Origin of the sequence: Shewanella sp. Iso12 (assembly GCF_012030025.1) — a bacterium.
In the GTDB taxonomy this organism is placed as follows: Bacteria; Pseudomonadota; Gammaproteobacteria; order Enterobacterales; family Shewanellaceae; genus Shewanella; species Shewanella algae.
Map to the genome: position 1 here is coordinate 1 of NZ_JAAUHW010000017.1, position 57,671 is coordinate 57,671.

The 57,671-nt window shown below is 50.3% G+C and carries 54 protein-coding genes (1 of these 54 running past the window's edge); 16 read left to right on the forward strand and 38 right to left on the reverse strand.

Annotated elements, in window-relative coordinates:
• Window positions 1–266: 266 nt before the first annotated feature.
• A complete protein-coding gene (gene ccoG, locus HCX89_RS20565; protein WP_025011738.1) occupies window positions 267–1,694 on the reverse strand; it encodes a cytochrome c oxidase accessory protein CcoG in 1,428 nt (475 codons plus the stop codon).
• A gap of 87 nt (window positions 1,695–1,781) precedes the next feature.
• On the opposite strand from ccoG, the gene HCX89_RS20570 reads away from it, so the two are divergent.
• From HCX89_RS20570 to HCX89_RS20580, 3 genes are all read left to right on the forward strand, one after another.
• On the forward strand, window positions 1,782–2,132 hold the full coding sequence (locus HCX89_RS20570) for a hypothetical protein (protein ID WP_025889692.1): 351 nt from the start codon (window positions 1,782–1,784) through the stop codon (window positions 2,130–2,132).
• Between the two features lie 110 nt (window positions 2,133–2,242).
• Window positions 2,243–3,145, forward strand: coding sequence for a 1,4-dihydroxy-2-naphthoyl-CoA synthase (locus HCX89_RS20575; protein WP_028780956.1), 903 nt, complete (start codon window positions 2,243–2,245; stop codon window positions 3,143–3,145).
• Between the two features lie 132 nt (window positions 3,146–3,277).
• Entirely contained in the window at window positions 3,278–3,481 is a 204-nt protein-coding gene (locus tag HCX89_RS20580; protein ID WP_107006279.1) for a DUF2061 domain-containing protein, read from the forward strand.
• Between the two features lie 57 nt (window positions 3,482–3,538).
• Here HCX89_RS20580 and glmS read toward each other — a convergent pair whose 3' ends face one another.
• From glmS to mioC, 18 genes are all read right to left on the reverse strand, one after another.
• A complete protein-coding gene (gene glmS, locus HCX89_RS20585) occupies window positions 3,539–5,368 on the reverse strand; it encodes a glutamine--fructose-6-phosphate transaminase (isomerizing) (protein ID WP_044735592.1) in 1,830 nt (609 codons plus the stop codon).
• A 24-nt stretch (window positions 5,369–5,392) separates the two neighbouring features.
• Complete coding sequence (locus HCX89_RS20590; RefSeq protein WP_025011733.1) at window positions 5,393–6,163, reverse strand: DeoR/GlpR family DNA-binding transcription regulator; 771 nt, start codon at window positions 6,161–6,163, stop codon at window positions 5,393–5,395.
• Window positions 6,164–6,393: 230 nt separating this feature from the next.
• Window positions 6,394–8,478, reverse strand: a complete 2,085-nt coding sequence (locus HCX89_RS20595) for a TonB-dependent siderophore receptor (RefSeq protein ID WP_167717228.1) — start codon at window positions 8,476–8,478, stop codon at window positions 6,394–6,396.
• 181 nt (window positions 8,479–8,659) lie between these two features.
• A complete protein-coding gene (glmU, locus tag HCX89_RS20600) occupies window positions 8,660–10,024 on the reverse strand; it encodes a bifunctional UDP-N-acetylglucosamine diphosphorylase/glucosamine-1-phosphate N-acetyltransferase GlmU (protein ID WP_071237024.1) in 1,365 nt (454 codons plus the stop codon).
• 147 nt (window positions 10,025–10,171) lie between these two features.
• Window positions 10,172–10,600, reverse strand: coding sequence for a F0F1 ATP synthase subunit epsilon (locus HCX89_RS20605; protein ID WP_025011732.1), 429 nt, complete (start codon window positions 10,598–10,600; stop codon window positions 10,172–10,174).
• A gap of 36 nt (window positions 10,601–10,636) precedes the next feature.
• Window positions 10,637–12,025, reverse strand: a complete 1,389-nt coding sequence (gene atpD / locus HCX89_RS20610; RefSeq protein WP_025889685.1) for a F0F1 ATP synthase subunit beta — start codon at window positions 12,023–12,025, stop codon at window positions 10,637–10,639.
• A 35-nt stretch (window positions 12,026–12,060) separates the two neighbouring features.
• The gene (gene atpG / locus HCX89_RS20615) at window positions 12,061–12,921 is read right to left on the reverse strand and encodes a F0F1 ATP synthase subunit gamma (protein WP_025889684.1); all 861 of its coding nucleotides are present in this window, start codon (window positions 12,919–12,921) and stop codon (window positions 12,061–12,063) included.
• 50 nt (window positions 12,922–12,971) lie between these two features.
• The gene (gene atpA, locus HCX89_RS20620) at window positions 12,972–14,513 is read right to left on the reverse strand and encodes a F0F1 ATP synthase subunit alpha (protein WP_025011731.1); all 1,542 of its coding nucleotides are present in this window, start codon (window positions 14,511–14,513) and stop codon (window positions 12,972–12,974) included.
• A 14-nt stretch (window positions 14,514–14,527) separates the two neighbouring features.
• A complete protein-coding gene (gene atpH / locus HCX89_RS20625; protein ID WP_025011730.1) occupies window positions 14,528–15,061 on the reverse strand; it encodes a F0F1 ATP synthase subunit delta in 534 nt (177 codons plus the stop codon).
• Between the two features lie 15 nt (window positions 15,062–15,076).
• Window positions 15,077–15,547 (reverse strand): F0F1 ATP synthase subunit B, encoded by a 471-nt coding sequence (gene atpF / locus HCX89_RS20630; protein ID WP_028780952.1) that lies wholly within the window; start codon window positions 15,545–15,547, stop codon window positions 15,077–15,079.
• Between the two features lie 37 nt (window positions 15,548–15,584).
• On the reverse strand, window positions 15,585–15,836 hold the full coding sequence (gene atpE / locus HCX89_RS20635) for a F0F1 ATP synthase subunit C (protein WP_025011729.1): 252 nt from the start codon (window positions 15,834–15,836) through the stop codon (window positions 15,585–15,587).
• 65 nt (window positions 15,837–15,901) lie between these two features.
• Window positions 15,902–16,696: a F0F1 ATP synthase subunit A gene (gene atpB, locus HCX89_RS20640; RefSeq protein WP_025011728.1), complete on the reverse strand. Its 795-nt coding sequence runs from the start codon at window positions 16,694–16,696 to the stop codon at window positions 15,902–15,904.
• 12 nt (window positions 16,697–16,708) lie between these two features.
• Entirely contained in the window at window positions 16,709–17,092 is a 384-nt protein-coding gene (locus HCX89_RS20645) for an ATP synthase subunit I (protein ID WP_025889678.1), read from the reverse strand.
• A gap of 225 nt (window positions 17,093–17,317) precedes the next feature.
• Window positions 17,318–18,199, reverse strand: coding sequence for a ParB/RepB/Spo0J family partition protein (locus tag HCX89_RS20650; RefSeq protein ID WP_025889677.1), 882 nt, complete (start codon window positions 18,197–18,199; stop codon window positions 17,318–17,320).
• A gap of 10 nt (window positions 18,200–18,209) precedes the next feature.
• Window positions 18,210–18,998, reverse strand: a complete 789-nt coding sequence (locus HCX89_RS20655; RefSeq protein ID WP_025889676.1) for a ParA family protein — start codon at window positions 18,996–18,998, stop codon at window positions 18,210–18,212.
• 86 nt (window positions 18,999–19,084) lie between these two features.
• A complete protein-coding gene (gene rsmG / locus HCX89_RS20660) occupies window positions 19,085–19,708 on the reverse strand; it encodes a 16S rRNA (guanine(527)-N(7))-methyltransferase RsmG (RefSeq protein ID WP_167717230.1) in 624 nt (207 codons plus the stop codon).
• A 100-nt stretch (window positions 19,709–19,808) separates the two neighbouring features.
• The gene (gene mnmG, locus HCX89_RS20665; protein ID WP_167717232.1) at window positions 19,809–21,698 is read right to left on the reverse strand and encodes a tRNA uridine-5-carboxymethylaminomethyl(34) synthesis enzyme MnmG; all 1,890 of its coding nucleotides are present in this window, start codon (window positions 21,696–21,698) and stop codon (window positions 19,809–19,811) included.
• Window positions 21,699–22,148: 450 nt separating this feature from the next.
• Window positions 22,149–22,589: an FMN-binding protein MioC gene (gene mioC / locus HCX89_RS20670; RefSeq protein ID WP_025011723.1), complete on the reverse strand. Its 441-nt coding sequence runs from the start codon at window positions 22,587–22,589 to the stop codon at window positions 22,149–22,151.
• A 148-nt stretch (window positions 22,590–22,737) separates the two neighbouring features.
• Between mioC and HCX89_RS20675 the strand changes: the two genes are divergently transcribed.
• Window positions 22,738–23,589: an endonuclease/exonuclease/phosphatase family protein gene (locus HCX89_RS20675; RefSeq protein WP_025011722.1), complete on the forward strand. Its 852-nt coding sequence runs from the start codon at window positions 22,738–22,740 to the stop codon at window positions 23,587–23,589.
• A gap of 171 nt (window positions 23,590–23,760) precedes the next feature.
• On the opposite strand, the gene HCX89_RS20680 is transcribed toward HCX89_RS20675, so the two are convergent.
• The 9 genes from HCX89_RS20680 to rpmH form a co-directional block, all read right to left on the reverse strand.
• Entirely contained in the window at window positions 23,761–24,324 is a 564-nt protein-coding gene (locus HCX89_RS20680) for an ATP-binding cassette domain-containing protein (protein WP_167717234.1), read from the reverse strand.
• Between the two features lie 5 nt (window positions 24,325–24,329).
• Window positions 24,330–25,100, reverse strand: a complete 771-nt coding sequence (locus HCX89_RS20685; RefSeq protein ID WP_167717236.1) for a hypothetical protein — start codon at window positions 25,098–25,100, stop codon at window positions 24,330–24,332.
• An 81-nt stretch (window positions 25,101–25,181) separates the two neighbouring features.
• The gene (locus tag HCX89_RS20690; RefSeq protein WP_174840200.1) at window positions 25,182–25,682 is read right to left on the reverse strand and encodes a hypothetical protein; all 501 of its coding nucleotides are present in this window, start codon (window positions 25,680–25,682) and stop codon (window positions 25,182–25,184) included.
• A gap of 475 nt (window positions 25,683–26,157) precedes the next feature.
• The gene (locus HCX89_RS23125; RefSeq protein ID WP_109248811.1) at window positions 26,158–26,238 is read right to left on the reverse strand and encodes a LuxR C-terminal-related transcriptional regulator; all 81 of its coding nucleotides are present in this window, start codon (window positions 26,236–26,238) and stop codon (window positions 26,158–26,160) included.
• Between the two features lie 334 nt (window positions 26,239–26,572).
• The gene (mnmE, locus tag HCX89_RS20700; RefSeq protein WP_096142810.1) at window positions 26,573–27,934 is read right to left on the reverse strand and encodes a tRNA uridine-5-carboxymethylaminomethyl(34) synthesis GTPase MnmE; all 1,362 of its coding nucleotides are present in this window, start codon (window positions 27,932–27,934) and stop codon (window positions 26,573–26,575) included.
• An 80-nt stretch (window positions 27,935–28,014) separates the two neighbouring features.
• The gene (yidC, locus tag HCX89_RS20705) at window positions 28,015–29,640 is read right to left on the reverse strand and encodes a membrane protein insertase YidC (RefSeq protein WP_071237020.1); all 1,626 of its coding nucleotides are present in this window, start codon (window positions 29,638–29,640) and stop codon (window positions 28,015–28,017) included.
• A gap of 3 nt (window positions 29,641–29,643) precedes the next feature.
• Window positions 29,644–29,898 carry a membrane protein insertion efficiency factor YidD gene (yidD, locus tag HCX89_RS20710; protein ID WP_081737191.1) on the reverse strand — a complete coding sequence of 85 codons (255 nt, stop codon included), beginning with the start codon at window positions 29,896–29,898 and terminating at the stop codon, window positions 29,644–29,646.
• Entirely contained in the window at window positions 29,865–30,221 is a 357-nt protein-coding gene (gene rnpA, locus HCX89_RS20715) for a ribonuclease P protein component (RefSeq protein ID WP_167717237.1), read from the reverse strand. Before rnpA ends, yidD begins: the two co-directional genes overlap by 34 nt.
• A gap of 18 nt (window positions 30,222–30,239) precedes the next feature.
• The gene (rpmH, locus tag HCX89_RS20720; RefSeq protein ID WP_011758135.1) at window positions 30,240–30,377 is read right to left on the reverse strand and encodes a 50S ribosomal protein L34; all 138 of its coding nucleotides are present in this window, start codon (window positions 30,375–30,377) and stop codon (window positions 30,240–30,242) included.
• A gap of 440 nt (window positions 30,378–30,817) precedes the next feature.
• On the opposite strand from rpmH, the gene dnaA reads away from it, so the two are divergent.
• The 5 genes from dnaA (at window position 30,818) to HCX89_RS20745 (ending at window position 38,035) form a co-directional block, all read left to right on the forward strand.
• A complete protein-coding gene (dnaA, locus tag HCX89_RS20725; protein ID WP_025011718.1) occupies window positions 30,818–32,206 on the forward strand; it encodes a chromosomal replication initiator protein DnaA in 1,389 nt (462 codons plus the stop codon).
• A 15-nt stretch (window positions 32,207–32,221) separates the two neighbouring features.
• On the forward strand, window positions 32,222–33,322 hold the full coding sequence (dnaN, locus tag HCX89_RS20730) for a DNA polymerase III subunit beta (RefSeq protein ID WP_025011717.1): 1,101 nt from the start codon (window positions 32,222–32,224) through the stop codon (window positions 33,320–33,322).
• 19 nt (window positions 33,323–33,341) lie between these two features.
• Window positions 33,342–34,424 (forward strand): DNA replication/repair protein RecF, encoded by a 1,083-nt coding sequence (gene recF, locus HCX89_RS20735; protein WP_062793861.1) that lies wholly within the window; start codon window positions 33,342–33,344, stop codon window positions 34,422–34,424.
• A 16-nt stretch (window positions 34,425–34,440) separates the two neighbouring features.
• A complete protein-coding gene (gene gyrB / locus HCX89_RS20740; protein WP_028780939.1) occupies window positions 34,441–36,858 on the forward strand; it encodes a DNA topoisomerase (ATP-hydrolyzing) subunit B in 2,418 nt (805 codons plus the stop codon).
• Window positions 36,859–36,991: 133 nt separating this feature from the next.
• Window positions 36,992–38,035: an HDOD domain-containing protein gene (locus HCX89_RS20745; RefSeq protein ID WP_099049580.1), complete on the forward strand. Its 1,044-nt coding sequence runs from the start codon at window positions 36,992–36,994 to the stop codon at window positions 38,033–38,035.
• 54 nt (window positions 38,036–38,089) lie between these two features.
• Here HCX89_RS20745 and glyS read toward each other — a convergent pair whose 3' ends face one another.
• Entirely contained in the window at window positions 38,090–40,159 is a 2,070-nt protein-coding gene (glyS, locus tag HCX89_RS20750) for a glycine--tRNA ligase subunit beta (protein ID WP_167717240.1), read from the reverse strand.
• 10 nt (window positions 40,160–40,169) lie between these two features.
• Window positions 40,170–41,075 carry a glycine--tRNA ligase subunit alpha gene (gene glyQ / locus HCX89_RS20755; RefSeq protein WP_028780936.1) on the reverse strand — a complete coding sequence of 302 codons (906 nt, stop codon included), beginning with the start codon at window positions 41,073–41,075 and terminating at the stop codon, window positions 40,170–40,172.
• A 109-nt stretch (window positions 41,076–41,184) separates the two neighbouring features.
• Here glyQ and HCX89_RS20760 point away from each other — a divergent pair, with 109 nt between their 5' ends.
• Window positions 41,185–41,748, forward strand: coding sequence for a DNA-3-methyladenine glycosylase I (locus tag HCX89_RS20760; protein ID WP_044735603.1), 564 nt, complete (start codon window positions 41,185–41,187; stop codon window positions 41,746–41,748).
• 402 nt (window positions 41,749–42,150) lie between these two features.
• On the opposite strand, the gene HCX89_RS20765 is transcribed toward HCX89_RS20760, so the two are convergent.
• The 6 genes from HCX89_RS20765 to fadB all read right to left on the reverse strand — a co-directional run bounded on the left by HCX89_RS20765 (window position 42,151) and on the right by fadB (window position 50,954).
• Window positions 42,151–45,327, reverse strand: coding sequence for an amidohydrolase family protein (locus HCX89_RS20765; protein ID WP_167717242.1), 3,177 nt, complete (start codon window positions 45,325–45,327; stop codon window positions 42,151–42,153).
• A 100-nt stretch (window positions 45,328–45,427) separates the two neighbouring features.
• Window positions 45,428–45,898 (reverse strand): MOSC domain-containing protein, encoded by a 471-nt coding sequence (locus HCX89_RS20770; protein ID WP_167717244.1) that lies wholly within the window; start codon window positions 45,896–45,898, stop codon window positions 45,428–45,430.
• A 23-nt stretch (window positions 45,899–45,921) separates the two neighbouring features.
• Window positions 45,922–46,167, reverse strand: coding sequence for a sulfurtransferase TusA (tusA, locus tag HCX89_RS20775; protein WP_054745266.1), 246 nt, complete (start codon window positions 46,165–46,167; stop codon window positions 45,922–45,924).
• Window positions 46,168–46,289: 122 nt separating this feature from the next.
• On the reverse strand, window positions 46,290–47,417 hold the full coding sequence (locus HCX89_RS20780; RefSeq protein WP_144438823.1) for a diguanylate cyclase: 1,128 nt from the start codon (window positions 47,415–47,417) through the stop codon (window positions 46,290–46,292).
• 201 nt (window positions 47,418–47,618) lie between these two features.
• Window positions 47,619–48,782, reverse strand: a complete 1,164-nt coding sequence (gene fadA / locus HCX89_RS20785) for an acetyl-CoA C-acyltransferase FadA (protein WP_044735608.1) — start codon at window positions 48,780–48,782, stop codon at window positions 47,619–47,621.
• Between the two features lie 21 nt (window positions 48,783–48,803).
• Window positions 48,804–50,954, reverse strand: a complete 2,151-nt coding sequence (gene fadB / locus HCX89_RS20790; RefSeq protein ID WP_167717246.1) for a fatty acid oxidation complex subunit alpha FadB — start codon at window positions 50,952–50,954, stop codon at window positions 48,804–48,806.
• A 236-nt stretch (window positions 50,955–51,190) separates the two neighbouring features.
• Here fadB and pepQ point away from each other — a divergent pair, with 236 nt between their 5' ends.
• The 4 genes from pepQ (at window position 51,191) to hemG (HCX89_RS20810) (ending at window position 55,169) form a co-directional block, all read left to right on the forward strand.
• On the forward strand, window positions 51,191–52,513 hold the full coding sequence (pepQ, locus tag HCX89_RS20795; RefSeq protein WP_167717253.1) for a Xaa-Pro dipeptidase: 1,323 nt from the start codon (window positions 51,191–51,193) through the stop codon (window positions 52,511–52,513).
• Window positions 52,506–53,120, forward strand: a complete 615-nt coding sequence (locus HCX89_RS20800) for a YigZ family protein (protein WP_107111435.1) — start codon at window positions 52,506–52,508, stop codon at window positions 53,118–53,120. The genes pepQ and HCX89_RS20800 overlap by 8 nt, the downstream gene beginning before the upstream one ends.
• Before the next feature lie 64 nt (window positions 53,121–53,184).
• Window positions 53,185–54,642 (forward strand): TrkH family potassium uptake protein, encoded by a 1,458-nt coding sequence (locus HCX89_RS20805; RefSeq protein WP_025011829.1) that lies wholly within the window; start codon window positions 53,185–53,187, stop codon window positions 54,640–54,642.
• The gene (gene hemG, locus HCX89_RS20810; protein WP_028780927.1) at window positions 54,642–55,169 is read left to right on the forward strand and encodes a menaquinone-dependent protoporphyrinogen IX dehydrogenase; all 528 of its coding nucleotides are present in this window, start codon (window positions 54,642–54,644) and stop codon (window positions 55,167–55,169) included. Before HCX89_RS20805 ends, hemG (HCX89_RS20810) begins: the two co-directional genes overlap by 1 nt.
• Before the next feature lie 267 nt (window positions 55,170–55,436).
• Here hemG (HCX89_RS20810) and HCX89_RS20815 read toward each other — a convergent pair whose 3' ends face one another.
• On the reverse strand, window positions 55,437–55,742 hold the full coding sequence (locus tag HCX89_RS20815) for a metalloregulator ArsR/SmtB family transcription factor (protein WP_025011827.1): 306 nt from the start codon (window positions 55,740–55,742) through the stop codon (window positions 55,437–55,439).
• Window positions 55,743–55,970: 228 nt separating this feature from the next.
• On the opposite strand from HCX89_RS20815, the gene hemG (HCX89_RS20820) reads away from it, so the two are divergent.
• Together hemG (HCX89_RS20820) and speG are read left to right on the forward strand one after the other, a co-directional pair.
• Window positions 55,971–56,510: a menaquinone-dependent protoporphyrinogen IX dehydrogenase gene (gene hemG / locus HCX89_RS20820; RefSeq protein ID WP_025889792.1), complete on the forward strand. Its 540-nt coding sequence runs from the start codon at window positions 55,971–55,973 to the stop codon at window positions 56,508–56,510.
• A 148-nt stretch (window positions 56,511–56,658) separates the two neighbouring features.
• Complete coding sequence (gene speG / locus HCX89_RS20825) at window positions 56,659–57,192, forward strand: spermidine N1-acetyltransferase (protein ID WP_109248277.1); 534 nt, start codon at window positions 56,659–56,661, stop codon at window positions 57,190–57,192.
• A 6-nt stretch (window positions 57,193–57,198) separates the two neighbouring features.
• Here the strand turns inward: speG and HCX89_RS20830 are convergent, their stop codons facing one another.
• Window positions 57,199–57,671, reverse strand: partial view of a TrkH family potassium uptake protein gene (locus tag HCX89_RS20830; protein ID WP_167717248.1) — the 3' portion only. Its footprint extends 970 nt past the window's final position; 473 of the gene's 1,443 nt are visible here — the last part of the coding sequence; its start codon lies off the right edge, out of view — the gene reads right to left on this strand; the stop codon is at window positions 57,199–57,201.

The following is a 57,671-nucleotide window of genomic DNA, read 5'->3' on the forward strand; positions in this document are numbered from 1 at the left end:
ATTACCATCTTTTTTCGCCTGTCGTTGAAAGGACTCGAGAGCCTCTTTTCTTCGACCCTGTCACGCCTTTCGCGTTGCCGCTGTGCCGTGTCAGTGGGAGCGCATTATAGGGAGCCAAAACTTTTGTGCAAGGGCTAAATCTTAGAAAAACAGGATTAATTTATCGTTCGCTCACAAAAGCAACCAAATGACCAAAAAAGCGATATTTTTTGATGAAAAAAGGGGCTCACGCCCCTTTCTATCTATCTTGAATCGTTTCTTAAAGCTTAAGGCCCGAAGAAACGGGACTCCTGTTTGGCTTCAACCGCCTCACCATCGACTTCGGTAGTGACAATAAAGTCTATCTTGGTAATAGGACGTTTCAGCTCCACAGGATCGACCGCCACACTGATTGGCAGCGTCAATACTTCACCGGCCGCAATTTGCACTGTTTGTGGGCCATACCACTTATAGTTGTTTAACCCATCAATGTGCATCTGGTACTCGTGGGCCGTTTCTGTTTTGTTCAATATCTTCAAAGTGAAGGTATTCTCTGTCATCCCCTGAGTATTCTCGGTATAGAGCTGATTCCGGTCACGAATGATATCGATGCGTACAGGGGCGATATTGGCACTGGCGTAGATAAACACCAAAATCATCGCGGTAAGCACAACACCATAGCCCACCAGCTTGGGACGCAGCACTTTTTCCTTGATCCCTTCCAGTTTGTTTTCCGTGGTGTAACTGATAAGGCCTTTGGCATATCCCATACGTTCCATGGTGGAGTCGCAAGCATCGATACAGGCGCCGCAGTTGATACATTCGTACTGCAGGCCATTACGGATATCAATCCCTGTCGGACAGACCTGAACACAGAGATCGCAATCGATACAGTCGCCCAGCCCCAGAGCTTTGGGATCTGCCTTGCGGGAACGGGGGCCGCGAGTTTCACCACGCTTGGTGTCATAGCCAACAATATAAGTGTTCTTATCGAACATGGCCGCCTGGAAACGTGCATAGGGGCACATGTGAATACACATGATTTCCCGCATCCAGCCGGCATTACCATAGGTTGCCAGAGTGAAGAGAATGACCCAGAAGTACACGGCGCCACTGGCCTGTAAGGTAAACACCTCGAGGTATACTTCTCTGGAGGGCACAAAGTAAGACACAAATGTCATGGCCGTCAGCAGGGAGATCAGCAACCAGGCAGTATGCTTGGCCGTTTTGCGCCAGAGTTTGTCAAAACTCCAGGGCATCTGATCCAACTTCATCCTTTTGTTGCGTGCCCCTTCGAGCTTTTCTTCAAACCAGATAAAGATGAAGGTCCACACTGTCTGCGGGCAGGTGTACCCGCACCAGACCCTTCCCAGGTAGGTAGTGACAAAAAACAGTGCAAAGGCGGCAATCATAAACAAGGCCGCCAGCAACGTCAGATCCTGAGGCCAGATAGTCAGGCCAAATACATGAAACTTCTGCTCCGCCAGGTTAAACCAGACTGCCTGCCTATCCCCCCATGGAAGCCAAGGTAAAATGAGGAAAAACAGCATGGCTATCCATCCCATACGCCGCCTTAACGTACTCCATAGACCATCAACCGCACGAACGTAAATTCGATTGCGAGGATTAAAGCGGTCTGCTTTACTCGCATCAGGCTGGTGAATCTTGATTCGATTGGCTTTCGAATAATCCTTATTGCTCGACTCTTCACTCATCTTTACAGCCTTTTACTGCTTATTGTATAAAAACTGGCGTATTATACCTTGTAACACAAGGGTTATTAACCTTAGTTGGACTAAATGATGAAAGGCTGGATTATTTTGGCAATATTGGCCGGAGTGCTTTATTACCTGGTCACTCAGACGGATAAACTCGATGAGCCCATTGCCCAAACCGAAGCATTAGTAAAGAAAATTGAACGCAAGCTGGATGCCATGACGGGCACGCAGATCATTCGCCTCGATCAGAAAAAGGCCCGCCTCAAGGCAGATATTGCCGAGCGTTTGTCAGCTTCAGAGCTACAAGAGCTGGACAACATACTGACCACACCAGATACCCTGATGGACTTCAAGGATGAGTATTGTCGCGGCAATGTCATATCTCATCCTGTTTTCAACAAAGATAATCTGCTGTTCATCTGCGATAACCTCTGAGTAAAGCCGCGGGTTTTGTCGACGGTCGCAAAACCCGCACCTGAAATCATTGACCTCCCATGCCAATCCACCTAGCCTTTGAGCCATTATCAATATAGGGGCTGTTTGTTATGACATCTTTTGTTTCCGATACTTTTGAACCTGAATTGTGGGAAGAGGTTGCTGGGTTCGCTTTTGAAGACATCACTTACCACAGAGCCAAATCTCAAGGTACGGTGCGAATTGCCATTAATCGTCCCGACTGCCTGAACGCTTTTCGTCCCAAAACGGTTGATGAACTTTACATAGCTCTGGATCACGCCCGGCAATGGTCTGATGTAGGTTGTGTGCTGTTAACGGGTAATGGTCCATCAGCCAAGGGGCAATATTCCTTCTCCTCCGGTGGCGATCAGCGTATTCGCGGCAAGGACGGCTACAAATATGAAGGTGAGGAAGCCGGTAAGGCCGATTTGGCTCGCATGGGCCGCCTGCATATTCTCGAAGTGCAGCGCTTGATCCGCTTTATGCCCAAGGTCGTCATAGCCGTTGTTCCGGGTTGGGCGGTCGGTGGCGGTCACAGCCTGCACGTGGTGTGCGATCTGACACTGGCATCGAAAGAACATGCCGTTTTCAAACAGACAGATCCTGATGTAGCCAGCTTTGATTCCGGCTATGGCAGTGCTTATCTGGCGAAGATGATAGGCCAGAAGCGGGCAAGAGAAATATTTTTCTGTGGCTTTAACTACAGTGCCGATGAAGCCTTTGCCATGGGCATGGTTAACCGTTCGGTTCCGCATGCAGAACTTGAAACCGAAGCTCTGCGCTGGGCCAAGGAGATCAATTCCAAGTCCCCAACCGCAATGCGCATGCTCAAATATGGCTTTAACCTGCCTGATGATGGTTTGGTTGGCCAGCAACTGTTTGCCGGAGAAGCGACCCGTTTGGCCTATGGCACAGCCGAGGCCCAGGAAGGCCGAGACGCGTTTCTTGAAAAACGCGATCAGGACTTTTCCAGCTTCCCTTGGCATTACTGATAGTCTTAGACGATTAAAGGCCGCATAAGTGGCCTTTTTAATAGATAAAAACGGTCAAATTAATCTGTTAAATCCTCTTCCAATTGTTAATAAGAATTATTATCATTAAATTATCGAGAGAGGAGAACCGCCATGATTAAGACAATGACCTTTGCCATACTGCACTTCAGCGTAGCCTTTACCATCACTTATCTGCTTACTGGCAGTGTACTTATAGGTGGTGCCGTGGCCCTGGTAGAACCCAGCATCAACACAGTTGTTTTCTACTTCCACGAAAAAGTCTGGAAGAGATACGAAGCAAAAAAGCAGCAGCGGCTGACGCAATTAATCGCCTGAGCATACACTCAGGCGATTAATGGCAACACTTTCAGGCTTGAGCTTGATTCCAGCCAATTACTCCACAGTAACCGACTTGGCCAAGTTTCTTGGCTGATCCACATCAGTCCCTTTGATCAGGGCAACATGGTATGACAGCAACTGCAGCGGAATGGTGTAAATAAGCGGTGCCATAAACTCATCACAATGTGGCACAGGAATTACCTTCATGGTGTCATCGGATGCAAATTCAGCATCAACATCAGCAAACACATACATCAAGCCACCACGGGCACGCACTTCTTCCACATTGGACTTGAGCTTTTCAAGCAGTTCATTATTGGGTGCCACCACTATCACAGGCATGTCGGCATCGATCAGCGCCAATGGTCCATGTTTCAGCTCTCCGGATGCATAAGCCTCGGCATGAATATAGGAAATCTCCTTCAGCTTCAGCGCGCCTTCCATCGCTATGGGGTACTGATCGCCACGTCCCAGGAACAGGGCATGGCTCTTATCGGCAAAGTCTTCTGCCAACTCAGCAATGGCATCATCCAACCCCAGAGCCTGCTCCACTTTAGCCGGCATAGACTGCAGACTCTGGGCGATTGCCGCCTGCATTTCCACACTCATGCTGTTATAACGTCCCAGTGCCGCCGTCAGCATCAACAAACCGGCCAACTGCACGGTAAAAGCCTTGGTGGAAGCCACACCTATCTCGGCACCGGCTTTCATCATATATGCCATGTCGGACTCGCGAACCAGCGAGGATCCGGGGGCGTTACATATGGTCAGGGTTGCCTTGTACCCCATCTCTTTGGCCAAACGCATTGCTGCCAGAGTATCGGCCGTTTCACCGGATTGAGAAATAGTGACCAACAGGCTGTTGGGGAACAGATGCGACTTGCGGTAGCGGAATTCAGAGGCGATTTCCACATTACAGGAAACGCCGGCCCAATCTTCCAGCCAATAACGTGCTGCCATACCGGCATGGTAACTGGTACCACAGGCAATGATCTGTACGTGTTTGATATCTTTGAGAAGCTCGGCTGCATTATCACCAAAGGCACTATCCAGCACCTGCTGCTGGGCAATTCGGCCTTCGAGAGTACGGGCCAGCGCCATTGGCTGCTCATAGATCTCTTTAAGCATATAGTGACGATACTCGCCCTTGTCACCGGCATCATGGGTGATTTCAGATTCTTTCTTTTCACGTACAACCGGGTTACCGTCCAGATCATAGATATGGACCTCACGGCGAGTCACTTCGGCAACATCACCCTCTTCCAGGAAGGCAAAAGTACGGGTCACCGGCAGCAGCGCCAACTGATCCGAAGCAACGAAGTTTTCTCCCAGGCCAAAGCCTATTACCAATGGGCTGCCACTGCGGGCGACCACCAGCCGCTCAGGGTCACGGCGGTCGATGACCACAGTGCCATAGGCACCTTCCAGTTGTTTTACTGTGGCTTGTACCGCCGCCAGCAAGCCGGGGGCAGACTTGAGCTCATGGTCAACCAGATGACAAATAACTTCTGTATCTGTATCTGAGTTGAACTGATACCCCAAGCCCTTGAGCATCTCCCGCAATTTAGCGTGATTTTCAATAATGCCGTTGTGCACCACGGCTATGTCGCTGCCGGATTGATGTGGATGCGCGTTGCGCTCACTGGGCTCACCATGGGTCGCCCAACGGGTATGGGCGATACCTGTACCACCGGCCAAAGGAGCAGTTTGCAAAGCATCGGCCAACTCCTGCACCTTGCCAACTCTGCGGGTACGGGTCAGTTCACCTTGGTGAATGACAGCCACACCGGCCGAATCATAGCCACGATATTCCAGGCGTTTCAGCCCCTCTATCAAGATTTCAGCTACATCCCGCTGCGCTACTGCGCCAACAATTCCACACATATCAATATCCGCTTAATTTAAAGTTTATGCTGTAAAAGGGGCTAAGATCAGCTTTACCCCTTGATTTGAAATACTTTCAGCGGCTGCATCAGGCAGCCTGTCATCTGTCACCAGGGTAGTGACCAACTCCCATGGCAACTCAAGATTAGGAATTCTGCGACCCACCTTTTCCGATTCGAGCAACACCACCACATCCCTGGAGACTTCCGCCATCACCCGGCTGAGTCCAATCAACTCATTGAAAGTGGTGGTGCCTCGCTGCAAGTCAATGCCATCGGCGCCGATAAAAAGCTGGTCAAAATTGTAGGAACGCAGTACTTGCTCAGCCACCTGTCCTTGAAAAGATTCGGAGTGTGGATCCCAAGTGCCCCCTGTCATCAAGAGTGTGGGCTCGTTTTCCAATTCATGTATCGCATTGGCCAGTTGCAGGGAGTTGGTCATGACCACCAGCCCGCGCTTATCATTGAGCTCGGGAATAAGCCCCAAAGTGGTGCTGCCACAATCTATAATGATGCGATTATGATCTTTGATAAGCCCGGCAGCGGCCTGAGCTATGGCCAACTTATTGCGAGAAGGCGGTTCAGACAAGGTTTGGGTCATCTCTTGAGGAACGACGACGGCACCACCATAACGACGCAGCAGCAAACCGGTTTTCTCCAGGGCTGCCAAGTCTTTACGTATGGTCACTTCCGAAGTTTCAAACTTCAGCGCCAAGGCATCGACACTGACTTCACCCTGCTGCTGCAGCAGGGTAACTATGGCGTGACGCCTTTGTTGAGTGTTGCGTTTGGTCATTCCAGACTGAATAAGTTTCGATTCGAAAGGCGAATTATATAACTTCGAAACATAAACGCAATTACTGAGTGAAAAAAGCCCGTTAGTAGTTCTGCCGATATACAGGCATGCCTTAAAGCCAGCCCGAGCCTGGGCGCGTCACAAGAAGCCGAAAGAATTAGATTTCATCCATAAAAAATGCCGGTCATGGAGTGGCCGGCATTGCTGAATAGCATGATATCTATTGGCGATTAAAACTTGGCTTCAAGTGCCAGACTGAAATGGCGACCTTCACCGATAGTGACCATCTGGTAATCACCGCCATCCAGATAATCTTTATCGAACAAATTACGTATGTTGGCGCGAACACCCAACTCGGTACCGGCAATATCAAAGGTATAAGCTGCACCTATATCGAAACGTACATAACCGTCTTTGGTGATCTGATTGTTTTTATCAGCAAAGCGCTCACCGACATAAACGGCACCGAAGTTCAGAGCCAGTGCTTCAGTCATCTCATAACGGGTCCAAATATTGGCCGACCATTCAGGAGCATCTATAGGAGTCTTTCCATCCAGTTCATCTCCCGTCTTGTAAGTGGCATCCAGATACATCATGGAACCAGTCATAAACCACTTATCACTTAACTGCCCCTGAGCTCCCATCTCGAAACCCTTGTGATGCTGAGTCCCATCCTGACGGGTAATTTTGGTCTTATCACCTTGAGGGACATCCAAGCTGTGAGTGACAATCCTGTTGTCTATCTTAATGTCAAACACAGCAGCGGTCAGCAACAAGCTATTGTCGAACAGCTCCCACTTGGTGCCCAATTCATACTGCTCACCATATTCGGGATCCAGTTCCATACCGTCATTAAGATCCAGTTCGTTATCAACACTTCCTTGAGGAACAAAGCTCTTGGAGTAGTTCAGGTAAATACTGCCATTATCCATAGGCGAATAGATGATGCCAAACTTGGGAGACGTTGCGCTGTCGGTAACTCCGTCTTCTTTTTGCTCGTCATAGCGTATACCTGCGAGCAGTTTCCACTGTTCGTTCAAGCTGATTAAATCCTGAATGTAGACGCCATAAAAGTCATATTCACTAGGGTCACCCTTGGCCACAGAGTGATAATCAAGATCCGGCTTGGCAGGTAGGCCAGTACCAGGAATTACGGTTATGGAGCCGCCGCGGTCGCGACGTTGTTGATAGAAGTAGTCCAGATAATTGGCACCTATCAGCAACTGATGCTCGATACTACCTGTATTGAAATGACCACTGAAATCCACATATGCAGTCTTGTGCTGCCAATCATCATAACGATCGAAAGGTCTGATGCTATAGCCATCCGTCATCGCATTTTCATTATAAGACGGAGCAGAATCCAAGCGCTGACGCTGGAACTTCTGGTGGTTATATCCCAGCTTCACATTCCAGTCATCGTTGAGATGCCAAACCAAATCGGCTCCCATGTTCTGTACCTTATTATCGGTAAATGCCCAAGGCATATCCCAGATAATGTCTCTTCCACCGATAAGCTCACCTTTTTTATTCAACCAGCCACCCACATCAATCCCGGTCTTATCTTGGGTGTGGTCATATTTCAACGCCAAGGTAATATCGTCGCTGAGATCAAACTCCAGGTTTAAATAGCCCAGCCAACGATCTCTTTCCTGATTTTCACCATCCTGATATTCGCGCCAATATTGGGTGTCCTGCTTAACCAACACGGTGCGATAACGTATGGTTTGAGCTTCGTTAAGGCTACCACCGGCATCCAGCTGAAAGCGGGTAGAGCCATTGTCATCAGTATCAAACCCAAGGTTAAACAGAGTGTCGTAGGTCGGCTTCTTGGTCACCATATTAACCAAGCCACCTGGGCCTGACTGGCCATAGAGCATACTGGATGGGCCCTTGAGTATTTCTACCTGCTGCAGGGTTTCAATAGGTTGTACATAGTGCGACCACTGTTGATGACCATTGATCAAGTAGCCCGACCCAGAGTCCAGTTCAAACCCCCGAATAGAGAAAACCTGCCGGTTCCAACGCTGTGTACCCGCTGTGACCGAAGAGTCATTTACCAATACTTCAGCCAGGTTCGTTGCCAGCTGTTCATCGGTGACAAAGTCGGGGATAACGGTAACGGATTGAGGTGTATCCATCAGATTGATATCACCACGCATCGCACCTGAGGCGATGCCGGTCTTATAATCATTGAAGCTACGGCCGGTAACACTGATGCGTTCAATATCTTCTGGCGCTTGCTCTGCTGCCAGTGGCATTGAAGAGATAGCAGCAACCACTGCCATACCTACACAGGAAAACTTAAACCTCATAATCACCTCATTCTCGATGCCGGACCGGCAATCTGTTCTATTTTTGCCAGCAAATATAAATGAGAAGAATTAGTATTTAAGTTTCTTTACGGATATTTACAATTAAATATGATTGACTTCAAACCCATTCGCGGGTTTGTGAGATAGAAAGCACCCAGGTGGGTGCTTTCATTTAAGGGAATTACTTCTTTTGCTTTTGTGGACGCTTCCAGTCCTTGATATGTTTCTGCTTGACCCTGGTAATAACCAGTTCATCAGCGCCGACATCACGGGTTACAGTGGAACCGGCTCCCAGTGTGGCTCCCTTGCCGATAGTGACAGGAGCAACCAGTTGAGTGTCGCTACCAACAAACACTTCATCTTCAATAACGGTCAGATGTTTGTTGGCGCCATCATAATTGCAGGTAATGGTACCGGCCCCTATGTTTACCCCTTGGCCAATTTGTGCATCTCCGAGGTAAGCCAGATGCCCAGCCTTGGAGCCCACACCGAGTACGGCTTTCTTCATCTCAACAAAATTGCCTATATGGGCATCTTGCTTGAGTTCAGCGCCCGGACGCAGACGAGCAAACGGGCCGGCACTGGCGCCATCACCCAACTTGGCGCCCTCTACTATGCTGTAAGGCTTAATCTCGGCGTTGTCGGCAATCTCACAATCGATAAGGATAGCCCCGGCGCCAACAGTCACGTTATTACCCAGCACCACTTTACCTTCGAAGATCACATTAACATCTATCATCACATCCATGCCGACGGTCACTTCACCGCGAACATCTATGCGTGCCGGATCTCTTAAGTTGGCACCATCCAACATCAAGGCTTCAGCACAGCGCTGCTGATAAGCACGTTCCAACGCCGCCAACTGCACCCTGTTATTGGCGCCTTCGGTCTCTATGGAATTAACTGGATGAGCCGTGTCTATGGCCACACCATCGGCGTGAGCCATGGCGATCACATCGGTAAGATAAAACTCGCCCTGAGCATTGTTGTTTTCCAAGCGTCCGAGCCAGTTTTTCAATTGTTTGCCCGGCAATGCCATGATGCCGCTGTTGATCTCATTAATCTTGAGTTGCTCGGCAGTAGCATCTTTTTGTTCGACTATGCCAACCACCTTGCCATGCTCGCGCACCATACGGCCATAGCCGCTTGGGTCATCCAGATGCACTGTCAGTACGGCTACGCCATCGTTTTGCCTGGCAGCAAGCAGGGCTTCCAGAGTTTCCTTGCGGGTGAGGGGAACGTCACCATAGAGCACCAATACAGTGTCATTGTCATCTATCTGGGGAATCGCCTGGGCTACCGCGTGGCCAGTGCCAAGTTGTTCAGCCTGCAGCACAAAGTTAAGCGGTTGCTCGCCCAGTTCCGTCATCAGCTTGTCGCCGCCATAACCGTAAACCAGATTGATCTTGTCGGCATTAAGTGAATGAGCCGTATCAATCACATGCTGCACCATGGGCTTATGGGCAACCTTATGCAGGACTTTAGGCAAATCGGAACGCATCCGGGTCCCTTTCCCGGCGGCGAGAATTACAACATTCAATGACATGGGAGATTCCTTTTCTATAGGCTGGCGCAAGTGTACCGGAATCACAGTAAAAATGCAGCGCTCATGCAGCTTGCAAAGCTGCTTGAAGCAAGCAGGAGTAACAAACACAAAAAAGGCGCCCTGAGGCGCCTTTTTTCAGCAGTGCTGTTATCTGGCAATGTTCTTCTTGATGGTCTCAACGACCCGCAACTGAGCCACGGCCTTAGCCAGTTCAATTGCTGCCGCAGCATAATCGAAGTCAGCACCGGCATCGGCCATGTGGGCCTCAGCACGACGCTTGGCTTCTACTGCAGCCTGCTCGTCAATCTCATCGGCACGCATTACAACATCAGCCAATACGGACACGGAATTGGGTTGAACTTCCAGTAAACCACCTGAAAGGTAAAACACCTCTTCCTGACCATTTTGTTTGACGATGCGCGCCATGCCAGGTTTGATATTGGTCAGCAGCGGAGTGTGACCAGGCATAATACCCAGTTCACCCTCAGAACCTGTTACCTGTAAATGGGCAACAAGGCCTGAGAAGATTTTGCTCTCTGCACTGACGATATCAAGCTGTACTGTCATGGCTGCCATCCCGTTCTCCTTACCAAACTATGCAATATTGCCTAGTTATTTCTTATTGGCTTTCTCAACGGCTTCGTCGATTGAACCAACCATGTAGAACGCTTGCTCTGGCAGGTGATCGAACTCACCGTCCAGAATTCCCTTGAAGCCACGGATGGTTTCTTTCAGGGGCACGTACTTACCTGGAGAACCGGTAAAGACTTCAGCTACGTGGAATGGCTGAGACAGGAAACGCTCGATCTTACGGGCGCGGGATACTGTCATCTTGTCATCATCTGACAACTCGTCCATACCCAGAATAGCGATGATGTCTTTCAGCTCTTTGTAACGCTGCAGAACTGTCTGTACACCGTTTGCCACGTCATAGTGCTCTTGGCCAACAACCTGTGGATCCAGCTGACGAGAGGTGGAATCCAGTGGGTCAACCGCTGGGTAGATACCCAGAGAAGCGATTTGACGAGACAGTACCACAGTCGCATCCAAGTGGGCGAAGGTGGTTGCCGGGCTTGGGTCAGTCAAGTCATCCGCAGGTACGTATACCGCTTGTACCGAAGTGATAGAACCCACTTTGGTAGAAGTAATACGTTCTTGCAGAACACCCATCTCTTCAGCCAGTGTTGGCTGATAACCCACAGCAGAAGGCATACGACCCAGCAATGCCGATACTTCGGTACCAGCCAGGGTGTAACGGTAGATGTTGTCAACGAACAACAGTACGTCACGACCTTCGTCACGGAACTTCTCGGCCATAGTCAGACCGGTCAGAGCAACACGCAGACGGTTACCTGGTGGCTCGTTCATCTGACCGTACACCATGGCTACCTTGTCCAGTACGCCTGAGTCTTTCATCTCGTAGTAGAAGTCGTTACCTTCACGGGTACGCTCACCTACACCGGCGAATACGGACAGACCTGAGTGGGCTTTAGCGATGTTGTTGATCAGTTCCATCATGTTAACTGTCTTACCAACACCCGCACCACCGAACAGACCTACTTTACCACCCTTGGCGAACGGACATACCAGGTCAATAACCTTGATGCCGGTTTCCAGCAATTCAGTGGTGTTAGATTGCTCTTCATAAGAAGGAGCATCACGGTGGATGATATAACGCTCATCTTCACCGATAGCGCCCGCTTCATCCACAGGCTCACCCAGAACGTTCATGATACGGCCAAGGGTCGCAGCCCCAACCGGAACGGAAATTGGTGAACCAGAGTTTTCTACCTCGATACCACGACGCAGACCATCGGAAGAACCCATGGCGATGGTACGAACTACACCACCACCCAGCTGTTGCTGAACTTCCAGCACCAAGCCTTTACAGGCGCCTTCGCCTGTGATCTTCAGAGCGTCATATACCTGAGGTACGGCATCTTGTGGAAACTCAACGTCCACAACCGCGCCAATCACTTGGACAACAGTACCTGTGCTCATGATTAATCCTCTAAAACTTGTATTCGTTACCCAGCCTAAACCGCGGCTGCACCTGACACAATTTCCGACAGCTCTTGCGTAATCGCCGCCTGACGGGCCTTGTTGTATACCAGTTGCAGATCATCGATCAGCGTGCCGGCGTTGTCTGTTGCTGCCTTCATGGCCACCATACGGGCAGCCTGCTCGGAAGCAATGTTTTCAACGACACCCTGATACACCTGAGACTCCACATAACGAACCAAAAGCTTGTCCAACAAGACCTTTGGATCTGGCTCATAGATGTAGTCCCAGCGATGCGCTACGTCATCTTCGTCTGATTTAGGCAAAGGTAGCAGCTGCTCGATCACAGGAGTCTGCGTCATGGTATTAACAAACTTGTTGAATACCACATACAGACGATCCAGCTTGCCTTCGTTGTAAGCCTGGAGCATTACCCGCACAGTACCAATCAGGTCAGCGAGCTTGGGAGCATCACCTAAACCTGAAGCATGGGCCTGTACCTTGCCACCAAAGCTCTTGAAAAACTGAACACTACGAGCACCGATAGGGCAGAATTCAACTTCTACACCTTGCTCTTTCCAGCTTTTCACGTCTGCGACAACCTTTTTGAACAGGTTGACGTTCAGACCACCACAAAGGCCACGGTCGGTTGCCACTACTATGTAACCAACCCGCTTGGGTTCTCTCACCTCCAGGTAGGGGTGTTTGTACTCCAGAGAACCTTGAGCGACGTGACCGATCACCTTACGCATGCTCTCCGCATATGGACGGCTTGCAGCCATGCGGTCCTGCGCCTTGCGCATTTTGCTGGCTGCCACCATTTCCATGGCGGACGTGATCTTCTGAGTGTTTTTCACACTCGCGATCTTGGTTTTAATCTCTTTAGCGCCGGCCATCTCTACTCTCCAATCTGGACCTGAGGTGCCTTATGACACCTCGCATGTATTTACCAGGTTTGGGTTGCCACGAACTTGTCGAGACCAGCCTTCAGCTCAGCTTCGATTTCGGCATTGTAATCACCGCTATCGTTGATCAGCTTCATCAGCTCAGCATGCTCGCCGTTCATGAAAGAGAGCAGAGCGGCTTCGAAGTCACCGATCTTCTTCAGCTCAATACCTTTCAGGTAGCCTTTTTCAGCTGCAAAAATAGATACAGCTTGGTCAGCTACGCTCATAGGAGCGTATTGCTTTTGCTTCATCAGTTCGGTTACACGCTCACCGTGCTCCAGCTGGGCACGAGTTGCATCGTCAAGGTCAGACGCAAACTGTGAGAACGCAGCAAGCTCTCTATACTGTGCCAGAGCAGTACGGATACCGCCGGACAGTTTCTTGATGATCTTGGTCTGAGCCGCACCACCTACACGAGAAACAGAGATACCTGGGTTAACCGCTGGACGCAGGCCAGAGTTGAACAGGTCGGTTTCAAGGAAGATCTGACCGTCGGTAATAGAAATTACGTTGGTCGGTACGAACGCAGATACGTCACCTGCCTGGGTTTCAATAATTGGCAGAGCGGTCAAAGAACCCGTCTTGCCTTTTACTTCACCATTGGTGAACTTCTCAACGTACTCTTCGTTCACGCGGGAAGCACGTTCCAGCAGACGAGAGTGCAGATAGAATACGTCACCTGGGTAAGCTTCACGGCCTGGTGGACGCTTCAGCAGCAGGGAGATCTGACGGTAAGCAACAGCCTGCTTGGACAGGTCATCGTAAACGATCAGAGCATCTTCACCGCGGTCACGGAAATATTCACCCATGGTACAACCAGAGTATGGTGCCAGGTACTGCAGGGCAGCTGCTTCAGAAGCAGTAGCAACCACAACAATAGTGTTGGCCAGAGCACCGTGCTCTTCCAGCTTGCGTACTACGTTAGCAATAGTAGAAGCCTTCTGGCCTACTGCAACGTACACACACTTGATGCCGGAATCTTTCTGGTTGATGATGGCGTCAATAGCCATCGCAGTTTTACCGGTTTGACGGTCACCGATGATCAGCTCACGCTGACCACGACCGATAGGGATCATGGCATCAACCGCTTTATAACCGGTTTGCACCGGTTGAGATACGGATTGACGCTCAATAACACCAGGAGCAATCATTTCAACAGGTGCAAAACCATCGTTGTCGATTGGTCCTTTACCGTCGATTGGCTCACCCAGGGTGTTAACAACACGTCCCAGCAGACCACGACCCACTGGAACTTCCAGAATACGGCCAGTGGTTTTAACTTTTACGCCCTCAGCCAGATCGGCATAAGGACCCATAACTACGGCACCTACAGAATCACGTTCAAGGTTCAACGCGATTGCATAACGGTTGCCAGGCAGTTCGATCATCTCACCCTGCATTACATCGGCCAGGCCGTGAATGCGGATGATGCCGTCACTGACCGAAACGATAGTACCTTCGTTGCGGGCTTCACTGACGACTTCGAACTGCTCGATCCGCTGCTTAATCAGATCGCTGATTTCAGTGGAATTCAGTTGCATGCTCAAACTCCCAATTACGACTGCAGCTTATCAGACAGGCGGTTCAATTTACCGCGGATGGATCCATCTATCACCAGATCCCCTGCCTTGATAATTACACCGGCGATAAGCTCGGCGTTGACGCTGCAATTCAGCTTAACTTTGCGTGCGAGACGTTTCTCTAAAGAAACACTGATCTGCTGTTGCTGCTCAGAGCTAAGCTCAGTAGCAGACACCACGCTGGCTTCGATTTCCTTAGCCCATTCGTGGCGAAACTCAGCATAGAGCTGAGATACAGCAGGCAGTACCTCCAAGCGACCGTTTTCAGCCATTACCTTGATCAGATTTTGACCGTGCTCATCAATTTGCTCGCCACAGATATTGATAAAGAGTGCAGCTAGCTTATTGCTGGACATAGATCCAGCCAGCAGTGGCTTCATGGATTCGTTTTCACTCACCATTGCCGCGAAATCGAGCATTTCTGCCCAGTTTTCTACTGCTTGATGTTCAACAGCAAAGTCAAAAGCTGCCTTAGCGTAAGGGCGAGCAATGGTGGTTAACTCAGCCATAACTCAACTCCCTTATCAAATTTCAGCAACTAGTTTATTAACTATGTCGCTTTGGGCGGCTTCATCAATCGAACGCTCGAGGATCTTCTCTGCACCAGTGATGGCAAGAGTAGCAACCTGCTTACGCAGTTCCTCTTTCACGCGATTACGTTCAGCTTCAATTTCTGCTTTACCCTGAGCAATGATTTTCGCACGCTCAGCGTCTGCTTCAGCTTTGGCTTCGTCAATAATCTGAGCCTTGCGCTTGTTGGCAGACTCAATGATTTCGTTGGCTGTAGCCTTGGCGTCTTTCAGTTGGTCAGTCGCTTTCGCTTGAGCCAACTCCAGGTCTTTTGCTGCACGGTCAGCGTCAGCAAGACCATCAGCAATCCTTTTCTGGCGCGCTTCGATGGCATTCATCAAAGGGGGCCATACAAACTTCATGCAGAACCACACGAAGATAATAAAGGCGACCGTCTGACCGATTAGGGTAGCGTTGATATTCACAACAGCCTCCTATTTAGAGTTAAGACAGAAGCGTTTATTACAGCATTGCACCCAGTGGGTTAGTAAACAGCATGTAAAGTGCAATACCTACACCGATCATGGTTACGGCGTCGAGCAGACCCGCTACGATGAACATCTTAACTTGCAGCATAGGAGCCATTTCTGGTTGACGCGCAGCGCCTTCCAGGAACTTACCACCCAAAAGGCCGAAACCGATAGCGGTACCCAGTGCACCCAAACCAATGAGCAGAGCAACAGCAATTGCAGTAAAGCCCAGAATCGTTTCCATCTGTATCTCCAGTATCTAAATCTATGTTAGTTGATGATTTAGTTAAAAAATTTCTTCAGCAGTCCTTAATGATCTTCATGAGCCATGCTTAGGTAAACGATAGTCAGCATCATGAAAATAAACGCTTGCAGCGTGATAACCAGAATATGGAAGATCAGCCAGCCCAGTTGCAGAGTCACACCCAGAGCGGCAATCGCCAAGTTGGCACCATACATCAGCGCAATAAGGATGAAGATCAACTCACCTGCATACAAGTTACCAAAAAGACGTAGCCCCAATGAAATGGGCTTAGCTATCAAGGTAACTATTTCGAGCAGGAAGTTGACGGGTATCATTGCCCAATGGTTGAAGGGCTGTAGCGTCAGTTCTTTCGCAAAACCTGACACACCTTTGACCTTGATGCTGTAGTAAATAATCAGCACAAACACGCCCAACGCGAGGCTGAAAGTGATGTTAAGGTCAGTAGTCGGCACTATTTTCAGATAAGGCACACCAGCCAAAGAGGCCGCATGTGGTACCCAGTCAACGGGCACCATATCCATGAGGTTCATCATGAATACCCACATGAAAATAGTCAGAGCAAGAGGTGCTATCAAGGCATTGCGACCATGGAATGTATCTTTAACGCTGTTGTCGACAAACTCGACGATCATTTCGATAAAGCATTGAAGCTTACCGGGAACGCCAGAAGTTGCCTTTTTGCCAACGCTGCGGAACAACCACAGAAACAGCACGCCAAGACCAACCGAAAAGAGCAATGAATCAACGTGCCATGTCCAGAAACCTTCACCAACGGTAAGGTTGGTAAGGTGATGCTGGATATAGCCCTGCGGTGTTAATGCTTCACCAGATGCAGCCATGATTCATCCCACTTAACTTTGCTTGAAGTACAAAGGAGCTGCCCAATGCACTACCAACGCCAGTACATAGCAAACAAAAAGGGGCATAAATGCGACCTTTAAATTGATAAATACCAGCGAAAACAATGCTATTGTTAACAGCAACTTTACCGCTTCCCCCCAGTAAAAGCCTTTGAGAACTTCACCGGCAGCGCTTGCTCCCATATGGGAAAAAGCCAGGGTCGCGAATACAAAATTAGGGAGCACAGCTATGGCAGTTCCTGCCAGAGCAGAATAGCCAAACTGGGCTCCCCACACGGCGAAAAAGATAATTGAAGCACCCCCAGCTATCGCCGCCTGCATCATCACCAACTTATAGGCTGACCAACGGCCACGACGCGCTAAAACCTTACTCAATCATTCTTCTCCGCATTACTACTTTTTGTTTCGATGACCGGACTACAAATATCCGTATGGAGTCGAGGTACAAAAAGCTTGCGAAAGTATACCTTTTCAAGTCTTCTTTGCAACTTTGAGATAAGTAAAAACCTCACCTTTTAACGTGATACAGACCCAAATTCGTATAAATGCAATATTAACAAACGTCACAAATTTACACTAAAAAGCGTTAACCACGTTTTTTTAATGGATTTTGGCAAGAATACCGTCTAATTCAGCCAGATTTTGATAGTTAATTACAATTTTTCCCTTTCCCTTACTACCGTGGGAAATGGAAACTTTTGCGCCTAACCTCTCAATTAACTGACTCTCCAGACGGGCAACATCGGTATCTTTTACAGGCTTTTCGGCCTCTTTGGCAGGATTTAAGACCTTATTTACCAATCGTTCGGTTTCACGAACGGTCAATTCCTTTGCCACCACCAATCGGGCAACAGAAGTTTGCTCTTCACCTTGCAAGGCCAGCAAGGCTCGGGCATGACCCATTTCGATATCACCATACTCCAACAACCGCTTTACCGGTTCATTCAAACCATTGAGCCGCAGCAGGTTCGAAACTGTAGCCCGGGATTTTCCCACAGCATCAGCTATTTGTTGGTGAGTGAGATCAAATTCTTCGATCAAGCGGTTAAGCGCAATGGCCTCTTCCATGGCATTGAGATCTTCCCGCTGAATATTTTCAATCAGTGCAATAGCCACGGCAGCCTCATCGGCAACCTGTTTGACTATGCAGGGCACCTTGTCCAGCTTGGCTATTTGCGCCGCGCGCCAGCGACGTTCACCGGCGATGATTTCGTATTTGTCATCGCTGATCTTACGCACCACTATGGGCTGAATAACTCCCTGAGCCTTGATGGATTCGGCCAGCTCTTCCAGAGCCTCGGGCGACATGTCTTTACGGGGTTGATACTTGCCGGGCTGCAGCAGATCCACATCCAGGGTAAGCAGAGTTTCGCCGGCATCAACCTTGGATTGCTCGGCATCATCACGCTTCTTGCTCGCCGCATGGCTGGTACTCAAAAGTGCGTCCAGGCCTTTGCCCAGCCCCCGTTTTTTCGGTGTCATGCTCATTCCTTTATGCCTGTTTCGCTTGCTGGTTCTGTTCGGAGCGGCGAATAATTTCGCCGGCTAAAGCAAGATAAGCCTTGGCGCCGGCGCTGCTCTTGTCATAGTACATAGCCGGTGCGCCAAAACTCGGCGCCTCGGCCAAGCGAATATTTCTTGGGATAACAGTGCGGTAAACCTTGTCACCGAAATGCTGTTTCAGCTGATCGGAAACATCGTTGGCCAGGCGGTTTCGGGGATCGTACATGGTTCTCAGTATTCCCTCGATCCCGAGCTTGGGATTGACCATGGCCGCCAGCTTGGAAATAGTATCCATCAGGGCGGTCAAGCCTTCCAGGGCATAGTACTCACACTGCATGGGAACCAGTACTGAGTCGGCCGCCGACATGGCGTTTACTGTCAACATATTCAGCGAAGGAGGGCAGTCGATAAAGATGAAGTCGTACTCATCCTGTACTTTTGCCAAGGCATTGCGCAGGCGAATCTCTCTGGCAAAGAACTCCATCAATTTGATTTCGGCGGCAGTCACATCACCGTTGGCGGCAACGAGATCGTATTTCCCGGCTGTGTTACGCACAACGACTTCGTCAAAACTCTTTTCTTCCACCAGCAACTCGTAGGCGGTGTTTTCAACTTCGTACTTGTCGACACCACTCCCCATGGTGGCATTGCCCTGGGGATCCAGATCGATCAATAGCACCCGCCGCTTGGTTGCCGCCAAAGAGGCTGCCAAATTAACACAAGTTGTTGTTTTTCCAACGCCACCTTTCTGGTTGGCTACGGCAATAATTCTCGCCACACTGTCACCTTGTCTGTCAATTTTGTTATTGATGCCCGGTTCCGTTTGCATCAAGTTGCTTGATACGCCAGCCAATTGCAAGGCATTCAAACCTGGGGAGCTATGATCAGCAGATGTCTCTGTTCATCCAATTTAGGAACCTTGAGTTCGATGGATTCCCTGATGCTGTATCCCTCAGGGATCCCGGTCAACTCATCAGGGTTCAACTGCCCTTTAAGGGCATAGAATACCCCATTTTGCGCCGGCAAATGCTGACACCAGCTTAACATGTCTGCCACTGAGGCAAAGGCGCGACTGAGCACCCCATCAAACCCTTGTGGATCCTGAAAGGCTTCCACCCGGCTCTCAACCGACTGTATATTTTTTAATTTGAGTTCAATCTGAACCTGTTTTTGAAAACGGATCCGCTTGCCCAGGCTATCGAGCAGCACAAATTCTTTATCCGGATTCAAAATCGCCAGCGGAATACCGGGTAACCCAGGGCCAGTACCCACATCAATAAAACGCTGCCCCTTGAGATGAGGGGAGACGACCAGGCTATCCATGATATGCCGGATAAGCATCTGCTCAGGATCGCGCACCGAGGTCAGGTTATAGGCCTTGTTCCATTTGTTGAGCATGGCAACAAAACCGAGCAGTTGTTGCTGCTGTTCATCCGATACATTGAGGCAAGTCTCTGCCAGATATGTTTTTAACTGTGCTGCAAGCACGGGTATTCTCCCCAGAAAAATACTGCGGGGCTATTATGCGGCCCCAAAACGGCCAAGGGAAGCATCCACTGCTTCCCCGGCTCTGGAATAGTTCACGGTATCAGGCCGAGCGGCGCAGTAATCCCCGTTTTTTCAGATGCACCAGCAAAATGGAGATGGCTGCCGGAGTTACCCCCGAGATCCTGGAAGCCTGGCCTATGGTTTCCGGTTTATGGGCATTGAGTTTGGCGATCACTTCATTGGACAAGCCCGGCACTTCGTTGTAATCGAGCTCCAGCGGCAGGCCGGTATTTTCGTTGCGCTGCGCTTTGGCGATCTCTTCCTGCTGGCGCTGAATATAACCGGCATATTTAACCTGGATCTGCACCTGTTCAGCGGCTTGACGATCCTCAAGACCCGGTCCAAAGCCTTCGATCCCCATAAGCTTGTCATAATCCAACTCAGGACGACGCAACAGCTCTTCAAACGAGGCTTCGCGAGATATTGGCGTATTGAGATGCGGATTCAGCGCTTCAACCAGAGGTGAATTCACATGGATCCATTGACTGCGCAGGCGTTGCAGCTCAGATTCAATCGCCTCAACCTTGGCAGAGAACTTGGCCCAGCGTTGATCGTCAACCAAGCCCAACTCGCGACCTTTCTCGGTCAGGCGCAGGTCAGCATTGTCTTCACGCAGCAGCAAGCGGTATTCAGCGCGACTGGTGAACATGCGATAGGGCTCTTTGGTGCCCAGAGTCGAGAGGTCGTCCACCAACACGCCAAGATAAGCCTGATCACGTCTAGGTGCCCAAGCGTCTTTACCTTGTACCTGTAAAGCTGCGTTCATGCCCGCCAGCAAACCTTGAGCCCCGGCCTCTTCATAACCTGTGGTGCCATTGATCTGACCGGCAAAGAACAGACCATCTATGGTTTTGGTTTCCAGCGAATTTTTCAGATCTCGGGGATCAAAATAATCATATTCGATGGCATAGCCAGGACGCATGATCTCGGCATTTTCCATCCCCTTGATCGAACGGACCAAGGCAATTTGTACATCGAATGGCAAACTGGTGGAGATACCATTGGGGTATAACTCATTGGTATTGAGCCCCTCGGGTTCAATAAAGATCTGGTGAGAACTCTTGTCGGCAAAGCGATGGATCTTGTCTTCAATCGATGGACAGTATCTCGGACCTATACCTTCGATAACCCCTGAATACATGGGGCTTCGATCCAAGCCACCACGAATGATTTCATGGGTTTTCTCATTGGTATGAGTGATATAGCAAGAAATTTGCTGTGGATGCTGACTCACATCTCCGATAAAAGACATCACGGGAAGAGGGTTGTCCCCCTGCTGTTCAGTCATCTGCTGGAAGTCGACGCTGCGGGCATCGATACGCGGTGGTGTACCTGTCTTAAGACGGCCAACCCGAATAGGCAACTCCCTGAGTCTGTGGGCCAGGACGATCGCCGGAGGATCACCGGCACGACCACCACTGTAGTTTTCCAGACCTATGTGGATCTTGCCACCAAGGAAAGTGCCGGCAGTCAACACTACGGCAGGAGCTTCAAAAGCCAGCCCCATTTGGGTGACAACCCCTATGACTCTGTTGTTTTCAACAACCAGATCGTCAACAGCCTGTTGAAAGATCCTTAAGTTAGGTTGGTTTTGTAATATCTGTTGGATCTTTTGCCGATACAATGCTCGATCCGCTTGGGCTCTGGTAGCTCTTACCGCTGGACCCTTACTAGAATTAAGGGTTCTGAATTGGATCCCGGCATAGTCAGTTGCTGTTGCCATGGCGCCACCCAAGGCATCTATCTCTTTAACCAAGTGCCCTTTACCTATACCCCCTATAGCCGGGTTACAGGACATCTGACCCAAAGTGTCAATATTGTGGGTCAGGAGTAGGGTATTGACACCCATTCTGGCAGCAGCCAATGCGGCTTCAGTTCCGGCATGACCACCACCTACAACAATTACATCAAACCGTTCATGAAAACGCATAGATTTACCTTTGGCTGGGTAAGGGATAAAAAAGGAATATCAGCCGATCATTTTAGCATCTGTAATGATGCAGGTGAATGCTCTATTTTGTGCTCTTGGATCGCAGGGGATCAGGCTTATAGATCTTAAGATCTTTATATAGATCTTCTTATTGTGTTTACTATTAGGATCGCACTTTGCTGTGGGTAAGGCTTATTGCTTATTTAAAACAACAGCTTAAATTAAAATAATCCTGTGATCTGTTGGCGATCTATCTCCATTAAAGCTGGGGATAGATCGCGATCTTATCCACAAGGTGGATCTGGGCGGTATCGAGGATCTGATTCATACAAAGATTGATCAGATCAAAATAAAGTATTATCCACAGAGTTATGTTTTTTAGACTTAATCTGTGGGTAAGTTAGATCTAAATTGTGAGTACTTGATGCTTTATTCAGGTTGAAAAGCATTTTATAACTCGGGCAGCCAGTCGTCGAGCCATGCCAATGCTGGATCTTCCGGTACGGGATCGTACTGAACATCGATCTGGATCTTATCCACATAGGGCTTGGCTCCCTTGGCGCTCAGTTGCTGAAGCAGCTTTTCCGGGCCTTGGCAGAAAGTGTCGTAACTCGAGTCGCCGATCGCACATAAAGCATACCGACAGTCCTGCAGGTTTTGGTTTGACTGGAGTAATTCCTGATAGAAGGGCTGCAAATTGTCCGGAAGATCGCCGGCCCCATGGGTGGAGGAAACGATCAACCAAAGGGCTTTGGGATCCAGTTGCTCCAACTGTGGGGTTAAGTACAGGCTTGTCTGGTGGCCGTTTTGTTCAAGCTTATTGATGAGTTCTTCGGCGACATATTCGGCTCCTCCCAAGGTGGTTCCGACTAATACTTCGACTTTCGCCATGATAATCCTCTCTGTATGTAGCGCCTGGCGCCTTGATTTAATCGGCCCATATTAATCCAATTTGCGGTGACAGACAGCCTTGGGTAACCTGAGTTTGAGCACTATTGCATTGATCCTGTTGTAGGCTTTTTCTGCGCTTGAGGCTGATATGAAACTGAAGTGGTTGCTGATCTTCCCGTTGCTTTCTTTGCTGGTGATACTCGGGGGATGGCATTGGTTGTTTACCGTACCGGCAAATGTTCAACTGCAATCTGATAGGGTTGATTCCAATACCGGCGCGGCCTGTATCCAAACGCCAACGGCAAAGGCGCTGGATAAGAATGGTGAGTTTGGCGTGTTGATCTGGAATATTCAGAAGCAGCAAAACGGCCTGTGGCGTTCTCGTCTCGATGATTTTACAACAGGCAGGCAGTTGGTGCTGCTGCAGGAAGCCAGTCTGGATCCCGGCATGTATCTTTATTTGAGTGCTGCGCAGTGGTTTTGGCGTTTCGCCAATGCTTTCAGTGTATTGGATACCCCGGCTGGAGTGATGAATCTGTCACGCAGCGCTCCCTTGAGCAGTTGTGGCTACCGTACTCTTGAGCCCTGGTTGCGGTTGCCCAAGACGGCCTTGGTTGCCGAATATCCTTTGTCTGATGGTACATTATTGACTGTGGTCAATGTCCATGGAATCAACTTCAGTGTCGGTATCGAAGAATATCGGCAGCAACTTAAGTCTTTGACTGAAGCCCTGGCTGAGGAAAGAGTAGTGGGGCCTATTATTCTGGCGGGTGATTTCAATACCTGGAGTGAGGAACGCAGTATGCTGCTGGCCGCCTTCGCTTCCTCTTTGGGATTGGATGAGGCTCATTTTGGCGAGGATAACAGGGTAAGAGTTCTGGGGTATCCTTTGGATCATCTCTTTTATCGAGGATTGAAACCCAAAGAGCTGTATGTGCCGGAAACAGAAGTGTCGGATCACAATCCTATGGTCGCCAGCTTTGTGATTGCCGAGCGCTAGGCCCTAAGGAAGGTGCGAACAAGTCCCATGCGTGCTCTGCGTCGGCTTACGGGCATGGATGCAAGGCGTGGTTCGCAGCAAATGGCCTTAGTCCTTTGTAAGAAGCACAACACAGCAGGCAGGCCTGTAAGCCACGCCCTTCGGGGCTTACACAGCAACCGGCTCTCTGCGTTATCCGACTTTGACAGGCCCCGGCATGCCTTCAGTCAGATGCCTTGAACGCCAATTGCTGTGTAAGCCAGAGTACCGCGAGGACTTATTCGCACCTTCCCTAAGTAACTCATGTTTCCCTGACATCTGCTCCTCCAAAAAAGGGCCTGCGACCGAAGTCGCGGAAGTCAGCATTCCTAACGGAGGGCCCTGATAGATTATCTTTCCGCCATGTTTTCCGGCTCCCGGGCCCATTTCTATTACGTGGTCGGCATTGGCTATCATCTCAAGATTATGCTCGACGATTATCACTGTTTTTCCTTGATCTGCGAGTAAGGTAAACAGTTCGAGCAGGCGCTCGACATCGGCCATATGCAGACCGGAGGTGGGTTCATCAAAGACATAAATGCCTCCGCTTCGTTCCAGTTCTGCTGCCAGTTTGAGTCTCTGCTTTTCACCTCCGGATAAAGTGGACAGCCGCTGACCTATCTGTATGTAGCCGAGTCCTACCTGAATCAGGCGTGTCAGTGCATTTACTATTTTCGTCTGGTGCTTGAATACCTGCAGAACCTCTTGAGGGCGCATGTTCATTATCTGAACGATAGATTTTCCAGCGACTCGAATGGTGCTGGCTTCCCCGCTGTATCCCGAACCTTGGCAGGTTTCACACATAGACTCAATAGTTTCAAGAAACGCAAGATCTGTGCGTACAACACCTCGTCCTTTACATGCAGGGCAAGCCCCGGCTGCATTGTTCCTGAATAGGCCGACAGCTTTGCCACTCTGCCTGGCGAAATGGCGACGGATATCGTCCAGGATACCGAGATAGCTGGCAGGGTTGAACGGGAGGATGCGCGAAGTTCGTCTTGAGCAATCACCACCACGTCTGCATAAAGGCGGGGCAATATCCTATTGGCTAACGTTGATTTCCCCGAGCTGGCGACACCGGCAACCACAGTTACGACCCCGAGGGGAATATCGACCGACAGATCATGAACATTGAACATAGACTGATGCTCAAGCTTGAGCCAACCTGAGTTTTTACGCTGTGATACTCTTGGAGAACTTTTTCGGCGCAAGCCTTGGCCTGTCATGGTATCTGCTTGTTTGAGCCCTATAAAAGGGCCTTGATAAACTACCTGACCACCCGCTTCTCCGGCACCAGGGCCCATATCGATAACATGATCGGCAATGGCAATTACATCTGGGTCATGTTCAACTATGAGGACACAATTTCCCTTATTCCGCAGGCGAGTGAGTAAATCGGCGAGTTGACGGACATCGCGGGCATGCAGCCCAATGCTGGGTTCATCAAAGATATATGCAATATCGCTGAGACTACTGCCAAGATGGCGGATCATCTTGATCCGTGAGACTCACCATCTGACAGGCCTGATGTCTCTATTCAAATTAAATTTGTTGTTTGGATGTAGGTACGTCTGCTACTGATATTCTGCCTTCCACAAAGTCAAAGGTTCGGCAGAGCAGCATTGCCAGAATTTCTTCTCCACCAAGTCACTTGCCGCGGCTGCATCCCGTTCCTCAAACAAGCGCCAATTTTCCTCTGCAGATTTCAGGGCATACTGTCTCAAGTAACCTGTGACTCTTTCGAAATCGGATGGCTCGAGAAGAAATATGCTGCCATCCCTGTAAGACTCCCAAGGTACCTGATCTTTAGGTTGTCGTTGATGATTCTGGAAGAGCGCCTCGCTGTAGATGCTGGCCGAACCACCCGCAGACACACAGTCGTCCCAACGTTGGCAGCGAAAGAAATACTCGTCCTCAGTCTCGGCAGTGCCTGTTAGTTCTCGATAGGGGCAAGCTCGTTCCCAAGCCTTATCAATATTGGTTTCGGCCACACCTTGGCGCGCCAGTTCAATCTCATGGGTTTTGGGGAACCTGTCCATCAGCAATTGCGCCGGTTCGCCACTCTCGTTTGCCATCAAAATGGAGGGAGTTCCTATAAGGAACATACAGAGTGTAACGCTGGCGCAAGTTGAATTTGAAATCGATGGCATCAAGTGAAATGACATTCTACCTCCCTGAAGAACTAAGTTATTTATCCAGAAACAGGAATAGGCCATTTATAACTATGGCCTTTATCTTTACTTGTGCTGGTTACTTACGAGCACTGGCCTTTGAAGCCGTCTCGTTGTAAGCATTCAAGCCACCAGCCTTGGCAGTGCTCTGCCTCACGGTTTGTTGATTTGGCTGCAATGGCAATTAGAGCTATACCAAGTCGTACCGTGACCGTGAAATTTTCGTGGTATATAGCTTCAACCCCTTGAAGCTATTGATAGTCATTTAGCGGTTATTATTAGATCAATCCTTCGATGACTCAATTGCCCCTGAGAATAAATATTACTTAGGCATAACACCCTGAAGGATTAATTCATTAGTATGATGACATCATATTAATCAATTATTTAAGGTTATTTTTTGGTAAATATGTAGGAGATGCATTTTCACTGTGTTCGGTGAAATTTTCAGTTTGGCGATTTAGGTGAAAGTAATCAATGAAGCTAGCTGAACGCTTGGTTCGATTCTCAAATCTATGCTTCTGAGATTGCCACTCAACCAGTCGTTTACTCTTAATGGTTTCGGCGAGAAGCATATGTTCTTTATTGTGTTGGCGCTGGGTAGGTGTTTGGGGGGCGTCGTGATTTTTTATATTTAGACTCCACTTGGGCCCCAATCAGTGCGAGTAGCATGTCATGGAGCCCAAATGGGGACTAGATTTGGCAATTAATGGAAACGGATATAAATAAAAATTCCAATAAAATTAGTGCGTTGTATACAATTATTTGCTGTTGCTTTCCGTTATTTGTCCACTTTACTTGCCGATACAGAAGCTGGAAAAAATTCTTCCCAGCAGATCGTCCGAGGTGAATTGGCCGGTGATTTCGGCCAGAGCCTGTTGAGTCATGCGCAGTTCTTCGGCCAGCAGCTCACCTGCCTGATAGACTTCCAGCTGTACTTTGCCCTGCTGCAGATGTTCACCGGCGACTTCCAAGGCTTCCAGGTGACGGCGACGGGCGATAAAACCGCCTTCCAGGTTACTTTGATAGCCCATCAGGTTCTTGAGGTGCTGTTTCAGCGCATCGACCCCGAGCCCGGTTTTGGCTGAGATCCTAAAGACGTCATAGCCTTTCTCTTCGCTGGGACTCAGTGACTCACCGGTCAGATCCGCCTTATTACGTACCACAGTGACGCCGAGGTTTTCCGGCAGGCGATCAATAAAGTCCGGCCAGATTTCATGGGGATCAATCGCTTGGGTTTCTGTGCCATCTACCATAAACAGCACTCTGTCGGCGGTGGCGATTTCGGCCCAGGCTCTTTCTATCCCTATCTGTTCCACTGTGTCAGTGGTGTCGCGCAGGCCGGCTGTGTCTATGACATGCAGTGGCATGCCATCCAAGTGGATATGCTCCCGCAATACATCCCTTGTGGTGCCGGCTATTTCGGTGACAATCGCCGACTCTTTTCCCGCCAGGGCGTTGAGCAGACTGGACTTACCGGCGTTGGGGCGGCCGGCTATCACTACTTTCATCCCTTCGCGGATGATGGCGCCCTGTTTGGCACTGGCCTGTACCAAGTCCAGTTTATCTATGATGCGATAAAGGGCATTGGCAATCTTACCGTCGGAGAGGAAATCCACCTCTTCATCGGGAAAGTCGATGGCGGCCTCGACATAAAGACGCAGATTGGTAACCTGTTCCACCAACTCATGCACTTCGCGGGAAAACTCGCCCTGAAGTGATTGCAGCGCGCTCTTGGCGGCCTGTTCACTGGTGGCATCGATAAGATCGGCAATCGCTTCTGCCTGGGTCAGATCCAGCTTGTCATTCATAAAGGCCTGTTCGCTGAACTCCCCAGGGCGTGCCAAGCGGATCCCCTCGACTTCGAGGACTCGCTTAATCAGCATGTCCATGACGATTTGACCACCATGGCCCTGAAGTTCCAGTACGTCTTCACCGGTAAAAGAATTCGGGCCTTTGAAAAACAGGGCGATCCCCTGATCCAGCACTTCTCCATGACTTCCCTTGAAATCACAGTAATCGGCATATCTTGGCTTGGGCTGGTGGCCCAGCAATGCCTGTGCAACGGCTTGGGCCTTGGGCCCCGAGACTCTGACTATGCCTACACCACCGCGGCCTGGAGCGGTGGCCTGTGCCACGATAGTATCTGTTGTCACTGCATTAACCCTTGAAAACGTATTTATAAAAGCAAAAGGCGACCCTTAGGCCGCCTTTGATCATTTGACCCGAAATCGGCTTATTTTAAGCCTTTTTTCTCCAGGCCGGCATAGATAATCTTCTGCTGGATAATGGCAACTATGTTACCCACCAACCAGTAGAGTACCAGACCGGATGGGAACCAGAGGAAGAACACGGTAAAGATTACCGGCATCCATTGCATCATCTTCTGCTGCATAGGATCCATGGTCGGTGCCATTGGCTGCATTTTTTGCATCAGGAACATGGAAACACCCATCAGCAGCGGCAGAATGTAGTAAGGATCCTGTACCGACAGATCGTCAATCCACAGCATGAACGGCGCATGACGCAGTTCAACACCTTCCATCAGTACCCAGTAAAGGGCAATAAAGATAGGCATTTGCAGCAAGATAGGCAGACAGCCACCCATAGGGTTCACTTTTTCCTTCTTGTACAACTCCATCATGGCCTGGCCCATCTTCTGGCGATCATCACCGAATTTGTCCTTCAGCTCCTGCAGTTTGGGTTGCAGGTTACGCATTTTGGCCATGGAGGTGTATTGCGCCTTGGTCAGCGGGAACAGAATACCGCGCACCGTCAGGGTGATCAGTATGATGGCCAAGCCCCAGTTACCCACTATTGACTGGAAGAACATCAGCAGCTTGTAGATAGGTACAGCCAGCCACCAGAGGAAGCCATAATCCACAACCAGGTTAAGGGTATCAGACAGCTCGGACAGGGCGGCTTGATCCTTTGGACCTACGTAGAAGTCGGCGCTCAGGGTCATTTCAGTGCCCGGGGCTACTGTCTTTGGCTCACCCAGGTAGCCAATGTTGGCGGTTCCTGAGCTCTCTCTGGTGAATATGGTGTTGGTTTCATTCTTTGGTGGAACCCAGGCTGACACAAAGTAGTGTTGCAGCATGGCGGCCCAGCCACCTTTGGTTTCCTTCTCCAGATCCTTTTCCTGGATATCGTCAAACTTGTACTTCTCGTAGCGGATATCGGCAGTTGAGAAGGCGGCACCACGATAGGTAGGCATCATCATGCTGCTGTCTGAAGGTTTGATGGTCTGTTTAATCTGACCGTACATCTGAACCTGCAGCGGCTCAGAAGTGGTGTTGTCAATTTTGTATTCAACTCCCACGGCAAACTGGCCTTTGTGGAAGGTGTAGATCTTGGTGTACTTGGCGCCGTTTGCTGCGGTGTAACTCAAAGGAACTGACAGTGTATCCTGGCCATCGGCAAGGGTGAATTCCTTGGCACTGGCAGAATAGGTGGCACGGCTATTGACACTGTCAGTACCGCCGGTGCCCATCAGGCCACTCTGGGCTATGTAAACAAAACCGGGTTTCTGTTCCAACAGGACAAACGGTTCATCTTTGTTCAGTTCCAGTTTGTGAGAAACCAGAGCAGCATGCACTATGTCACCACCGACAGGGTTGATCAGTACATCCAGTTGATCTGTGGTGACCCTGATAAGATCTTTGGACGCCACGGCCGTTTCTCCTGGCATGCCTGATTTGGCAACCGGAACGTCAGCGCTGTGAGTTGTCTCTTGAACGGAAGTGGCAACTGTATTTTCAGTTACAGCGGGTTTGGGTGCTTTATCGGTTTGCCACTGTTGCCACAGCAAGAAGCTGACAAACAGCAGACCGATAAGCAGTAAATTGCGTTGAGATTCCATAGCCTATTTATTACACCTGTCATTTTTAGGGGGGACGGGATCACTGCCGCCCGGATGTAAAGGGTGACATTTTAATATGCGTTTGATTGCAAACCAACTCCCTTTAATCGTTCCGTGCACTCGCACAGCTTCTATGGCGTAGTGAGAGCAGGTTGGATTAAAGCGACAGCGAGGCCCCAGCAGTGGGCTGATAAGGAGTTGATAGGCTCTGATAGCCTTGATTATCAGCCATTGAAACGGCGACTGAGTTTGCGCCATAACTTTTCTACCAGCTTTCTGAGCTGTTCATTATCCATATCCAGCACACCGCCGCGAACCAGCACCACTATGTCCAGTGGAGGTAAATCATGTTGATTAAGGCGGAAGCTATCTCGGATCACCCGCTTGATGCGATTGCGTTGATTGGCTCTCTTTACATGGCGTTTGGCCACAGTAAGTCCAAGACGCGGATGTTGCATCTCATTGGGTACAGCAAGCAGGGTTATTTCAGCTGAGGAGGCTTTAATGGGGTTGATAAATACAGTTTTGAATTGCGCGGGAGTTAGCAAGCGTAACTCCCGCGTAAAGGTGTAACGAGTCACCTAGTTGTCTACTCGCAATTAAGCAGACAGACGAGCGCGACCTTTGGCACGGCGACGAGCCAGTACCTTACGGCCGTTCGCTGTAGCCATACGAGCGCGGAAGCCGTGAGAACGCTTGCGCTTCAGGTTGCTAGGTTGAAAAGTACGTTTACTCATGATGGCAATCCGTCTTTGTTAGTGAATTTACCTTATCTCTCGTACGAGGTAAGGGCAAAAAAGAGGCCGAATTGTAATCACTTTAGTCAGAGCAGTCAACACGCGTAGCCCTTCTCAAGGTAATTTATCTCGGCATTTTCGCGATCTGTAGAGCAGAGTTCACCACAGGATGTGGATAACTCTGTGTACGGACACTACATCTTGTGGATCCATTGATCTCTTGGCAGATCGGCGGTCGCTGATTATAGATCAGGGTGGATCGCTTTATAAAGCGGGATTTTAACCGCTTCACCAAATAGTGGATCTTGGTGGATCGATCCGGATCCGGTGGATCTGATGATTGGGATCCGGCTGGGGATAATTACACTTAAAGGATAGCGATTATTCAGATCTCACTATAGAATACCCTCCTTTCGAGGCGATCTTTTGGGGATAAGTAAGTGGCGGTTTCACTTTGGCAACAATGTATCGGACGACTGCAAGATGAGCTTTCTGCTCAACAATTCAGTATGTGGATCAGACCGTTACAGGCCGAAATGGATGGGGATACCCTGGTGATCTATGCACCAAACCGGTTCGTGCTTGATTGGGTTCGGGATAAATATCTCAACATTATCAATCAGTTTTTTACTGAGCATTTGGGCAATGATGCGCCAAAACTCAGGTTTGATATAGGTAGTCGTCCGTCGGCCAAGCCCCAGGTTCAGACCCCAACTGCGACCAAGGCCTCTGTCAGTGCTCCCAAGAGTGCGGCCGGTAAAGGTGCAACCTTTAATACTGCCGCAGAACCAGCCGTAAACCACAGCTATCGCAGCAATATTAACCCCACTTACCAATTCGACAACTTTGTTGAAGGTAAGTCCAACCAACTGGGTAAGGCGGCCGCATTGCAGGTGGCTGAAAACCCGGGAGGTGCCTATAACCCTCTGTTTCTATATGGCGGTACCGGTTTGGGTAAGACTCACCTACTGCACGCCGTAGGCAACGGCATTATCAAGAATAATCCTAACGCCAAAGTGGTTTATATGCACTCAGAGCGTTTTGTGCAGGACATGGTCAAGGCGTTGCAAAACAATGCCATCGAAGACTTCAAGCGTTACTATCGCAGTGTTGATGCTCTGTTTATCGATGACATTCAGTTTTTTGCCAATAAAGACAGATCCCAGGAAGAGTTTTTCCACACCTTTAATGCCTTGCTTGAAGGCAATCACCAGATCATTTTGACATCGGATCGTTATCCGAAAGAGATCGACGGTGTGGAAGATCGGCTCAAGTCGCGCTTTGGCTGGGGTCTTACCGTGGCCATCGAGCCGCCTGAGCTGGAAACCCGGGTCGCCATTTTGATGCGCAAGGCGCAGGAGAGTGGGATCAACTTGCCGGATGAAGTGGCCTTCTTCATCGCCAAGCGCTTACGCTCCAACGTGCGTGAACTGGAAGGGGCATTGAACCGGGTTATCGCTAATGCCAACTTTACCGGTCGGCCAATAACCATTGATTTTGTGCGCGAAGCCTTGCGTGACCTCTTGGCTCTGCAGGAAAAATTAGTCACTATAGACAACATTCAGAAAACAGTGGCTGAATACTACAAGATCAAGATGGCCGATATGCTGTCCAAGCGCCGTTCCCGCAGTGTGGCGAGACCGAGGCAGATGGCCATGGCGTTATCTAAAGAATTAACCAATCAGAGCTTACCTGAGATAGGGGATGCTTTTGGTGGTCGTGACCATACAACTGTGTTGCATGCCTGCCGCAAGATTGCACAGCTGCGGGAAGAGAGTCACGACATTAAAGAAGATTATGCCAACTTGATTAGAACCTTATCTTCTTAATCAGGGAACAGGACCATGAAATTTTCGATCGATAGGGATGCCCTATTAAAGCCGCTCCAGTTGGTCAGTGGCGCGGTGGAAAGACGCCATAACTTGCCTATTCTGGCAAACCTCCTGGTGGAAGTAAGTAATCACTCACTCAAGATGACGGGTACAGATCTTGAGGTGGAACTGGTCGGCAGTGCCGAGGTCAGTGGCGAAGTGCAGGAAGGTCGCACCACAGTGCCGGCCAAGAAACTGCTCGATATCGTCAAGTCACTGCCTGAGCAGAGCGAAATCAAAATCGAACAGCAGGAAAACAAGTGGCTGCTTCGCAGCGGTCGCAGCCGTTTCTCGTTGGCGACGCTACCGGCGGAAGAATACCCCAATGTCGAGAGTTTCCAGCCCGCCATCGAATTTAACCTCAAGCAGGGCACACTCAAGTCACTGATAGACGCCACTCAGTTTTCCATGGCCAACCAGGATGTGCGTTACTATCTCAACGGTTTGCTGCTGGAAACCGAGGGTAATGTACTGCGCGCCATTGCAACAGACGGCCACCGCTTGGCTCTGAGTCACAGAGAAATAGCAGCCTCTTTGCCGGAAAATCAGGTGATCGTGCCTCGTAAAGGGGTGATGGAGCTGGCTCGCCTACTGGACAGTGAAGATCAGGATATCCATATTGCCATTGGTGATAACGCCATTCGTGCTACCACCGCCAGCGCCGTGTTCACCAGTAAGCTGGTGGATGGCCGCTTCCCGGATTATCGCCGGGTATTGCCCAAAGGCGGCGACAAGATAGTGCTGGCCAGTCGCAATCAGCTTAAGCAAGCACTATTGCGGGCTTCTATCCTGTCCAATGAGAAATTCCGTGGTGTCAGGGTGCAGCTGGAAAATGCGCTGCTCAAGATCACCGCCAATAACCCGGAGCAGGAAGAAGCCGAAGAGATAATCGATGTGGATTACGCCGGTCAGCCGCTCGAAATCGGCTTCAACGTCTCTTATCTGCTGGATGTGCTCAATGGTCTCAAGGCCGATGAAGTCAGGATTACCCTCAGTGATGGTAACTCCAGTGCCTTGATTGAAAACCACGTCGAGGAAGACTCCATGTACGTGGTGATGCCGATGCGCCTCTAGGGGCGACTTTGGGCCATAAATGAGTCTAACTCGTCTCAATATTCAAGCTTTTCGTAATATCGATTCAGCCCAACTGCTCCCCGGCACTGGGCTGAATCTTATTTACGGCCAAAATGGCAGTGGCAAAACCAGTGTCCTGGAGGCGATTTACTTTCTGGGGATGGGGCGCTCGTTTCGCAGTCATCTGTCTCAGAGGGTGATCAATAACCAACAGGATCAGTTGACCCTGTTTGCCAATTTGAGCCTGCCCTCCGGTGACAGTAAGTTGGGGCTGCGGCGGTTTCGCAGCGGCGAAACCGAGGTCAGAATGGATGGCGAGAAGATAAAGCGCCTGTCTGTGCTGGCCGACACCCTGCCTATTCAGGTAATAACCCCAGAGAGCTTTTCGCTGTTGTTTGAAGGCCCCAAGGCCAGGCGCCAGTTTATCGATTGGGGCGCGTTTCATTGCGATCCCCAGTTTTATCAGGCCTGGGTCAATGTAAGGCGGATCCTCAAGCAACGTAATCAATTACTTAAGGATGGTGCAGCCTACCAGCAAATCGCATACTGGGACCGGGATTTTATCCGTTATACCGAGTTGGTCACCGAGATACGAAAGGCATATGTAGACTCGTTAAATGAGCTACTTAAGGGTATAATCGGGGAGTTTTTACCACAGGTTGATATCAAGGTTTCCTTTACCCGTGGTTGGGATAGTAAAACTGAGTTTTCGACCCTGTTACAGGCGTCTTATTCCCGGGATCTATCCATGGGGCACACCGTCAGTGGCCCCCATAAAGCCGACTTGAGACTCAGAGTGGGTAATCTACCCGCTCAGGATGCTTTGTCCCGTGGTCAGCTGAAGTTGTTGGTGTGTGCACTGCGAATAGCACAAGGAAAGTTGCTTAAACAACAAATAGATAAGAATAGTATCTATCTGGTCGACGATCTGCCGTCAGAGTTGGATGCGAAACACAGGAAGTTATTGCTGCGGCAGTTGAGCGAAACCGGGGCGCAAGTGTTTGTCACTGCGATTGACCCGGCAGCAATATCAGATTCATTAAGCACGCCCCCAAGCCGGATTTTTCAGGTGGAACAGGGGCGGGTAACGGTCATTGAATAACCGATGAGAGAATAATATGTCAGAGAACAGTTACGATTCTTCGAGTATCAAGGTCCTTAAGGGCCTTGATGCGGTACGTAAAAGACCTGGGATGTATATTGGTGATACCGACGATGGCACGGGTCTGCATCACATGGTATTCGAAGTCGTCGATAACTCTATCGATGAAGCTTTGGCGGGCCACTGCAGTGACATAGTGATCACCATCCATGTTGATGGCTCTGTATCTGTCAAAGATGATGGTCGTGGTATTCCGGTTGCCATTCACCCTGAAGAAGGGGTATCGGCTGCCCAGGTTATTATGACAGTGCTGCACGCCGGCGGTAAGTTCGACGACAACTCCTATAAAGTTTCCGGTGGTTTGCACGGTGTGGGTGTGTCAGTGGTTAACGCCCTGTCGGAAAAGCTGCAGTTGACCATTCGCCGCGATGGCAAGGTTTATGAGCAGTTCTACAAGCATGGTGAGCCGCAAGAGCCTATCAAGGAAATCGGTGAAGCAACCAAGACAGGTACTGAAATTCGTTTCTGGCCCAGCCATGAAACCTTTACTGATACCGAGTTTCATTATGAGCTGTTGGCCAAACGTATTCGCGAGCTTTCATTCCTGAACTCAGGCGTGGGTATCCGTCTTATTGACGAGCGCGACAACAAAGATGAGTTTTTCCACTATGAGGGTGGTATCAAGGCCTTCGTAGAGTACCTGAACCGTAACAAGACTCCGGTGAATAAGGATGTATTCCACTTCTCCCAAGAGCGGGAAGATGGCATCACTGTTGAAGTGGCCATGCAGTGGAACGACGGTTTCCAGGAAAGCATTTTCTGTTTTACCAACAACATTCCCCAGCGTGATGGTGGTACTCACCTGGCAGGTTTCCGGGCGGCATTGACCCGTAACCTGAACAACTACATGGAGAATGAGGGCTTTAACAAGAAGGGCAAGACTAACGCCACAGGTGATGATGCCCGTGAAGGCCTGACCGCAGTGGTTTCTGTGAAGGTTCCGGATCCCAAGTTCAGCTCCCAAACCAAAGACAAGCTGGTTTCCAGTGAGGTCAAAGGTGCCGTGGAACAGACCATGGGTGAGAAGCTGAATGACTATCTGCTGGAAAACCCAGCCGATGCCAAGATGATTGTTGGCAAGATTATCGACGCTGCCCGCGCCCGTGAAGCGGCCCGTAAAGCCCGCGAGATGACCCGTCGTAAAGGTGCCCTGGATTTGGGTGGTTTACCGGGTAAATTGGCGGACTGTCAGGAAAAAGACCCTGGTCTTTCTGAAATCTACATAGTGGAGGGTGATTCGGCCGGCGGTAGTGCCAAACAGGGCCGAAACAGAAAGAACCAGGCTATTTTGCCACTCAAGGGTAAAATTCTTAACGTAGAGAAGGCCCGCTTCGACAAGATGCTGTCTTCTCAGGAAGTGGCGACTCTTATCACTGCCCTTGGCTGCGGTATCGGCCGTGATGAATATGATCCGGAAAAAACCCGTTACCACTACATCATCATCATGACGGATGCTGACGTCGACGGCTCGCACATTCGTACGCTGCTGTTGACCTTCTTCTTCCGTCAGATGCCTGAGCTGATCGAGCGTGGCTTTGTTTATATTGCCCAGCCTCCTTTGTTCAAAGTGAAAAAAGGCAAGCAGGAGCAGTATCTGAAAGATGAGCCGGCATTGACTGAATACTTGACCACTCAGGCTCTTGATGGCGGCTGCATCTATCCGTCCAAGGATGCACCGGCCATGTCTGGTGAAGGCCTGGAGCGTCTGGTTAATCAGTATCGCGAAGTGGAAGCCATCATTGAGCGCTTGGAAAAGCGTTACCCAACCAATGTGACCAACCGCATGCTGTATCGTCCACGGGTGACTGCCGAAATGCTGGCCGATGAGGCCGCTATGACCACTTGGTGCAAAGGCCTGCTGCAGGATCTTGAAGATGAAGAGAATGGCGGCGTTATCTACAAGATGGAAACTGTGCTGGATCCAGAGCGTAAGGTGTATCTGCCGCAGCTCATTGTGCGCAAACACGGTATAGATACCCATTATCTGTTTGGTTATGACTTCTTCCATTCCAGCGATTATGAGCGTATCGCCAAGCTGGGTGAGCAGATCTGTGATCTGATTGAAGACGGCGGCTATGTTAAACGCGGTGAGCGGGTCAAAGAGGTCAGCAGTTTTGTTGAAGCACTTGACTGGCTGATAGCTGAGTCCAAGCGCGGCCTTTATATTCAGCGCTATAAAGGACTGGGTGAAATGAACCCCGAGCAGCTATGGGAAACTACCATGGATCCCGAGAGTCGTCGCATGTTGCAGGTCACCATTGAAGATGCGATTGCCGCCGATCAGCTGTTTACCACTCTGATGGGCGATCAGGTTGAGCCAAGACGCGACTTTATTGAAGCCAACGCCCTCAACGTGGCTAACCTCGACGTTTAATCAAACAGCTTGTTATCTTTAAAAGGAAGGCCTCAGGCCTTCCTTTTTTATTGGGTGTTTACCGCGTTAACTTTAGGAAATAGCGATTATACTGAACCATCTGGGGTGGAATAATTGCGCAGGAAATCAAGTGATAGGAATCTTCAGGAAACTGTTTAATGTCAGGGAAAACGTTGAAGTAGAGCGACCAAAAAGCTTCAACGAAGCCCCGCCCAATATCCAGCATGAGCAGCAAGCATTGAGCCGCTCGCGGGAGACTGAGGCTGACGAGCTGGTGGCTGCCGTCGATGCTACTGCACTGTTTTACAGTTTACTGTTCTCCGTCAGCAGCCAGAATAGCGGTGGCGTTGCCAATAAACTCGAAAAGCGAGTCATGAGCGACATTGAGCAGGCACTGGCCTCACCGCAGCAGATTGCCGATTCTGTACTGCAGATCCCTGGTCGTATACTGGAGCTGGACAACAAACTCAGCGATCCAGAATTTGATAGTCAGGATATAGTGGTACTGATTCAGCAAGATCCCGTATTGAGTGCCGAGGTGATCCGCATCTGTAACTCGGCGGCTTTTCGCCGCAGCGAGCGGCAGATAACCAGTCTCCAGCAGGCTCTGGTTCAACTGGGCAGCAACAGACTAAGACGGATAGTGACTACCTGCATGATGAAAGAGATGATAGATATCAAACCCATCTACTTTCGCCGTTTTGGGGCCCATTTGTGGCGCCATTCACTACAGGTGGCTTTCCTGGCCGGAGAACTGGAAACCGAAGAACCGGATACAGCTTTTATGGTGGGGCTGCTGCACGATGTCGGCAAGATAGCCATCTTCAAGCTGTTGCTCGATGCTTTCAATCAGGCCGACCCTGGCGAGCAGCCCAAGTCCTGGCTGTTCCGTCAGGTGATGACGGCGCGCTCCTTGTCATTGAGTAGCCTGCTGGTGAGTTGCTGGCAGTTACCCAAGGCATTTGAGATTGTACTGCAACCTCTGGCCAATGTCGGTGCCAAGCCGGAAAATCGTTTAAGCCAGCTGATTTGGCAAGCCAATCTGATCAGTGAATGCTCTATGCTGGTGGAAGAGGATAAGTTGCCCCCGGAATTGCTGGATGCCTTGTTGAAGGAAGCCAATATCAGCCGGGAAATGTTTGAACAGTGGCATCAGAAACTGCTTGAAATAAAATGAAAAAACGCGCCTTTCGGCGCGTTTTTTAGCTGTTTGGCATCACTGCAACTGGCATCACTGCAACAGTGATATATCGGCCACTCGCAGGAACTGATTCCGCAGCTGGTTCAGCAGTGCCAGACGATTGCGGCGCAGCGCCTCATCGTCGGCCATTACCATCACATCTTCAAAGAAGGTATCTACCGGCTCTTTCAGCGTCGATAGCAGGGTCAATCCTTGTTGATATTCCCCTTTGGCAAACAAGGGATCAAGTTGTGGCTGAAGTGAGCTCAGAACTTGATTCAGGGCCTTCTCAGCATCTTCCTGCAGCAGGGTAGTATCGACTTCGCTTGGTAATTCACCTTCAACCTTGGCGAGAATATTGGAAACCCGCTTGTTGGCTGCGGCCAGAGAGGCGGCTTGCTCCAGGCTGCGGAAATGGCTGACGGCCTGGATACGGCTGTCAAAGTCGGCCGGACGAGTCGGCCGACGGGCCAGAACCGCCAGAATCACATCGGTACTGATGCCTTTATCCTGATACCAGGCGCGGAAACGGCCCATCAGGAATTCCAGCACCTCTTCGGCGCAGTTCTGATTGCTGAGGTTGCTGCCGTGAGCCTTGATGGCGCAGCCAATCAGTTCGACCAGATCCAGTGGCAGTTTGTTCTCAACAATGATCCTCAGTACACCTATGGCCGCGCGGCGCAGGGCAAAGGGGTCGGCAGCGCCTTTAGGAGCCTGGCCGATACCGAATATCCCGCTCAGGGTATCCAGCTTCTCTGCCAGTGCAACGGCGCAGGATACCGGCGCTGTAGGCACAGTATCACCGGAGAACTTGGGCTTGTACTGTTCTTCCAATGCCAGTGCAACGGCTTCGGTTTCCCCTTCGAGGCGCGCGTAATGCATACCCATGGTGCCTTGGGTGTCGGTAAATTCCATAACCATATTGGTCATCAAATCGGCCTTGGACAACAGACCGGCCCGCTTGGCATCGGCTTGGTTGGCATCGATTTTGGCCGCAATGGCTTCGGCCACACAGGAGATGCGCTCCACTCTGTCTTTAAGGGTGCCCAATTGCTTCTGGAATACCACGGTTTCCAGGCTGGCAATGCGGGACTCGAGTGATTGCTTTTTATCTGTGTTAAAGAAGAATTCGGCATCGGCCAGGCGAGGGCGGACAACTTTCTCATTTCCGGCAATGATTTGCGCCGGATCTTTGGACTCAATATTGGTCACAAAGATGAAGTTGGGCATCAGCTTATTGTTGCCATCAAATACCGGGAAGTATTTCTGATCGCCTTTCATTGTGTAGACCAGAGCCTCGGCGGGCACCTGCAAAAACTTCTCTTCGAAAGCCGCTGTCAGTACCACAGGCCATTCAACCAAGGAGGCGACTTCTTCAAGCAGTTCGTCGGCGATATCGGCACGGCCACCCAACTCGGCAGCGGCTTTTTCGGCGTCTGTCTTGATGATATCCATTCTGGCCTGATAGTCGGCAATCACCTTGCCGCGCTCTTTCAAGCTGCTGAGGTAGTTGTCGGCATGATCCAGCTCGAAGCTGGCTTCGCCCATAAAGCGGTGACCACGAATGGTACGTGCCGAGGTGACACCCAACAGCTCACCGGCAACCAGCTTGTCACCCAACAACATGGTAACTGTATGCACGGGGCGAATAAATTGAGTCTTGTTGCTGCCCCAGCGCATAGGCTTGGGGATAGGCAGCTTGTCCAGGGCGCGCTGGGCCATGGCCGGGATCAGGCTTTCAGTGGTCACACCTTCAACCTTGGCGCGGTGCAGCAGCCATTCCCCCTTGTCTGTCACCAGACGCTCGGCTTCGGCAACGCTGATACCATTGCCGCGGGCCCAGCCTTCGGCGGCCTTGGTTGGCTTGCCGTCGGCATCAAAGGCCGAGCTGACCGCTGGGCCTCTTTTCTCAACCACTTTATCCTGTTGTGCCAGGGCCAGTTGCTCTATGTAGAGCGCCAAACGGCGCGGAGCGGCATACCAGTGTGCCTTGCTATAGCTGAGTTCGGCCTTGTCCAGCTCTTCGCAGAAGTTGTTTACAAAAGACTCTGCCAGAGTGCGCAAAGCTTTTGGTGGCAGCTCTTCGGTACCTATCTCTATGAGTAAGTTGTCAAAATTCATTAGTTCTACCTCATTTGCACATTGGGAAGCCCAGGGCTTCACGCGCCTGGTAATAAGCTTCGGCTACCGCCTTGGCCATGGTGCGCACCCGCAGGATGTAGCGCTGACGCTCGGTCACAGAGATGGCGTGACGGGCATCGAGCAGGTTGAAGGCGTGTGAGGCCTTCATCACTTGCTCATAAGCGGGCAGAGGCAGAGGTTTTTCCAGTGAAAGCAGGTGCTGACAGGTCTTTTCGCACTGATCGAACAGACCGAACAGGAAGTCGACATCGGCATGTTCAAAGTTGTAGGTCGACTGCTCCACTTCGTTTTGGTGGAACACGTCACCATAGGTGATCCTTCCCATTGGGCCGTCGGTCCAAACCAGATCATAGACGCTGTCTACGCCCTGAATATACATGGCAAGACGTTCTAGACCATAGGTGATTTCGCCGGTTACCGGGCTACATTCGAGGCCACCAACCTGTTGGAAATAGGTGAACTGGCTGACTTCCATACCGTTGAGCCAAACTTCCCAGCCCAGGCCCCAAGCACCCAGGGTAGGTGATTCCCAGTTGTCTTCAACGAAACGGATATCATGGATACTTGGGTCTACACCCAGGGCCTGCAGTGAGCCCAGGTACAACTCCTGAATATTATCCGGTGAAGGTTTCAATACGACCTGAAACTGATAGTAGTGCTGAAGACGGTTGGGGTTTTCACCATAGCGGCCGTCGGTAGGGCGGCGCGATGGTTGGACATACGCGCTGCTCATCGGCTCTGGGCCCAATGAACGCAAAAAGGTTTGTGGATGGAAGGTGCCGGCACCGACCTCCATGTCCAGGGGTTGAACTATGGCGCAACCTTGCTGCGCCCAGTATTCTTGCAGGGTTAAGATAAAACCCTGGAATGTCTTCACGTCGTGTTTCGTCGTCATATCTACTGCTGTCAGCTATTAATAGAAAATGGTTTCGATTATACCTTGTCGATATAGGCTTATGTAGGTTATTTTTTATCGGATTTAACGATTTAAGGGATTTTGAGTAATGGATATAGTTCGTTGTGGCTGGGTGACCGATGATCCTCTCTATCAGGAATATCACGATAAGGTATGGGGAAGGCCGGTTTACGATGCCAAAGAACTGTTTGCCAAGCTCTGTCTCGATGGTCAGCAGGCTGGTTTGTCTTGGCTGACCATACTCAAAAAGCAGGCTAACTATGAACGAGCCTTTGCCGGGTTTGATCCCCAAGTCATTGCCGGGTTCGACCAAGCCAAGATAGAGGAATTGCTACAAGACCCAGGGATAGTGCGCAATCGAGCCAAGGTGAATTCCATAGTTCGAAACGCCAAGGCATATCTGGCATTTGTGGAACAAGGTAATGATTTTTCAGAATTTCTTTGGGGTTTTGTCGGCGGGATACCCAAAGTGAATCGCTTTGAAACCCTGACTCAGGTTCCTGCTCAGACACCCGAGTCGGAGGCTATGTCCAAGGCGCTGAAAAAACTGGGGTTTAACTTCTGTGGCCCGACGATTTGCTATGCCTTTATGCAGGCTGTAGGCATGGTCAACGATCATCTGTTGGATTGCTGTTGTTATCCCCATGATTAAATTTTCCCGGCGTCGCCGTTTTTTGCTGCTACTGTTCAGTTCTGGTCCGGGGCCTGGGCCCTTTGCGACGATAATCTATCTGCCATTGTGCATGCTATTCTGGATGTTTATCGCATTTGCCTTGGGTCGATTATTGACGCTTAGTGATGGCGTTAGTGTGTTTATTGGAGCGCTATTTACATTGCCAACTCTGGCGCTGGTGAACTTGTGGGCCGTTCGGGTGGGTGATACTTTACTGCGACTCAGTTTTGGCAAACAAGCCATCACACCTACACTCATCCGTTTCCTGTTGCCGGCGCTTGTGAGTTACCTACTGTTATCTTTGGCACTGCTACTGCTTATAAAATAAAAGGATGTTCCACGTGGAACATCCTTCCGTATTTACGTCGGGCGTAATCTTTTTTAAATCTCTTCAAAGAAGAAGGGCTGGCGCTGCTTCTTATCACCATTGAGTTGATTCATGGTTTCGGCATCATAGAGTTTGCCATTGACCATAGTATGAGTGACCCTGTCTGTGACCCTAATATCCTCTAGTGGGTTCCCGTCGATAACAATAAGGTCGGCTAATTTGCCCGGCGTTATCGAACCAAGTTGATGGTCCATAGCGAAGGTCTTGGCGGGATAAAGCGTCGCTGTCTTCAGCACTTCCATATTGCTCATACCGCCCTGGGCAAACATCCACATCTCCCAATGAGCAGCCAAGCCTTCGCGTTGACCATGGGCACCAATGTTGGGATGAATCCCCAATTGATTCACCTCATTGGCGACTCTAGCGACATTGAAGTGGTTGTAATGTTCATCCGGTGCAGTAGGCCTTCTCATGGAGCGAGCCCGCAACAGATCGGCTGGAACATATTTTGACAATCGTGGATGAGCCCAGACATCAGTCTTGTCGTACCAATAGTTTTCACCCGAAATGCCACCATAGGCCACTACCAGGGTGGGGGTGTAACCAACTTGGGTTTGGTTCCAGAACTGCTTAATGTCGTCGTAGATTGCTGCAGCCGGCAGGGAGTGTTCCACTGTGGTGTGGCCATCGGCAATCATGGTGAGATTATGCTGCAGCAGGCTTCCTCCCTCTGGAACCACCATCATCTCCAGTTCTCTAGCCGCGGCTATGACTTGTTGACGCTGATTGCGTCTGGGTTGGTTATAGCTCTTGACGCTGAAAGCGCCGACTTTTTTAAGTCGTTCGAGGTGGAATTTGGCATCATCCAATGAGTCTATGTGGCTGGTGTAGCCAGGTAAGTTGGCACCATAGAGTATGGTGCCGGTAGAGAAGATCCGCGGACCAACAATCTTTCCGGCTTTTTGTTGCTCGCTGGCAGCAAAAATTTCTGTAGTGTCATTGGAGGGATCATGGATGCTGGTAACCCCCAAGGCCAAGCCGGCATATAGCTGCCAGTTCTGCTGGGGGATGATTTCGTTTTCTCCTTGAGCGCCATGGGCATGGGCGTCAAACAGACCCGGCATCAGTGTCTTACCTGAGATATCCACTAGCATGGCATCATCCGGAATAGCCATGCCGGCTTCACCCACGGCTTGGATATGGTTATCTTTCACCAACACCACACCCTTATCTATGACCCTATCATTGTCCATTGTGATGATCTTACCGCCGACGAAAGCGATTGTTCCACGTGGAACATCCATCTCTGTCTGAAAACCAATCTCAGTAACTTGGACCTTGTCCTTAGCATTCTTCTCTCGATAGTCGTTATCCAGGCTCACTTGATAGAGTTCTGGGCCAAGGGTCCAATAGAGTTGATCGCTGTTGGCGCCCCAACTGATACTCTCACCGGCGCGGGTACTGAGCTGTGTTACCGGTAAATTAGTCGCCTTAGGCCCGATATCAACGGTTTCACCATGCTTGGCGAATGGGGTGACCCAAACCCGGAAACGCTCGGCAAACGCGAGCTGTTTACCATCGGGAGATACCCTGAATTCTGTGGCGTGTTTGCTGGAGTAGTGTACCCGTTTATCGAAACCACTAAGTGATATCGAGGCTAGCTGCGGCGTTTCACCACTCTCCATAAAGTAGACTCTGTCATTGTCGGCACCAAACTGTGGTTGGAAGCCCTGAGCTGAGAGTTTCTTTAGTTCTTTACCATTGCTGTCAACCAAGTAGAGGCCGGGATCCTGACTCCAGGTTTTTGGGGTAATATAGCCGCCGGCAATTTTACGAAACACCACCTGTTTGCCATCGGGAGAGAAGGTTGGCTCGATATATTTCCCCGGCTCTTGGGTAAGTGTTGTGGTTTTTCCTCCTCGGGCACTGATGGTTCTAACGCTGCCTTGTTGCTGATCATTCCATGTGGTAAACACCACTCGCTTACCGTCACGGGACCATTGAGGGAATAACTCTTCCAACTGTTCATCCAAACGGGTCAGGCGTTTCGGTTTGCCGTCCGGCAGCTGTTTTATCCAGATTTTTCCTAGAGCTTCGTAGATGACTTTGGTTCCATCTGGCGACACCTGAGCCATGCGCAGCATTTTGACATCCAGTTGTTGCTGATCTATATCCTGCTTAAAGCGCACCGCCGGTTGCACAGCAAGCTCTGTGGTGACATTGAATGGGATCTCTGCCGTTTGCTTGGAAGCCAATTCGAGTTTGTGGATTTTGCCTTTTGCCCAGAAATAGATCTCTGCACTATCTGGACTCCAGGCCATAGTGGGATAGACACCGTGTATCGCCCAGGTTTCCTGCATGTCTCTGTCAAGGTTGCCATAGAGCTTTTGCTCTTTACCGGAAGCCAGATCCAACAGGTATAAGGTTGACTGAAAACCGTCGCGTTTGATATAGGCCAACTGTTTACCATCCGGGCTCGGAGTAGGCCTGATAGCACCACCTGTGCCTTCGATAAGCACTTCGATATCCCCGGTTTGGGTATCGTAGCGCTTTATCTTGTATATGCCTTTGACCGAGTCTTTGGAGTAGTGAAAGGTCTTGCCTGGGGTGGCATCTTGGCTGAAGTAGATATATCGGCCGTCAGGGGAATAGGCGGGTTCACCCAAATCTTTCTGATCATTTGGCCGCTCGGTGAGTTTAACTCCTTCGCCACCGGCAATATGATAAAGCCAGACTTCCCCGGCTCCTAGACTGCGACTGGCTGTGAAGTGCTTTCGCGCCACCAGATACTGGGAGTCTGGGCTCCAGGCCGGGCTGTTGAGTAGGCGGAATGTTTCATTGGTTACCGGACGCGGATTACTGCCGTCAGCATTCATTACCCAGATGTTGTCGCCGCCATCTTGATCCGATGTAAAGGCAATGTATTTTCCATCTGGGCTGTAGACAGGTTGCATCTGCCAGGCTATGCCTTGTGCCAGAGGTTTGGCTTCGCCGCCCTGAGCGGGAATTCTGTAGATGTCACCCAGCAGATCAAAAACCAGATATTTGCCATCCGGACTCAGGCTCAGATTCATCCAGGTACCTTCAGATACCTGAATTTTGGCTTGTTCAAGAGGAGCGTTCAGCGGGGCATTGACATCCCACTTGGGGGCTTGATCGTCACTGAATGCCGAAGCTGAAAAGAGCAATGAAACAGCTGTGTACAGAGGGGTTAGTTTAGGTCTCAACATGACAGCGGCCTTATTTTAGTTATCGGTTACCGACTGTCTGTTATCTCACAAATTTGTTAACAGTAAAACCTCAATACTGTATCAATTGGTTTTCCATGTTTTATAAGTCTAAGTTGCGATTTAGCCAGCTATCGAGTAACTGAGCCGGGTCTTGAGGCCTGATTTTCCCCGGATTGATCACTTTGGCGGTACAGCCACCACGCCAACCAGGCATTAATGCTGCTTCCAACCCAGGGTGTGCTTGCTCCATTTTGCCGCAAGGGTCAGTTTCTCCGGTAAGTTCAAGTACCAGTTGCTCACCAATCTTCAGGTATTTACCCACCAACTCAGGTGCAAACTCCAGACCATCCAGCAGCAAGTTGGCTCTGCGGCTCGTCCAGGGAAGCTCTGTCTGCAATTGAGCACAGGCTTGTTGCCACTGTTGTTGAGACAACAGCGTCACCTGACGCTTTCCCGGTTTACCGAAAACGTCGCCCTCTACACCCTGGGCCAAACTGACTTCGGCATAAGGCAATAAATCCATCGGGGCATTTCTTTGCTTTTTATGGGCGATAGCGAGTAGGGTAATCATAGGTTCCTTCCTGATGGAGTTAATTAGAGACCCTTCTTAATCAAATATTGATAAGGCAGGCTATCCGTTTGGCTGGCCACCAAGGTGTGGTCCATAAACTGGCAAAAGCTGGGAATATCTCTAGTGGTAGCCGGATCATCGGCGATGATGAGTAGCGTTTCTCCTTCGGCCATATGACGGACTTTTTTACGAACCATCATGACAGGTTCCGGACACCTCAAACCTAAAGCATCCAGTTGATGTTGGGCACTGGCGAAGACCTGACTCATATAACCTCTTACAACGAGAACAACAGAAGTGGCTAATATTACTCCAAGGCAGCGGTCAAACCAAGTTGGCAGCTATTTTTTGTGCTCTACCGCATTGTTCCACGTGGAACATAGTTCTGTGCTTAATCCAACTCTGAGCTCTTAACTGTATCTTCGGTCTCCGGATCTCCGCCGGTTTCTGCTGTCGTATTCTGCTTGCGGGAACGCTTATAGGCATACATGCGCTCGTCGGCCAGATGGATTAATGCCATGGGCTCCATATATTCATAGGGACCGGTTTCGGCAATACCGACACTAAGAGAAACCTCTTTGAGTGATTGTTGTAGATACTGCCTGAGTCGGTCGATAAATACTTCTCTGGCCTGATCTTCGCGGCAGTTGGGCAGTATGATACAGAACTCATCTCCGCCATAACGGAAGCAGCAGTCCTCCAATCTGGCTGTATTTTTTATCGCACTGGCGACGGTGCAGAGAACTTCATCCCCTAGTCTATGGCCTTGGGTGTCATTGAAGTTTTTGAAGTCATCTATATCCATATAGATGGCGGAGACCGGCTCGGCTCTCCTTTGTGCCGCTCGGAGGATTCTGGTGGCTATTTCCTGCAGATGGCGCACGTTCAGTAGCCCAGTTAGGGGATCGGTTCGCGAAAGCTCCTCCAACTGTTGTGTTCTTTGCTTTACCTTGGTCTCCATGCTGAGAGCGTATTGCTCCGCCTTGTACTTGGCATTCTCTATTTCGGAAACCAGGCTGCGAATGTAGGTATCGAATACCAGGGTCACATCAAACAACATTAACTTGTCCAGGGCGACTCTCGCTTCCTGAAACTCTTGCTCCTTAGTCATGGATGTAGCCAATACTTCGTAGAGCAGCGATTTTAGAGTATGAACCGCCGACAAGTAGAGTTTGGGCTCCACACCGATACGTTTATGTACCAAACCGATACGCAGACGGTTGTTAACATACTCAAGGTCATAAACACCACTAAATAAATCAATAACATACCTTCTTTGTGCCGTACGCAACCGAGCGAGAGTGTCTGAGTCGCCAATTAGAAGGGCTATTTCGGAAACACTGGTCTGTAATTGATAAAAACTGTCTACGACCCTGTCTATGTTGTGTTCGATAATGGGTTTGCAGGAAAGCAGAGCCTTGATGTCCTGACTGCCGAGATTAAAAAGGGATTTGCGGAAGTCAATTTCCAGCTCAGTGATCCGCATCTGCTCGAACAGTGTCTGTTCAGTCTGGAGCATGATGTTCTCTTCACCGTTATTAGTTACTGAAAGTAAAGATGAAGAATGGACTAAGAGCAAACTATTACGATGGGGAATCTTGAGTATTTGACGGCAATAAAAAACCGCCGCTTGGCTTTAACTGACCAGGCAGCGGTTTTCGTTTGAGTTCGCTTGAAAGGGGCTGCTTTTTATACGCCCTCAGCCTTGGCTGATATTTACTCAGACACGCTCAAACACAGTGGCAATACCTTGGCCGAGACCAATACACATGGTTGCCAGACCCAAGGTCGCGTCCTTACTCTCCATCAGATTGATCAAAGTGGTGGAGATACGGGCTCCCGAGCAACCCAGAGGGTGACCCAAAGCGATGGCACCACCATTGAGGTTAACCTTCTCATCGACCAACTCCATAAGACCCAGGTCTTTCACGCAAGGCAGAGACTGCGCGGCAAAGGCTTCATTCAGCTCAACCAGATCGATATCCGCTATGCTGAGGCCTGCGCGAGTCAACGCCTTTTGTGTGGCAGGAACCGGGCCATAGCCCATGATTGATGGGTCACAACCGGCAACCGCCATCGACTTGATACGAGCTCGGATAGGCAGTCCCAGCGCCTTGGCTTTCTCTTCTTCCATCACCAGCATGGCAGATGCGCCATCGGACAGGGCCGAAGAGGTACCAGCGGTAACAGTGCCGTTGGCCGGGTCAAACACGGGACGCAGGCCCGCCAGCGATTCCATACTGGTTTCAGGGCGGATCACTTCGTCATAATCGATTTTGATCAAGGCACCATTGGCATCATGGCCTTCGATAGCCTGGATTTCTCTGGCAAAACGGCCTTCAACTGTGGCTGCATGCGCACGTTTGTGCGAGCGCACGGCAAACTCATCCTGCATTTCACGGCTGATACCGTGCATGCGACCGAGCATTTCCGCCGTCAGTCCCATCATGCCGGCTGCCTTGGCAACCCGGGTAGCCAGGCCAGGGTGGAAGTCGACCCCATGACTCATGGGAACATGACCCATATGTTCAACACCACCAATGATGAAGGTATCACCCATGCCAGTCATGATGGCCCTGGCTGCCTGGTGAATGGCTTCCATGGATGAGCCACAGAGACGGTTTACGGTAACTGCGCCAACCTGCTTGGGGATACCCGCGAGCAGAGAGGCATTACGGGCGATATTGAAACCTTGCTCCAGAGTCTGCTGCACACAGCCCCAGATAACGTCTTCTATGGTGCCGGGATCTAACTGGGGATTACGTACCAGCAGGGCTTTCATCAACTCGGCAGAGAGTGTCTCTGCACGAACATTTCTAAAAACACCGGCCTTGGAACGGCCCATGGGGGTACGAATGCAATCTACGATAACTGCTTGTTTCATGGTTAAAATCCTTTCCGCAAATTAGGCCTGATAGTAAGAACCGTTGTTGGCTGCCAGTTCACGCATGCCATCGGTCACCTGGTAGAGTCCCCCCAGGTGGGCGTATTTGTCAGCCAGGGCGACAAAGTTGGCAACGCCCATGGTATCCAGATAGCGGAACACACCGCCTCTGAATGGTGGGAAGCCAAGACCATATACTAGACCCATGTCGGCTTCGGCCGGGGTGGCTACTATGCCTTCTTCCAGGCAGCGTACGGTTTCAATAATCATGGGGATCATGGTGCGGGCGATGACTTCATCGCTGCTGAACTCTTTGAGCTCACCGAATTCGGCCTGCAGTAATTCGTAGCTGACAGGATCCTTGTCTTTCTTCGGCTTACCACGCTTATCCACAGAATACTGGTAGAAACCTTTACCGTTCTTCTGCCCCAGGCGTTCATGGCCAAACATGATATCTATGGCGTCTTTGCCTGTTTTTCCCATACGGTCCGGGAAGCCTTCGGCCATGACGGCCTGGGCGTGATGGCCGGTATCCAAACCGACTACATCCAGCAGATAAGCCGGGCCCATAGGCCAACCAAACTGTTTCTCCATCACCTTGTCGACGGCGATAAAGTCTGCACCATCGGCCAGCAGGCCGTTAAAACCGGCGAAATAGGGGAAGAGTACCCGGTTAACAAAGAAGCCGGGGCAGTCGTTGACCACTATCGGCGTCTTACCCATCTTGCTGGCATAGGCTACTACAGAGGAGATGGTTTCTTCCGAGCTGTGCTCGCCACGGATCACTTCCACCAGTGGCATCTTGTGCACGGGGTTGAAGAAGTGCATACCGCAGAAGCGGGAAGGGTCTTTCAGACTCTTGGCAAGCAGGTTAATCGAGATGGTTGAGGTGTTGGACGCTATGATGGCATCGGCAGCTAGCTGCTGCTCGACTTCGGCCAGCACAGTCGCCTTAACCTTGGGATGTTCTACTACCGCTTCGACCACAATGTTAGCGTCTTTGACAGCGCTGTAATCGAGCGATGGGGTGATGTTGTTGAGCACTTTGGCCATCTTGGCCGGGGTGGAGCGACCACGCTCTACCTGGGCCGTCAGTAGCTTGGCCGCTTCGTTAAGGCCGAGATCCAACGCCTTCTGCGCTATGTCCTTCATCACAATCGGCGTACCCTTGCTGGCACTTTGGTAGGCGATACCGCCACCCATAATGCCTGCGCCCAATACCGCGGCTTGTTCTATGTTTTTGGCTTGTTTGGCGGCCTTCTTGGCTTTGCCTTTGACCAGTTGGTCATTGAGGAAGATGCCGATCAGCGCCTTGGCCACATCTGTTTTGGCCAGTTGAATAAAGGCTTGATGTTCTACCAATAAGGCTTCTTCGCGCCCCAGACCGGCTGCCTTTTCCACAACGTTAACCGCCGCCATTGGTGCCGGATAGTGCTTGCCGGCAACGGAAAACACCATGCCCTTGGCTGTGGTGAACGACATCATGGCTTCCAGCTTGGGCAGTGTCAGTGGCGACTGTTTACGTTGACGGCGGCTCTGCCAGTCAAGTTTGCCAGCCAGCGCGTCCTGTAGCATCTGTAGTGCTGCGGCCTGGAGCTGCTCTGGAGCCACTACTGCGTCTACAGCGCCGACTTTGAGAGCGGCTTCCGGGCGTTGGTCTTTGCCTGTGGTGATCCACTCCAGTGCATTGTCTGCACCTATCACTCTGGGTAGGCGCACTGTGCCACCGAATCCCGGGATGATCCCCAGCTTGGTTTCCGGCAGGCCGATTCGGGCACTGGTGTCGGCAATGCGGAAGTCTGTGGCCAAAATGGTTTCGCAACCACCGCCCAGGGCAAAACCATTGATAGCAGAAGCAGTTGGGAAAGGCATGTCTTCCAACTTGTTGAATACCGCATTGGCTTGCTGCAACCATGACAAGAGTACTTCATCTTCCTGGGCGAACAACCCAAGGAACTCAGTAATGTCGGCACCGACAATAAAGGCATCTTTGGCCGATGTCAGCAGCAGTGCCTTAACGCTGGATTCTGCTTTGATGGCGTCCAGTGCCTCATCCAGAGAGGTCAGGGTGGCGCGGTCGAATTTGTTTACCGATCCTTCGGCATTGAAGCAAAGGCGGGCGATATTATTCTCGAGTAACTCAACCTGAATCATCGAATTTTGGTAGATCATTGCTTGCATCCTTATTGCTTAGGAGTAGGGCAGCTCAGGCCATCATTTGACCAGTTGTTGCTCAGTGTGCTTCGAAAAAAGGAAAAATACAACACCCAATTTAAACGATCGTTTAATTGCTTGCCGGTTAGCTGCAAATTTCAGCTTTGTGATACACTGCACATTGGCTTTTGTTGTAACTGTGAACAGCTTCCAATAGCAAGGGGAACCTTGATTTCAGATAACAGGAACGGCTTATTATGCAACTGGCTCAGCATTATCAATCACATATAAACACTCTTAATCAAAGGGTTGCCGAGATTTGTGCCCGTGAGGGACTGTCTGGATTGGCAATTCATTCGGGTCAACCCCACAGGCAGTTTCTGGACGATATCGATTACCCCTTCAAGGTGAATCCCCATTTCAAGGCCTGGGTGCCTTTACTGGAAACACCTCACTGTTGGCTGCTGGTCAATGGTCGTGACAAGCCTGTACTGATCTTCTACCGTCCCGAAGACTTCTGGCATAAGGTGACAGAACTGCCGCAAAGCTTCTGGTGTGACAGCTTTGATATCCGTATTTTGACCAAGGCCGATAAGGTGGCGGACCTCCTGCCTGTGGCCGAAGGTCGCTGGGCTTATATAGGTGAACACCTGGAAGTGGCTTCTGTGCTCGGGTTTAACAACTGTAATCCCGAAGCCGTAATGAATTACATGCACTTTTATCGTGCCTGTAAGACAGATTACGAGTTGGAATGTATGCGTCAGGCCAACCGCATTGCGGTCAAGGGCCATCGTGCGGCCAAGAACGCCTTCTACAGTGGTGCCAGTGAGTTTGAAATCCAGCAGCAATATCTAAGTGCCATAGCACAAGGGGAGAATCAGGTTCCTTATGGCAACATCATAGCCCTCAACCAAAATGCTGCCATTTTGCATTACACTGCGTTGGAGCATGAAAGCCCACAGCAGAGGTTGTCTTTTCTGATCGATGCAGGTGCTTCTTTCCACGGCTATGCCGCCGATATCAGCCGTACCTATGCTTTTGAAAAAAATAGGTTCCACGATCTTATCCAGGCGATGAATCAACTGCAGCTTCAACTGATTGAGCACTTGCGACCCGGCAAACGTTATACCGAGCTGCATCTGCTGGCTCATCAACAGCTGGCGACTCTGTTACTTGAATCCGGCCTGGCCAAAGGCTCACAAGAGACGCTGTTGGAGCAGGGCATTACCCGGGCGTTTTTCCCTCACGGGCTGGGGCATATGTTGGGATTGCAGGTGCATGATGTAGGTGGTTTCTTCAATGACGAACGCGGCACTCATGTGGCCCCTCCGGAAGAGCACCCGTTTCTGCGCTGCACCAGGACTATGGCGCCCGGGCATGTAGTAACCATAGAACCCGGGCTTTACTTCATCGACAGCCTGTTGGCGCCACTCAAACAAGATGGCCGCAAGGCGTTAGTGGATTGGGACATGGTCGCCAGTTTGCGCCCGTTTGGTGGGATCCGCATCGAAGACAATGTCATAATTCACGCCCATGGCAACGAAAATATGACTCGAGAGTCTGGTCTCATTGATTGAAAGTTATCCCATTGCGGCCGAAGAACAGGAATATGAAGAGGAGATAAAGCACAGCCGCTTTATCTCTCTGGTATTTCCCTGTCATTCGCCGGAAGAGTTTAAACAGCAACTACAACAGATAAAGCAGCGTTATCCCGGTGCCAGTCATTATTGCCAGGCATTTATTTGTGGTGCACCCATGGGGCAGTTGGCCATGGGTTCGAGTGATGATGGCGAGCCAGGCGGTAGTGCCGGTCGCCCCATGTTGGCGGTATTGCAGGGGGCTGGCATAGGCGAGATTGGCGCGGTTGTGGTGCGTTACTATGGCGGCACCAAGTTGGGTGTGGGTGGGCTGGTTCGTGCCTACAGTAGTGGGCTCAAGCAGATGTTGCCCAGGCTGGCGACCAAGACCAAAATGCTTAGGGAAAAAGGCTATCTGGTTTGCCGTTACGACCAATTGGCCGATGTCGAACATCTGCTGCAGAGGCTCGATGTGTTGATAGAGGGGCGGGAGTTTTCAGAGCTGATTCGGCTGACACTGGCCGTGCCCTTATCTGTTACCGGAAGCATCAATAAGGAGCTGGCTCCCATGAGCCAAGGCCAGTTAAAGATAGATTTTTCACAGTGAACACTCTGATAACTTGTGCGACAATGCTGGGTTTTATTGGCCAATGGACTGATTGAAAAACGGCATGCATTACCGAACAATTACCCGTATTACCGGGTTACTGATAGGGCTCTTCTCCATCACTATGCTGCCTCCGGCATTGGTGGCCCTTATCTATGAAGACGGCGGTGGTACAGCCTTTATCAAGGCCTTCTTTATCAGTCTATTTATCGGTTTCTGGCTCTGGTATCCCAATCGCCACCATAAGGCAGAACTCAAGACCCGAGAGGGTTTTTTGATTGTTGTGTTGTTCTGGACCGTACTTGGTGCCATAGGTACCTTGCCCTTTTTGCTATCGAAACAGCCGGACTTGTCGCTGGCCGACAGTATTTTTGAATCTTTTTCGGCACTGACAACCACAGGGGCCACTGTGATTGTCGGCCTGGATAACCTGCCAAAGGCGATACTCTTTTATCGTCACTTGCTGCAATGGCTAGGTGGCATGGGAATTATTGTGTTGGCGGTAGCTATTCTGCCGGTGTTGGGGATTGGGGGGATGCAGCTTTACCGGGCTGAGATCCCCGGGCCCGTAAAAGATTCCAAGATGACCCCCAGGATTGCCGAAACGGCCAAGACGCTCTGGTATATCTATCTGATGTTGACCCTGGCCTGTGCCGGCGCCTACTGGCTTGCCGGTATGAGTGCCTTCGATGCCATCAGTCATTCATTTTCTACTATCGCCATTGGCGGCTTCTCCACCCATGATGCCAGCATGGGCTACTTTCAAAGCCCGACCATCAATTTAATTTGTGTGGTATTTCTACTGATTGCGGCAGTGAACTTCAGCCTGCACTTTGCGGCGTTTTCCCGCCGGGGGATCAACTTCAAGGTTTACTTTCGTGATGCCGAATTCAAGGCGCTTATCGGCATTCAGTTACTGCTGACCGCTATCTGTTTCGCCACCTTGTATCACTCGGGTATCTACGACTCACCGGAACAAACTCTGGATCATGCACTGTTTCAGGCGGTATCCATTTCCACCACAGCCGGTTTTGGTACCGAGAGCTTCCATGTTTGGCCGCTGTTTCTGCCTATTCTGTTGATGTTTTCCAGCTTTATCGGCGGCAGCGGTGGTTCTACTGCCGGCGGGATCAAGGTTATCCGCGTGGTGCTACTGTTACTGCAGGGCTCGCGCGAGCTTAAGCGTCTAATTCATCCCAGGGCCATGTTCTCCATTCGTATCGGTTCCAAGGCGTTGCCGGATAGGGTGATAGACGCTGTTTGGGGCTTCTTCTCCGCTTATGCTCTGGTGTTTGTCATCTGTATGCTGGTCCTGATGGCCATGGGGATGGATGCGATTACGGCCTTCAGTGCCACCGCAGCTTGCCTCAACAACCTGGGGCCAGGCCTTGGCGAAGTTGCCAGCAACTACGCCAGCATAGGTGACGGTGCCAAATACGTGCTTGTGGTTGCCATGTTGTTTGGGCGCTTGGAAATCTTTACCTTATTGGTGTTGTTTACCCCGACTTTCTGGAAGAACTAATGAGCAAGACTCTGATTATTTACTCGACCGTTGATGGCCAGACCAAGGCAATATGCCAGACCATGGCCGATGAATTGAGCCAAGCGGGTGAGATAGTCTCTATGGTATCGCTGGCTGAGGTGGAAACCGATACGTTACCGACATTCGATAAAATCTTGGTGGGTGCCAGCATACGTTATGGTAAGCATAGGCCTGAGCTGTATCGTTTCGTCAATAACCATCATGCGCTGCTGAACGCCAAGAAGAACGCCTTCTTTACCGTGAATGTTGTGGCCCGCAAGCCGGAAAAGAATACACCGGAAACCAACCCTTATATGCAGAAGTTCTTGCAGTTATCCCTGTGGCAGCCACAGTTGCAAGGCGTGTTTGCCGGCAAGATAGCTTATCCCAACTACGGTTTATTTGACCGTAGCATGATTCGGCTGATTATGTGGATAACCAAGGGGCCAACAGATACCAGCGGTACTTATGAATTCACCGATTGGCAGCGGGTGAAAGCGTTTGCTGCCGAGTTTGCCGAGCTTTAATAAGGAAGGTGCGAATAAGTCCTCGTGGCACTCTGGCTTGCACAGCAATTGGCGTTCAAGGCATCTGACTGAAGGCATGCCGGGGCCTGTCGAGGTTGGATAACGCAGAAAGCCGGTTGCTGTGAAAGCCCCTAAGGGCGTGGCTTACAAGCCTGCCTGCTGTGTTGTGCTTCTTGCAAAGGACTAGGGCCATTTGCTGCGAACCACGCCTTGCATCCAGGCCCGTAAGCCGACGCAGAGCACACATGGGACTTATTCGCACCTTCCCTAAGCGCAGTACTTGCGGTGCAGGATAGAGATGACCTCTGTGACCTGCTGGTTCTTGAGCGAGTAGTAAACAACCTGCGAACTCTTGCGGGTTGCCACCAGATCTTCGGCACGCAGTACTGCCAGATGTTGTGACAGAGCGGACTGGCTCAGGGGCACGGTTTCATTCAGCTGAGTGACGCTCAACTCTTGATCCAGTAGTAGGCAGAGGATCATCAGGCGGTAAGGGTTGGCGATGGCCTTGAGCCATTTGGCAGCGTTTTCCGCATTGGAAAGCATGGCTGCGACATCAATATCTTTTTGCATCAGCTTGGAACCTCTTCGCCTTTTGATTAGGTTATTCTAATTGAATGGGGAGATGAGCACAATCATCAGTCTTTTATCTGGATCGCAATTCTAGCCTGAAAAATACCGATACAGCGCAATTTGCGGCAATATTCTCACGGGTTGAAGCCGATTATGTGATCTTTCAACTTGTTCAATCCGGGCGATAAGCCACACAATTTAAGTTACAGACACTCAATAGGCGAACTTATGAAATCCATTCTTGTGCTCTACTTCTCCCGTGGTGGCCACACTGCCAAGATCAGTCGCTGTATTGCCGAAAGGCTACAGCAGTTGGGCCATGAGTGTGACAGCATGGATTTGGCTGCGGCTGAGGCGGAAAACATCGACTGGCAAAAATATGATGTCGTGGTTCTCGGTGCTTGTGTGCTTTATGGTACTTACGACAAGAGTGTGTTCGCTTTTTGCAGCAAACACCAACAGGTGCTGACAGAGAAAGGACTCAGTTTCTTTTCCGTCAATGTGGTGGCTCGCAAGCCGGAGAAACGGATCCCGGAAAACAACAAGTATCTGCAGAAGTTTATTGCCCTGTCGGATTGGAAGCCTAAGGATGTGAAGATTATCGCCGGTAAGGTGGATTACCCCTCTTGGGGCTGGCTGGACAGCTTTATGATCCGGCTGATCATGAAGATGACGGGGGGGCCAACCGATCCCAAGACGGTTATCGACTACACGGACTGGGAAGACGTAAAGCACTATGCGGAGTACCTGAGTGACTTGGCTTCCTGATAGAGGCAATGTTTTCAAAGCGCAGTCCTGGTACTGCGCTTTTTTGTATGTGTGGAAAAGGGTGGCAAGGTAAATTAACTTTCACTATCTGTGTGCCTGTTGTCCGCTTAATATGGCTGGCTTTATTGGCACGACTTTAGGAGGTGTCATGAATGACGGTGAGATTCGCCTACGGGCGCTGGAAAGAACAGACCTGAGGTTTATTCATCAGCTGAATAACAACCGCATCATTATGGCTTACTGGTTTGAAGAGCCCTATGAATCGTTCGATGAGCTTGAAGAGCTCTACAACAAGCATATCCACGATAAGACAGAGCGGCGCTTTATCGCAGAAAATGCTCAGCAGCAGACCATAGGTCTGGTTGAGCTGGTGGAGATCAATGACATTCATCGCAATGCCGAGTTTCAGATAATCATAGCGCCTGAGTTTCAGGGGCGAGGCTACGCCAGGGCCATGGTTAACAAGGCGCTCAACTACGCCTTTACCATACTGAACCTATACAAGGTTTATCTGCATGTGGCTTTGGAGAATGACAAGGCGTTACAACTCTATCAGAAGTGCGGCTTTAAAGAGGAAGGCCATCTGGTGCAGGAGATCTTTATCAACGGCCAATACTCGGATGTCAAACGCATGTATGTCCTGCAGATCGATTATCTACAGCTGAATAAAATTCACTCATAGATAATGTCAGTATTTCCAGAAGCTGGGATGGAACAAGACGGCGACAGTCAGGATCTCCAAGCGGCCCAGTAACATGCCTATCGACAGTGCCCATTTAGCCAAGTCCGGCAGGCTGGAAAAGTTGCCTGCTGGGCCGATAACAGGGCCAAGCCCTGGGCCGACGTTGGTCACTGCCGTGACTGCGCCGGACAGGCTGGTGACAGGGTCAAGACCACAAAGCACCAACACCAGCGTCAGCATCACGATAACCAGCATAAACAGCAGTGCGAAGGTCACCAGGGAACGCACAATCTCTTCATTGATAGGTCGGTTGTTGTAGCGTTCGCGGAAAATGCCGTTGGGATGAAACTGCTGCTTCAATTGTTCGCGCATGATGGCGCCGGCGATCTGGAAGCGGAATATCTTGATTCCGCCGGAGGTTGAACCTGAACAGCTGCCGACAAACATCAGGAACAGAAAAGCGATATTTGCCAGCGCCC

What these genes read in the sequence shown, in the direction of transcription:
- ccoG (WP_025011738.1), bottom strand. Translation starts at nt 1,694, where the DNA reads ATGAGTGAAGAGTCGAGCAATAAGGATTATTCGAAAGCCAATCGAATC.
- HCX89_RS20570 (WP_025889692.1), top strand. Translation starts at nt 1,782, where the DNA reads ATGAAAGGCTGGATTATTTTGGCAATATTGGCCGGAGTGCTTTATTAC.
- HCX89_RS20575 (WP_028780956.1), top strand. Translation starts at nt 2,243, where the DNA reads ATGACATCTTTTGTTTCCGATACTTTTGAACCTGAATTGTGGGAAGAG.
- HCX89_RS20580 (WP_107006279.1), top strand. Translation starts at nt 3,278, where the DNA reads ATGATTAAGACAATGACCTTTGCCATACTGCACTTCAGCGTAGCCTTT.
- glmS (WP_044735592.1), bottom strand. Translation starts at nt 5,368, where the DNA reads ATGTGTGGAATTGTTGGCGCAGTAGCGCAGCGGGATGTAGCTGAAATC.
- HCX89_RS20590 (WP_025011733.1), bottom strand. Translation starts at nt 6,163, where the DNA reads ATGACCAAACGCAACACTCAACAAAGGCGTCACGCCATAGTTACCCTG.
- HCX89_RS20595 (WP_167717228.1), bottom strand. Translation starts at nt 8,478, where the DNA reads ATGAGGTTTAAGTTTTCCTGTGTAGGTATGGCAGTGGTTGCTGCTATC.
- glmU (WP_071237024.1), bottom strand. Translation starts at nt 10,024, where the DNA reads ATGTCATTGAATGTTGTAATTCTCGCCGCCGGGAAAGGGACCCGGATG.
- HCX89_RS20605 (WP_025011732.1), bottom strand. Translation starts at nt 10,600, where the DNA reads ATGGCAGCCATGACAGTACAGCTTGATATCGTCAGTGCAGAGAGCAAA.
- atpD (WP_025889685.1), bottom strand. Translation starts at nt 12,025, where the DNA reads ATGAGCACAGGTACTGTTGTCCAAGTGATTGGCGCGGTTGTGGACGTT.
- atpG (WP_025889684.1), bottom strand. Translation starts at nt 12,921, where the DNA reads ATGGCCGGCGCTAAAGAGATTAAAACCAAGATCGCGAGTGTGAAAAAC.
- atpA (WP_025011731.1), bottom strand. Translation starts at nt 14,513, where the DNA reads ATGCAACTGAATTCCACTGAAATCAGCGATCTGATTAAGCAGCGGATC.
- atpH (WP_025011730.1), bottom strand. Translation starts at nt 15,061, where the DNA reads ATGGCTGAGTTAACCACCATTGCTCGCCCTTACGCTAAGGCAGCTTTT.
- atpE (WP_025011729.1), bottom strand. Translation starts at nt 15,836, where the DNA reads ATGGAAACGATTCTGGGCTTTACTGCAATTGCTGTTGCTCTGCTCATT.
- atpB (WP_025011728.1), bottom strand. Translation starts at nt 16,696, where the DNA reads ATGGCTGCATCTGGTGAAGCATTAACACCGCAGGGCTATATCCAGCAT.
- HCX89_RS20650 (WP_025889677.1), bottom strand. Translation starts at nt 18,199, where the DNA reads ATGACACCGAAAAAACGGGGGCTGGGCAAAGGCCTGGACGCACTTTTG.
- mnmG (WP_167717232.1), bottom strand. Translation starts at nt 21,698, where the DNA reads ATGCGTTTTCATGAACGGTTTGATGTAATTGTTGTAGGTGGTGGTCAT.
- mioC (WP_025011723.1), bottom strand. Translation starts at nt 22,589, where the DNA reads ATGGCGAAAGTCGAAGTATTAGTCGGAACCACCTTGGGAGGAGCCGAA.
- HCX89_RS20675 (WP_025011722.1), top strand. Translation starts at nt 22,738, where the DNA reads ATGAAACTGAAGTGGTTGCTGATCTTCCCGTTGCTTTCTTTGCTGGTG.
- HCX89_RS20680 (WP_167717234.1), bottom strand. Translation starts at nt 24,324, where the DNA reads ATGCGCCCTCAAGAGGTTCTGCAGGTATTCAAGCACCAGACGAAAATA.
- HCX89_RS20685 (WP_167717236.1), bottom strand. Translation starts at nt 25,100, where the DNA reads ATGATCCGCCATCTTGGCAGTAGTCTCAGCGATATTGCATATATCTTT.
- HCX89_RS20690 (WP_174840200.1), bottom strand. Translation starts at nt 25,682, where the DNA reads ATGGCAAACGAGAGTGGCGAACCGGCGCAATTGCTGATGGACAGGTTC.
- yidC (WP_071237020.1), bottom strand. Translation starts at nt 29,640, where the DNA reads ATGGAATCTCAACGCAATTTACTGCTTATCGGTCTGCTGTTTGTCAGC.
- yidD (WP_081737191.1), bottom strand. Translation starts at nt 29,898, where the DNA reads ATGGCGCAAACTCAGTCGCCGTTTCAATGGCTGATAATCAAGGCTATC.
- rpmH (WP_011758135.1), bottom strand. Translation starts at nt 30,377, where the DNA reads ATGAGTAAACGTACTTTTCAACCTAGCAACCTGAAGCGCAAGCGTTCT.
- dnaN (WP_025011717.1), top strand. Translation starts at nt 32,222, where the DNA reads ATGAAATTTTCGATCGATAGGGATGCCCTATTAAAGCCGCTCCAGTTG.
- recF (WP_062793861.1), top strand. Translation starts at nt 33,342, where the DNA reads ATGAGTCTAACTCGTCTCAATATTCAAGCTTTTCGTAATATCGATTCA.
- gyrB (WP_028780939.1), top strand. Translation starts at nt 34,441, where the DNA reads ATGTCAGAGAACAGTTACGATTCTTCGAGTATCAAGGTCCTTAAGGGC.
- glyS (WP_167717240.1), bottom strand. Translation starts at nt 40,159, where the DNA reads ATGAATTTTGACAACTTACTCATAGAGATAGGTACCGAAGAGCTGCCA.
- glyQ (WP_028780936.1), bottom strand. Translation starts at nt 41,075, where the DNA reads ATGACGACGAAACACGACGTGAAGACATTCCAGGGTTTTATCTTAACC.
- HCX89_RS20760 (WP_044735603.1), top strand. Translation starts at nt 41,185, where the DNA reads ATGGATATAGTTCGTTGTGGCTGGGTGACCGATGATCCTCTCTATCAG.
- HCX89_RS20765 (WP_167717242.1), bottom strand. Translation starts at nt 45,327, where the DNA reads ATGTTGAGACCTAAACTAACCCCTCTGTACACAGCTGTTTCATTGCTC.
- HCX89_RS20770 (WP_167717244.1), bottom strand. Translation starts at nt 45,898, where the DNA reads ATGATTACCCTACTCGCTATCGCCCATAAAAAGCAAAGAAATGCCCCG.
- tusA (WP_054745266.1), bottom strand. Translation starts at nt 46,167, where the DNA reads ATGAGTCAGGTCTTCGCCAGTGCCCAACATCAACTGGATGCTTTAGGT.
- HCX89_RS20780 (WP_144438823.1), bottom strand. Translation starts at nt 47,417, where the DNA reads ATGCTCCAGACTGAACAGACACTGTTCGAGCAGATGCGGATCACTGAG.
- fadA (WP_044735608.1), bottom strand. Translation starts at nt 48,782, where the DNA reads ATGAAACAAGCAGTTATCGTAGATTGCATTCGTACCCCCATGGGCCGT.
- fadB (WP_167717246.1), bottom strand. Translation starts at nt 50,954, where the DNA reads ATGATCTACCAAAATTCGATGATTCAGGTTGAGTTACTCGAGAATAAT.
- HCX89_RS20805 (WP_025011829.1), top strand. Translation starts at nt 53,185, where the DNA reads ATGCATTACCGAACAATTACCCGTATTACCGGGTTACTGATAGGGCTC.
- hemG (WP_028780927.1), top strand. Translation starts at nt 54,642, where the DNA reads ATGAGCAAGACTCTGATTATTTACTCGACCGTTGATGGCCAGACCAAG.
- HCX89_RS20815 (WP_025011827.1), bottom strand. Translation starts at nt 55,742, where the DNA reads ATGCAAAAAGATATTGATGTCGCAGCCATGCTTTCCAATGCGGAAAAC.
- hemG (WP_025889792.1), top strand. Translation starts at nt 55,971, where the DNA reads ATGAAATCCATTCTTGTGCTCTACTTCTCCCGTGGTGGCCACACTGCC.
- speG (WP_109248277.1), top strand. Translation starts at nt 56,659, where the DNA reads ATGAATGACGGTGAGATTCGCCTACGGGCGCTGGAAAGAACAGACCTG.